At 62.3% G+C, this 45,009-nt stretch carries 40 protein-coding genes and 1 tRNA gene; 18 read left to right on the top strand and 23 right to left on the bottom strand.

Annotation, left to right across the window (positions count from 1 at the left end):
- Window positions 1-1,090 precede the first annotated feature (1,090 nt).
- The 7 genes from QZV93_RS09160 (at window position 1,091) to QZV93_RS09130 (ending at window position 10,139) form a co-directional block, all read left to right on the top strand.
- Entirely contained in the window at window positions 1,091-2,770 is a 1,680-nt protein-coding gene (locus tag QZV93_RS09160; protein ID WP_295557813.1) for a PQQ-binding-like beta-propeller repeat protein, read from the top strand.
- A gap of 81 nt (window positions 2,771-2,851) precedes the next feature.
- Window positions 2,852-3,220 carry a cytochrome c gene (locus tag QZV93_RS09155; protein WP_295557812.1) on the top strand — a complete coding sequence of 123 codons (369 nt, stop codon included), beginning with the start codon at window positions 2,852-2,854 and terminating at the stop codon, window positions 3,218-3,220.
- Between the two features lie 251 nt (window positions 3,221-3,471).
- On the top strand, window positions 3,472-4,017 hold the full coding sequence (locus tag QZV93_RS09150) for a hypothetical protein (protein WP_295557810.1): 546 nt from the start codon (window positions 3,472-3,474) through the stop codon (window positions 4,015-4,017).
- A gap of 28 nt (window positions 4,018-4,045) precedes the next feature.
- Window positions 4,046-5,626: a GMC family oxidoreductase gene (locus tag QZV93_RS09145; RefSeq protein ID WP_295557808.1), complete on the top strand. Its 1,581-nt coding sequence runs from the start codon at window positions 4,046-4,048 to the stop codon at window positions 5,624-5,626.
- Window positions 5,627-5,742: 116 nt separating this feature from the next.
- A complete protein-coding gene (gene lpdA, locus QZV93_RS09140) occupies window positions 5,743-7,200 on the top strand; it encodes a dihydrolipoyl dehydrogenase (protein ID WP_295557807.1) in 1,458 nt (485 codons plus the stop codon).
- 19 nt (window positions 7,201-7,219) lie between these two features.
- Window positions 7,220-7,798 carry a YbhB/YbcL family Raf kinase inhibitor-like protein gene (locus QZV93_RS09135; protein ID WP_295557806.1) on the top strand — a complete coding sequence of 193 codons (579 nt, stop codon included), beginning with the start codon at window positions 7,220-7,222 and terminating at the stop codon, window positions 7,796-7,798.
- Between the two features lie 397 nt (window positions 7,799-8,195).
- Entirely contained in the window at window positions 8,196-10,139 is a 1,944-nt protein-coding gene (locus QZV93_RS09130; RefSeq protein WP_295557804.1) for a sigma-54-dependent Fis family transcriptional regulator, read from the top strand.
- On the opposite strand, the gene QZV93_RS09125 is transcribed toward QZV93_RS09130, so the two are convergent.
- The 5 genes from QZV93_RS09125 to QZV93_RS09105 are packed head-to-tail and all read right to left on the bottom strand — an operon-like array spanning window position 10,114 to window position 13,892.
- A complete protein-coding gene (locus QZV93_RS09125) occupies window positions 10,114-10,872 on the bottom strand; it encodes a hypothetical protein (RefSeq protein WP_295557802.1) in 759 nt (252 codons plus the stop codon). The two genes, QZV93_RS09130 and QZV93_RS09125, sit on opposite strands and share 26 nt — an antisense overlap.
- Window positions 10,873-10,876: 4 nt before the next feature.
- Window positions 10,877-11,587 carry a 2-oxo acid dehydrogenase subunit E2 gene (locus tag QZV93_RS09120; protein ID WP_295557800.1) on the bottom strand — a complete coding sequence of 237 codons (711 nt, stop codon included), beginning with the start codon at window positions 11,585-11,587 and terminating at the stop codon, window positions 10,877-10,879.
- An 18-nt stretch (window positions 11,588-11,605) separates the two neighbouring features.
- On the bottom strand, window positions 11,606-11,839 hold the full coding sequence (locus tag QZV93_RS09115) for a lipoyl domain-containing protein (protein ID WP_295557798.1): 234 nt from the start codon (window positions 11,837-11,839) through the stop codon (window positions 11,606-11,608).
- A complete protein-coding gene (locus QZV93_RS09110; RefSeq protein WP_295557796.1) occupies window positions 11,824-12,876 on the bottom strand; it encodes an alpha-ketoacid dehydrogenase subunit beta in 1,053 nt (350 codons plus the stop codon). The genes QZV93_RS09115 and QZV93_RS09110 overlap by 16 nt, the downstream gene beginning before the upstream one ends.
- A gap of 59 nt (window positions 12,877-12,935) precedes the next feature.
- Complete coding sequence (locus tag QZV93_RS09105) at window positions 12,936-13,892, bottom strand: thiamine pyrophosphate-dependent dehydrogenase E1 component subunit alpha (RefSeq protein WP_295557794.1); 957 nt, start codon at window positions 13,890-13,892, stop codon at window positions 12,936-12,938.
- A 975-nt stretch (window positions 13,893-14,867) separates the two neighbouring features.
- Here QZV93_RS09105 and QZV93_RS09100 point away from each other — a divergent pair.
- The 3 genes from QZV93_RS09100 to QZV93_RS09090 all read left to right on the top strand — a co-directional run bounded on the left by QZV93_RS09100 (window position 14,868) and on the right by QZV93_RS09090 (window position 19,258).
- The gene (locus QZV93_RS09100; protein ID WP_363156836.1) at window positions 14,868-16,991 is read left to right on the top strand and encodes a PQQ-dependent dehydrogenase, methanol/ethanol family; all 2,124 of its coding nucleotides are present in this window, start codon (window positions 14,868-14,870) and stop codon (window positions 16,989-16,991) included.
- Between the two features lie 146 nt (window positions 16,992-17,137).
- Window positions 17,138-18,106 carry a PQQ-dependent catabolism-associated beta-propeller protein gene (locus QZV93_RS09095; RefSeq protein WP_295557792.1) on the top strand — a complete coding sequence of 323 codons (969 nt, stop codon included), beginning with the start codon at window positions 17,138-17,140 and terminating at the stop codon, window positions 18,104-18,106.
- Between the two features lie 570 nt (window positions 18,107-18,676).
- Window positions 18,677-19,258, top strand: a complete 582-nt coding sequence (locus QZV93_RS09090; RefSeq protein WP_295557790.1) for a LuxR C-terminal-related transcriptional regulator — start codon at window positions 18,677-18,679, stop codon at window positions 19,256-19,258.
- Between the two features lie 61 nt (window positions 19,259-19,319).
- Here QZV93_RS09090 and QZV93_RS09085 read toward each other — a convergent pair whose 3' ends face one another.
- The 3 genes from QZV93_RS09085 to QZV93_RS09075 all read right to left on the bottom strand — a co-directional run bounded on the left by QZV93_RS09085 (window position 19,320) and on the right by QZV93_RS09075 (window position 23,246).
- Window positions 19,320-20,783 (bottom strand): methyl-accepting chemotaxis protein, encoded by a 1,464-nt coding sequence (locus tag QZV93_RS09085; protein WP_295557788.1) that lies wholly within the window; start codon window positions 20,781-20,783, stop codon window positions 19,320-19,322.
- Window positions 20,784-21,049: 266 nt separating this feature from the next.
- On the bottom strand, window positions 21,050-21,448 hold the full coding sequence (locus tag QZV93_RS09080; protein ID WP_295557786.1) for a c-type cytochrome: 399 nt from the start codon (window positions 21,446-21,448) through the stop codon (window positions 21,050-21,052).
- Window positions 21,449-21,521: 73 nt separating this feature from the next.
- On the bottom strand, window positions 21,522-23,246 hold the full coding sequence (locus tag QZV93_RS09075) for a PQQ-dependent dehydrogenase, methanol/ethanol family (protein ID WP_295557785.1): 1,725 nt from the start codon (window positions 23,244-23,246) through the stop codon (window positions 21,522-21,524).
- 348 nt (window positions 23,247-23,594) lie between these two features.
- On the opposite strand from QZV93_RS09075, the gene QZV93_RS09070 reads away from it, so the two are divergent.
- Both QZV93_RS09070 and QZV93_RS09065 read left to right on the top strand, forming a co-directional pair.
- Window positions 23,595-23,671, top strand: a tRNA-Pro gene (locus QZV93_RS09070).
- A gap of 343 nt (window positions 23,672-24,014) precedes the next feature.
- Window positions 24,015-24,614: an Isoquinoline 1-oxidoreductase subunit gene (locus tag QZV93_RS09065; protein ID WP_295557819.1), complete on the top strand. Its 600-nt coding sequence runs from the start codon at window positions 24,015-24,017 to the stop codon at window positions 24,612-24,614.
- A gap of 48 nt (window positions 24,615-24,662) precedes the next feature.
- On the opposite strand, the gene QZV93_RS09060 is transcribed toward QZV93_RS09065, so the two are convergent.
- The 13 genes from QZV93_RS09060 to QZV93_RS09000 form a co-directional block, all read right to left on the bottom strand.
- Entirely contained in the window at window positions 24,663-24,992 is a 330-nt protein-coding gene (locus tag QZV93_RS09060; protein WP_295557783.1) for a hypothetical protein, read from the bottom strand.
- 28 nt (window positions 24,993-25,020) lie between these two features.
- Window positions 25,021-25,968 carry a YncE family protein gene (locus QZV93_RS09055; protein ID WP_295557781.1) on the bottom strand — a complete coding sequence of 316 codons (948 nt, stop codon included), beginning with the start codon at window positions 25,966-25,968 and terminating at the stop codon, window positions 25,021-25,023.
- A 9-nt stretch (window positions 25,969-25,977) separates the two neighbouring features.
- Window positions 25,978-26,511 carry an SRPBCC family protein gene (locus tag QZV93_RS09050; protein WP_295557779.1) on the bottom strand — a complete coding sequence of 178 codons (534 nt, stop codon included), beginning with the start codon at window positions 26,509-26,511 and terminating at the stop codon, window positions 25,978-25,980.
- Between the two features lie 17 nt (window positions 26,512-26,528).
- Window positions 26,529-27,491: a vWA domain-containing protein gene (locus QZV93_RS09045; protein ID WP_295557817.1), complete on the bottom strand. Its 963-nt coding sequence runs from the start codon at window positions 27,489-27,491 to the stop codon at window positions 26,529-26,531.
- The gene (locus QZV93_RS09040; protein ID WP_295557777.1) at window positions 27,491-28,105 is read right to left on the bottom strand and encodes a hypothetical protein; all 615 of its coding nucleotides are present in this window, start codon (window positions 28,103-28,105) and stop codon (window positions 27,491-27,493) included. The genes QZV93_RS09045 and QZV93_RS09040 overlap by 1 nt, the downstream gene beginning before the upstream one ends.
- A complete protein-coding gene (locus QZV93_RS09035) occupies window positions 28,105-29,106 on the bottom strand; it encodes a vWA domain-containing protein (protein WP_295557775.1) in 1,002 nt (333 codons plus the stop codon). Before QZV93_RS09035 ends, QZV93_RS09040 begins: the two co-directional genes overlap by 1 nt.
- Entirely contained in the window at window positions 29,103-30,017 is a 915-nt protein-coding gene (locus QZV93_RS09030; RefSeq protein WP_295557773.1) for a nonribosomal peptide synthetase MxaA, read from the bottom strand. Before QZV93_RS09030 ends, QZV93_RS09035 begins: the two co-directional genes overlap by 4 nt.
- A 3-nt stretch (window positions 30,018-30,020) precedes the next feature.
- Window positions 30,021-30,884: a VWA domain-containing protein gene (locus QZV93_RS09025; RefSeq protein WP_295557771.1), complete on the bottom strand. Its 864-nt coding sequence runs from the start codon at window positions 30,882-30,884 to the stop codon at window positions 30,021-30,023.
- A gap of 4 nt (window positions 30,885-30,888) precedes the next feature.
- A complete protein-coding gene (locus QZV93_RS09020) occupies window positions 30,889-31,938 on the bottom strand; it encodes a MoxR family ATPase (RefSeq protein WP_295557769.1) in 1,050 nt (349 codons plus the stop codon).
- Between the two features lie 144 nt (window positions 31,939-32,082).
- The gene (locus QZV93_RS09015) at window positions 32,083-32,373 is read right to left on the bottom strand and encodes a methanol dehydrogenase (protein ID WP_295557767.1); all 291 of its coding nucleotides are present in this window, start codon (window positions 32,371-32,373) and stop codon (window positions 32,083-32,085) included.
- Window positions 32,374-32,472: 99 nt separating this feature from the next.
- Entirely contained in the window at window positions 32,473-33,087 is a 615-nt protein-coding gene (gene moxG / locus QZV93_RS09010) for a cytochrome c(L), periplasmic (RefSeq protein WP_295557765.1), read from the bottom strand.
- A gap of 29 nt (window positions 33,088-33,116) precedes the next feature.
- Window positions 33,117-33,929 carry a methanol oxidation system protein MoxJ gene (gene moxJ, locus QZV93_RS09005; protein ID WP_363156830.1) on the bottom strand — a complete coding sequence of 271 codons (813 nt, stop codon included), beginning with the start codon at window positions 33,927-33,929 and terminating at the stop codon, window positions 33,117-33,119.
- A 233-nt stretch (window positions 33,930-34,162) separates the two neighbouring features.
- The gene (locus QZV93_RS09000; RefSeq protein WP_295557816.1) at window positions 34,163-36,043 is read right to left on the bottom strand and encodes a methanol/ethanol family PQQ-dependent dehydrogenase; all 1,881 of its coding nucleotides are present in this window, start codon (window positions 36,041-36,043) and stop codon (window positions 34,163-34,165) included.
- 486 nt (window positions 36,044-36,529) lie between these two features.
- On the opposite strand from QZV93_RS09000, the gene QZV93_RS08995 reads away from it, so the two are divergent.
- Together QZV93_RS08995 and QZV93_RS08990 are read left to right on the top strand one after the other, a co-directional pair.
- Window positions 36,530-37,018, top strand: a complete 489-nt coding sequence (locus QZV93_RS08995; protein WP_295557762.1) for a hypothetical protein — start codon at window positions 36,530-36,532, stop codon at window positions 37,016-37,018.
- A 23-nt stretch (window positions 37,019-37,041) separates the two neighbouring features.
- Window positions 37,042-37,722: a response regulator transcription factor gene (locus QZV93_RS08990; RefSeq protein ID WP_295557761.1), complete on the top strand. Its 681-nt coding sequence runs from the start codon at window positions 37,042-37,044 to the stop codon at window positions 37,720-37,722.
- A gap of 6 nt (window positions 37,723-37,728) precedes the next feature.
- On the opposite strand, the gene QZV93_RS08985 is transcribed toward QZV93_RS08990, so the two are convergent.
- Both QZV93_RS08985 and QZV93_RS08980 read right to left on the bottom strand, forming a co-directional pair.
- Window positions 37,729-38,358, bottom strand: coding sequence for a hypothetical protein (locus QZV93_RS08985; RefSeq protein ID WP_295557759.1), 630 nt, complete (start codon window positions 38,356-38,358; stop codon window positions 37,729-37,731).
- Window positions 38,359-38,465: 107 nt separating this feature from the next.
- Window positions 38,466-38,969, bottom strand: a complete 504-nt coding sequence (locus QZV93_RS08980) for a hypothetical protein (protein ID WP_295557757.1) — start codon at window positions 38,967-38,969, stop codon at window positions 38,466-38,468.
- A 716-nt stretch (window positions 38,970-39,685) separates the two neighbouring features.
- Between QZV93_RS08980 and QZV93_RS08975 the strand changes: the two genes are divergently transcribed.
- From QZV93_RS08975 to QZV93_RS08960, 4 genes are all read left to right on the top strand, one after another.
- Window positions 39,686-41,602, top strand: a complete 1,917-nt coding sequence (locus tag QZV93_RS08975) for a PQQ-dependent dehydrogenase, methanol/ethanol family (RefSeq protein ID WP_295557755.1) — start codon at window positions 39,686-39,688, stop codon at window positions 41,600-41,602.
- A gap of 187 nt (window positions 41,603-41,789) precedes the next feature.
- Window positions 41,790-43,655 (top strand): quinoprotein dehydrogenase-associated putative ABC transporter substrate-binding protein, encoded by a 1,866-nt coding sequence (locus QZV93_RS08970; protein ID WP_295557753.1) that lies wholly within the window; start codon window positions 41,790-41,792, stop codon window positions 43,653-43,655.
- A gap of 31 nt (window positions 43,656-43,686) precedes the next feature.
- On the top strand, window positions 43,687-44,652 hold the full coding sequence (locus tag QZV93_RS08965) for a PQQ-dependent catabolism-associated beta-propeller protein (protein WP_295557751.1): 966 nt from the start codon (window positions 43,687-43,689) through the stop codon (window positions 44,650-44,652).
- Between the two features lie 84 nt (window positions 44,653-44,736).
- On the top strand, window positions 44,737-45,009 hold a 273-nt coding region (locus tag QZV93_RS08960), incomplete at its 3' end, for a response regulator transcription factor (protein ID WP_295557749.1).

Genomic DNA, 45,009 nt, shown 5'->3' with positions numbered 1-45,009 from the left:
GCTCCGCGATCCGCTCCTCGAGATCCGCGCAGCAATTGCCGCCTAGGTCAGCTGCATTGGCATTGGCGTGTGCGAAACACAGCCCGGCCGCTGCCACCAAGGCGCCTGCCACCCTATTTTTTACTCCCCCATTCATCGCGTTAGGCCCTTTCCCGTCAGTTGTTATTTGGTCTAGTTTCCTTGTTGTCGGTTTTCTCAAAGTGCCAAAGGCAAAACCCCCATTTCTCTCTTTGGCGCTCTGGTCGAAAACCATCTTTTTTACGCTTGTTGTCCCCGGAAGTTCGGATTTGCTCTCCAAGATCGAGGACTGCCGGCGCGCACTGTGGTCCGGTCACGGATAGTGTGAGCAAGCGCTGTGCCAATCCGGCACTACCCACTGTCGGACGGCGCGCGGAGGGAAAGCGCACGAGTTGCACCGATTACAGACATTGAGAAAATGTACTTGGAAATCAAAGCACTATAAATCAAGCTCAGCTTGAGTCAGGCTATGAAAGGCGACAAGAATCGTTGCCAATGCGCAACAGGGAAAGCCACCGGTGAACGTAAGAACGCATGCGCACCGAACGCACTCACCCATGCAACGCCGACAAGCGAAAACCCCATGCGACATTTGTCGCGTGACGTTCGACAGTCGCATCGACGTCCGCACAGGGACTTTACGCGCGGAGGTGGTTAGAGAATTGAATGCCGAAAGGCGCTGGCGATGAGGCTTGAGCGAGCGCCAATTCTATCGATCTCCACGCGTGCATTCCATCCCGCGGAACTTTTAGCGCGAGTCGGCTCTCCTCTCGTTCCGCCCTGGTGCGGTGTTTTGCAAATCCGACTTTTATTTTTCTGATGAACCGGTGCCGCGGCGGTTTCGCGCGAGCGGCAAAATGAACTCCGCGGTCAGATCGCATGTCTATGCGTGCGACAATTGTAGCGCGTCAGGTGACGCATATTCCTGCCCAGGAGGTATCGGAAAAAGCGGATAGGAAAAGCGGAAAGACGGGTTAGGAAATACTCCCAAAGCTTGGCACAGAGCCTGCATCGATCATTGCCGTTAAGTCATAACAGTGTCAGCCCGGCATCGGGCGACGGGGAGAGGAACATGCTGAAAGGAATGGAGCGGAAGCGCTCCTGGTCGAGCATTGTCGGTGGAGCAGCGCTTGTTCTGCTGAGCGCGGGCGCCGCAAACGCGGAAGGCAAAGGGCCGGGTTTTGATGATCCGAACAACTGGCCGCAGTATCATCGCAGTCCCAACGCATGGCGCTTCAGCCCGTTGGACCAGATCAACAAGGGCAACGTCAAGGATCTGCACATTGCCTGGATCCATCAGCCGGGCGTGATCACGCACGGCCTCCAGGCGACGCCTATCGTCATTGACGGCGTGATGTACACGATCGCCGCCGACAACAACGTCTTCGCTCTCGATGCGGCGACCGGAAAGATCATCTGGCGCTACACCGCAAAGCTCGATCCGATCGTCAAGGAAGTCTTCTATCAGTCCGCGAGCCGCGGCGTGACCGTCGGCCGAGGCAAAGTCTTCATCGGCTCGTTGGACGGCCGCTTCATTGCGCTCGACCAGAAGACCGGCAAGGAGCTGTGGTCCACGCAGCTGACGAACATGAAGGCGGAGTATGGCGCTCTGTTCTCGTCGCCGCCGCAGCTCGCGGGCGACATCGTGTTCGGAGGCACCACCGGCGGCGACCAGCCTATCGTCGGCAAGATCTTCGCCGTGAAGGCCGACACCGGCGAGCGCGCATGGACCTTCGAAATTCCGAAAGACGACCCCAAGAGCTGGCCTGGCGAAAGCCGTCACATCGGCGGTGGCTCCGCGTGGTTGCCCGGAACCTACGATCCCTCGACCGACACCATCTACATCGGCACCAGCAACGCTGCGCCGGATTTCAATCGTGAAGGCCGCGAGGGCGACAACCTCTACACCGCGACGGTCCTGGCGCTCGATCCCAAGACCGGCAAGATCAAATGGTATCGCCAGGAGGTTCCGAACGACACGTGGGACTTCGACTCCGCCTACGAGGCATTGCTCGTTCCGGACGGAGACAAGACGTCACTCGTGCATCTGAACAAGAACGGCTTTGTGTATGTGATGGACAAGGACAACGGCGATATCAGGAACGTGTGGCAGTACACGGAGAACATGAACTGGGCGAAGGGCGTCGATCCGAAGACGGGTATTCCGATCGAGCCGAACTTCCCCGAGACCGACAAGACGAAGCTGCACTGCCCGAACCTTCTCGGCGCGCGCAGCTGGAATCACGGCTCGTATAACCCTGGGACGAAGCTCTGGTACTCGCACGGCATGGAAGTCTGCAACCACGTGACGAGCGCCAAGCAGGAGAAGCCGGCCGGCGTCGGTTCGCTCTCCCTCGGATTGGCCGACATCAAGCTGACGGATCCTCCGGGCAAGAAGGCCGATGGTTGGCTCGCGGCGTTCAATCCGCTGACCGGCAAGGAAGCCTGGAAGATCCGCTACGACATGCCGCCGCTGAGCTCGGTTCTCTCGACCGCAGGTGGTCTCGTGTTCACGGGTGACATGCACGGCAACCTCTACGCCTACGATGCCGACGACGGCAAGGAGCTGTGGAAGTTCAACGCCGGATCCGGCTCTCGCGGTGGTCCGGTGAGCTATGCGGTCAATGGCAAGCAGTACATCGCCATCCCGACCGGTCTCGGCTCTCACGCACCTGGGTTCCTCAGCGGTGCGTTCCCGCAGATCAAGGACCTTCCGGGCGGCGCCGCGCTGCTCGTCTTTACAGTGAACTAAAGTTCACTAGCATCCAACGGCCACCGAGCCCTACGTCTCGGTGGCCGTTTTCGCGTTTCTCGACGGAGGGATCCCTTAGCGATGAACTGTCAAAGCCTGCGCCTCGCTCTTGCCTGCATGATGATCTGCGCATGCATAGATCGTCCCGCGCTCGCAGAGGACGCCACGCCTCCGTTCGATCTGTCCGATCCGGCGAAAATCGAGATTGGAAAAAAGCGCTTTGGCGCCAATTGCGCCGCCTACTGTCACGGTTCCGAAGGCGAGGGCGGCAAGACGCCGAGCTTCAAAGGCAACACGAATTTCTCGGCCGCCGCCGCCCACAAGACCATCACCGAGGGGCGCACCGGCGCCGACGTGATGCCCCCGTGGGGCAATACCTTCACGCCCGAGCAGATATGGGAGCTCGTCGCCTATCTGAATTACCTGTCGAAGCAGCCGCCTTCCAAGTGATGGCCCGCGCGGCCCTCGAGATCGTGCGCTTCAAGCGCCTCCTTGCCTTTCGACACGCGATGCTCTGTTACAGGTGCCGCACAAGCAGTGCGACTGTAGCGCCTCGATGGGGATCATCGCACGTTGCTGACTTCGCATTTCTCGCGGTTTCATGAACGAACCCGTTGGCACGCAACTTGCGAAAGTTTTCTGTGTGAGCCGCCACAAGAGCCTCGGACAAGGGGCCAGAAACAGCGGCAACGGGAGGAAAGATGTACAATTCACCGCTGCAGGTCGGGGAACCGGCTGTCGCGGGTGCTGACTTTACGCGTCGGCGCCTGCTTAAATCCATGATGCTCGTGACGGCCGCATTGGCCCTTCCGGCGCTGCCGCCGGATGCTTTCGCCGCCCCGTTGAGCGCGGATCAGAAGACCACTCTGCTTCGCGTTGCGCGCGACATTTATCCCCACGACAGCCTTCTCGATGATGCCCCTTACCAGGCAGTGATCGACGCCATTCTCGTCGAAGCCGAAAGCTCGCCCACCGTTGCGGACCTTTTGAGCAAAGGTGTCGAGGATCTCGAGCAACGCGCGCAGCACATTTACAAAGTGAATTACACGGCGATTTCCAAGCCCGAGGAACGGGAGGGAGTCCTGCGCTCGATCGAGCTCACCGACTTCTTCCAGAAGATCAAGGGCGGCCTCCTGATGGGGCTCTACAACAACAAGGCTCTCTGGCCGAAGTTCGGATACGACGGTTCGTCCTGGGAGACGGGCGGATTCATCGACAAGGGCTTCGACAAAATCGACTGGTTCTGAAACCGGCACTGATTTCCCAGGGGGGACAATGAGCACGAAATTCGATCTCAACGACGACAGCGTTGTCGTTATCGTCGGCTCCGGCGCAGGCGGCGGAACGATGGCCAACGAGCTCGCCCAGAAGGGCGTGAAATGCGTCGTTCTGGAAGCCGGCAACAAGCTGACCTTGGACGACATCGAGAACGACGAATGGGCCATGTTCTCCAAGATCTCGTGGCTCGATAAGCGCTTCTCCGCAGGCGGCTGGCATGGTGCGGTGAACCATCCCAATCTTCCGGCGTGGATCGTGAAGGGCCTGGGCGGCTCGACGGTGCACTGGGCGGGCGTATCGATCCGGTTCCAGGAGCACGAGTTCAAGATGAGGACGACCAACGGCGACGTCACCGGCGCCAACGTCATCGATTGGCCGATCACGCTGGCGGAGCTTTCGCCTTACTACGACAAGGCGGAGCTGAAGATGGGCACCACCGGAGAGGTGACCGGCATGCCGCATCTTCCCTGGAGCGCGGACTTCAAGGTTCTGGCCGAAGGCGCCCGTCGCATCGGATACTCGAAAATCACCGCAGGACCGATGTCGATCAATTCCGTCGAAAGGGACGATCGGCCGGCGTGCCAGCAGATCGGCTTCTGCATGCAGGGATGCAAGCTCGGTGCGAAGTGGTCCACGCTCTACACCGAGTTGCCGAAGGCGGAGGCCACGGGCAATTGCGAAATCCGCACCAACTGCATGGTTCTGACCATCGAGCACGACAAGTCCGGAAAAGTGACCGGCGTCGTGTATGCGGACTCCGCCGGGACCAAGCAGCGCCAGAAGGCGCGGGTGGTCTGCGTCGCCGGTAACTCCATTGAATCGCCCCGGCTGCTGCTCAACTCGGCTTCGAACATGTTCCCGAACGGACTTGCCAATTCGTCGGGACAGGTGGGCCGCAACTACATGACGCACATGACGGCAGGTGTGTATGCCGTCATGCCGGGCGAGGTTCACATGAACCGCGGGACGGCCGTCGCCGGCATCGTGCGTGACGAAGCGCACAATGATCCGAAGCGAGGCTTTGTTGCCGGCTATACGCTCGAGAAGCTCGCGCTGGGATTGGGGTTCCTGTCCGCGTTCCTCGTTCCAGGACCCACGGGATGGGGCCGCAAGGTGTCCGGTGCGCTCGAAAAGTACAAATACATGTCGGGGGTGTGGATCTGCGGCGAGGATCTGCCTCAGGAGCAGAACCGCATCGAGTTGCACGCGACCGAGAAGGACCAGTACGGCTTGCCTGCGCCCGTCGTCTACAAGACCGACCACCCGAACGACACCAATATGCGCAACCACGCCTATCAGCAGATGGAAAAGATCTACAACTCGCTCGGGTCGACGGAAATCTACAATCTGCCGGCCTACCCGGCGAGCCACAACATGGGCACCAACCGCATGAGCGAAAAGGCGCGCGACGGCGTGCTCAACAAGTGGGGTCAATCGCACGACATCAAGAACCTCTTCGTCTCCGACGGCAGTCAGTTTTCGAGCAGCGGCTCCCCGAACCCGACGCTGACGATCGTCGCTCTGGCAATCCGCCAGGCGGAGTACCTCGCTAAGGAAATGCAGCAGGGAAATATCTGAGGACGCTTCCGCCTTAGATCAACCGCCGTTGCGCCTCTGCGAGCGGCCGCACATCGAGCAAGGAGCCTCGCGGCAAATCCCGCGAGGACCTCTCGCTCTCAAGCATGAAGGACACGATGGACAATTTAGACTACGACGTCGTCATCATCGGCGCCGGACCCGGCGGCTACGTGACGGCGATACGCGGCGCTCAGCTTGGGCTCCGGTGTGCTATTGTTGAACGAGAGCATCTCGGCGGCATTTGCCTGAACTGGGGTTGCATTCCGACCAAGGCATTGCTGCGCACCGCGGAGGTGATCCATCTCGCGTCCCGCGCCAAGGAATTTGGACTCAAGGCAGAAGGCGTGGGCTACGATCCCGCAGCTGTCATTCAGCGGTCCCGATCCGTCTCCGCGCAGTTGAACACGGGCGTCGGCTTCCTGCTCAAGAAGAACAAGGTCGATGTCATCTGGGGAGAGGCGACAATCGCGCGCGCACCCGGTGCCGGCGTGCCAGGAGAAATTTCTGTCCGTGCCACCGAGAAGCCCGTCGTGCAGCCGCAGCACCCCGCGCCCAAGGCCGCGCTTGGGCCAGGCACCTATCGCGCGCGTCACATCATCGTTGCGACCGGAGCCAGGCCGCGCGTCCTGCCCGGCATCGAGCCGGATGGCGATCGCATCTGGACCTATTTCGAGGCCATGAACCCGCCGTCGGTTCCACGGTCGCTGATCGTTGTCGGATCCGGCGCCATCGGCATCGAGTTCGCGAGCTTCTATCGTGCGCTCGGCGTAGAGGTCACCGTGGTCGAGGTGCTTCCGCAAATTCTTCCCGCAGAGGATGTCGAAATCGCTGCGTTTGCCCGCAAGCAGTTCGAGAAGGCGGGGATCAAGATCCTGACCAACGCGCGCGTCGCGGCGATCGCCAAAGAGCCCGACGGCGTGCGCGCGACGGTGATCCACGATAACGCCACGCTGGAGATATCGGCCGAACGCCTGCTCTCGGCGGTCGGCGTCGTCGGCAACACGGAGAACCTCGGTCTCGAAGCTCACGGTGTTGAGCTCAGGAACGGGACCATCGCCACCGGCGCTCTCGGTCGCACGAACGTTCCGGGCATCTATGCGATCGGCGATGTCGCCGGTCCGCCGATGTTGGCACACAAGGCGGAGCACGAAGGGGTCGCTTGCATCGAGGGTATCGCTGAGCGCCCGGCCCATGTCGTGTTGAAGGAGAGGATTCCGGGCTGCACCTATTGCCATCCCCAGATTGCGAGCGTGGGGTTGACGGAGGCACGCGCGAGAGAGGCCGGCATCGATATTCTCATCGGCCGCTTTCCGTTCAGGGGCAACGGCAAAGCCATTGCGTTGGGTGAGACCGAAGGCATGGTCAAGACGATCTTCGAAACCGGAAGCGGACGCCTGATCGGCGCCCACATGTGCGGCGCGGAGGTCACGGAGTTGATCAACGGTTTCGTCATCGCCATGCAGTGCGGGGCCACGCAACGCGACCTGAGCTTGACGATCTTCCCGCACCCGACGTTGTCGGAGATGATGCATGAGAGTGCATTGGCCGCAGCGGGTCAGGCCATCCACATTTAGCTGTCAACGGAGGATCAGAGTGATCAAAGTCAGAATTGCAACGCTGGCCGCTGCGCTCGCTGCAACGGGGTGCGTCTTCGGCGCTGCCGTCGGCGTGTCCGTCGCAGCCGAGCCGGGCGCCGCCACGACGCTGTCTCTCAAGAGCCCGACCTTTAAGGAAGGGGCCCCGATCGGCAACGAGCACTTCTGGAACAACTTCGGCTGTAGCGGCGGAAACAAGCTGCCGGACCTCGAGTGGGACGCTGGGCCGGAGGGCACGCAAAGCTACGCGATCACCTTCTACGATCATGACGCCCCGACGGGCAGCGGCTTCTGGCACTGGGTGATCTACGACATCCCGGCCGACGTCCGAGCCATCAAGGGCGGCGTGCTGCCGACCGGCGCCGTCGAAGGCAACACCGATCTCGGCAAGCCGGGCTTCTTTGGCCCGTGCCCGCCCGTCGGTCGCAAGCACCGTTACACATTTACCGTACACGCCCTGAAAACGCCGAAGCTGGAGGTCGAGAAAAACGCGACGGCTGCTCTGACGGGGTTCTTCATTTACCAGAACACGCTGGCGACCGGTGAGATCAACGGCTACGGCGGACCGCGCCAGTAATGCCGCAAGAGATCACCTTCGCTGATTCGGCATGAACCGTGATGATGACGGACGCGAGGCTCGCGGCTCTTGCTGCGGGCCTCGCGCTTTTTCTTCATCGATCTTTCATCAAGGTCGAGCGCGAGAAAGCAACCATTCCGAGTAGTGCCGGGCATCGGATCGGAGTGCCTTCGCGAGTGATGGGCTGCATCGGCGGCCAAGAATCGCGTTTCTCATCTAGTTAAAGTTGAGGGATGCTCCTACCTCAGTATGCGGAGTGCGAAGCAGCCTCTAAGTTGCTTAATCTTGTACTCTTTACGTCACCATCCTGCGACAAACTCGCCTTGCTTGTGCTGATGACAAGTGGCAAGGTCGAAATAGGAAACGCTTAAAGAACAACCACTAGAGATCTCTGGTAATGTCCCAGAATCCGATCCGCACAACCGGACAACAGTCTGGTGGCGACGTTATTCAGGCTTCCTGGAACCGCTGCGTCCAGGAGTACGGCCTCGATCCGACTATGCGCAGAGACGTCGAGCGCGTTGGTGACCAGAATATTCGGGAACTGCGGTCGCGCATGGAGGAGATTCTCTTCGAATCCGATGCGACAGTCGCACACCTGCGACACGTGGCGCGCGATGCCGACTATTGCCTGCTGCTCAGTGATGCGACGGGCATCGTCGTGCAGGGATATGCCGACACCACGGCGAGCCAGGAGCTCGTGCACGAGGGCCTCGCGACTGGATCGCGATGGAACGAGAATATGGTTGGCACGAACGGCATCGGCACGTGCATCGTGTCGCGCCGCTCGGTGACGGTGGCTGGCGCCGCCCACTACAATCAGACCTTGCGGGCATTCACCTGCACAGCAGCGCCGATCTTCGCGCCGGACGGCCGCGTGGCGGCAGTGCTGGACTTCTCCGGCCGATCAGTCGCGAACAGCTCGGAATGTTCGTTCGCCCATCACATCGTCCGCGAGGCCGCCGCCAACATCAGCACGACGCTTTTCCGCAAATGCCACCAGAACAGCTGCATCGTCGCGCTTTCGCGGGAGCCGGAGGCGATGCCGCTCGCGTTGAATGCGCTGATCGCCACCGACGAATCGGGTCGCTTGCTGGGCGCCACTCAGGAGGCGTTGTCCTTCCTCGGCGTGGCTGAGCTCTCCGATTTGGGCGGCTTGCTGATTCAAGATCTTTGGCGCGTGTCCTTGGACGACCTGAAGCCCTTGGCGTCCCACAACGTCAAGCTTAGCGGAACCGACGGCGCCGATATGTACGTCACGACCTTCCTGCCCAAGAAGAAGGCGCCGCGCAGCCCGACGAGCCCGTCGCCATCGAAGTCGCGGGCCGCGGGCAAATCGGCACCGCTCGCGCTGGACCGCGTGGCGGGCAGCGATCCGAAGATGCGCCACAACGTCGATCTTTGCAGAAGGCTGTTGGATCGCGACATCTCCCTGCTGCTCCTCGGCGAGACAGGTGTCGGTAAGGACACGTTCGCCAAAGCCATCCACCTCGAGAGCAACAGGGCGGCCAAGCCTTACGTCGCCGTCAACTGCGCTGCGATTCCCGAGACGCTGCTGGCGAGCGAGCTCTTCGGCTACGCGCCGGGCACCTTCACCGGCGGATTGAAGACGGGCCGCGTCGGACGCATCGTCGCGAGCAACGGAGGAACGCTGTTTCTGGACGAGATCGGCGACATGCCGACCGATCTCCAGGCCCATCTTCTCCGCGTGCTCGAGGAGCGCGAGGTCTCGCCGCTGGGTGCTGCCGAGCCCATCGCCGTCGACGTAAGGATCATTTGCGCGACCCACCGCGACCTGCCGCAACTCGTCGAGGCCGGGCGCTTCCGGCGCGACCTCTACTATCGCATCAAAGGCGCGCAGATCGTCGTCTCTCCCTTGCGGGAGCGGTCGGACATTCTCGAGCTCGTGGCGCGCATCTTCGAGGACGAGCTCGGCGCCGCCGATGCGGAGAAGATCGTCCTGTCGGCCGAGGTGCAGGATCTTTTCCGCAAGTACCGCTGGCCCGGAAATCTCCGCGAGCTGAAAAACGTGATCCGCTGGATCCTGTCGGTCCACAGCGATCACGTGATCACGCTCGATCACCTTCCGGACGAGCTGCTGGCCTGGTCGAGCTCGGCGAAGACGGATGTCACGCGTCACCTGGCTCAGGTTGCGGGCAGTCAGCCGAGCGCGACCTTGGAGCTCGCTTACGAGCGCGTCGAGCAGGAAAAGATCATCGACGCTCTCAAAGCGACTAAATGGTGCATCACGACGGCCGCGCAAACCCTCGGCGTGAGTCGGGCGACCTTGCACAGGAAGATCCGCAAGTACGGGATCATCTCTCCGAACCAGCAGGATTGAAATCTCTCCTCTGGTGGAGGAAGTGGCTGAGCCGTTCCACGATCAGCTCGGTGCTTGCGCGTGGCGTGAAAAGCGTGGCCAGCGACGTATGCCGAGCGGGATCCACCTCGCGCTCCTCTCCGCAGAGCCGATAGAAGCGGTTCGTTGCGGAGATGCTGAACTCGATGTCGGGATCGGCCAGGATGGCGGCGTGGGCGAGTACGGCCACGCCCGGTCGCCCGTCGCGCAATTGTACCAGCCGCCATCGTTGCGCGGTTCCTGCGAGTTTCAGTCCATCGACGACGATGTTGAAGGCGCCATCACAGAAGGCGCCGGGCACGCTCGAGAGGTAGGCGTCGATACCGTGCGCGCCGAGAAACTCCAGCAACGGCGCACAGAACCTTTGATAGGTGGCTCGGATGCTGAGGTCCGTCGTGCGAGGCACGACGAAGGCAGCGGACGCATTGATGACCCCCGGTGACTGGGGCGTTACGTCCCCTCCGGTGTCGCGGACGTAGACCGGCCATCCCCTGAGCGACATATCCAGGGACGCGACATAGAAATTGGCGGCGTTTGCAGTTTGTGAGGGAACGACCAGCGATTGATGCGTTCTCCAGACCGCCCAATCGCAGCCGGCGCCGCGTGCAGCCGCCGCATCGAGCAACTGTCTTTCGAGCGTCTGAGCCGTATTGAAGTCGAGGAGCGGATCGTGAGACGCCGTCTCCAGTGCTGCCGCCTGTAAGCTGCTCGGCACGGCGCTACTCGGGCTGGAACTGTTCGATGGCCAGGCAAAGATCGGTGAGGAAGTTCGCGGCGGGTGCGCCGTTGACGGCGCGATGATCGAACGTCAGCGAGAGTCCCATGACCGGGCGGGCCACGATCCGTCCGTCCACGGCCCACGGGCGCACGCCGGACTCGCCGATGCCTAGAATTGCAACTTGGGGCATATTGAGGATGGGCGTGAAATAGCGGACACGCGACAAGCCGATGTTGGACAGCGTGAACGTCCCGGCCGTCATCTCCTTCACAGAAAGCTTGTTGATGCGCGCCCGCTCCACGAGATCGCGCCGCGCCTCGATGCGCTGCTCGAGCGACATGCGATCTGCGTTCAGGATCGTCGGCGCGACCAGGAGATCGCCGGGAAGCGCGATGGCGCAGGAGATGTTCATCGCGGATTTCACCCGGATGGCGTTCTCCTCGAGCGTGGCGTTGAGGCCCGGATGCTTGCGCAACGTCGCGACGACGGCATGAACCAAAAGGTCCTCTACGGAAGCCTTCACGCCCCGCGCCGCCAGAAGCGCCTTAGCTGCGTTGAGGGCCGTCACGTCGCACTCGGCGAAATGAGTCAACTGAGCCGAGGTCGAAATACTCTCCTTCATCTTCGACGCGATCATCCCTCTCATTCCGGTGAGCGGAATGATGCGGTCTGGAATCTCTGCGTCGACGGGAGGCGGGATTTCAGCTTGCACGGCTCAGTTCCTCGTCCGTTATGCGATTGTGGCGATCGAGCCGCCCTTGGCGACAACCGCTTCGACCGGTAGCCCGATCTTGATGGTGCCGGCGCCGGGAGACCGGATCTCGTATTGCACTTTCTCGACCATGATCTCGGCGATCAGCTGTCCTGCCGAGACTTGCGCTCCGTCGGAGACGAGCCAGCTGGTAATGGCAGCCTCCGCGTCCTCCTCCCAAAGATCGGTTGGGATCTTTACATCCACCGCCATCCGCGTCGTCCTTTCATTTTCTCGTAGGCTTCGATGATCTTCTCGGGGTTCGGGAGCGCGAATTGCTCCATCGGCCGAGTGAACGGAATGGGGATATCCGGATAGGCGACACGCTGAGGCGCGGCTTTGAGAACGGAAATGTCGCGCTCGGCGATGCTGGCGATGATCTCGCCGGACACGCCATAGCTGCGATAGTCCTCGTCGACGACGATGAGCTTCCCCGTCTTCGAGACCGAAGCAAACACCGTCTCGCGATCGAGGGGCACGAGTGTCCTGAGGTCGATCACCTCGGCGCTGACGCCCTGCGTCGACAGCGTCTCAGCGGCCTTGAGCGCGTTGTGAACGCCCATCGCCACGCCGACGATGGTGACGTCCTTGCCTTCGCGCACGATGGCCGCCTTCCCGAACGGGATCGTGTAGTTCTCTTCCGGAACGTTCACAGTCGCGGCGGGCTCCGTGCCGAGCCAGCCCATGCCCTGCAGGCCCTTGTGGTACATGTAGATCACGGGGCTGTCGTCGCGGATCGCGCTCGTCATCAGGCCCTTGGCATCGTAGGCGTTGCTCGGGGCGACGACTTTCATTCCGGGCAGATGCGCGAACGTGGCGTAGAGACATTGGGAGTGCTGTCCGGCGTCGGAATAGCCGCCTCCCGTCGATGTCATGAGCACCACGGGCACTTTCACCGTGCCGCCCGAGAAATAGATGTTCTTGGCCATCGAGTTGTAAATTGCGTCGAAGCAGACGCCGAAGAAATCGACGAACATCAGCTCGACGATCGGGCGCATGCCGTCGGACGCGGCTCCCACGGCGGCGCCCATGAAGGCGGTTTCCGAGATCGGGGTGTCGCGGATACGCTCGGCGCCGAACTCGTCGAACAATCCGCGTGTGTTGCCGAACACGCCTCCGAGCTGTCCGACGTCTTCGCCCATGACGAAAACGCGCGGATCAAGGCGCATTTCCTGGGCAATCGATTCAGCCATAGCGCGTGCGATCGTCAGCCGGCGCTCGTTGACCGCAGCGGCAGCTACGGAAGACATGGGCGTTCTCCTGTTTTAATTTTTTAGCTTCGTCGTTTCTGAATCAGCGGGTGCGCTTGTCAGGCAAACACCTTTTCCAACGCTTCTTCCGGCGCCGGGTAATCGCTCTCTCGTGCAAATTTGATGGCGTCATCCACCGCGCTGCGGGCTCTCGCGACGATCGCGGCGTTGTCTGCATCGGTGAAGCCGTCTTCGCTTTCCAGCCGCCGTGCAAGCGCGGGGATCGGGTCCCTGGCCCGCAAGGTGTCGAGCTCACCCTTGGGCCGATAGCCCTCGGCGTCGCCCATGAAGTGGCCGGCCAACCGATCGGTCTCGATGTCGATGAGGCTCGGACCCCCGCCGTTGCGCGCGCGCGCGATGGCCTCTCCCGCCGCCGAGAAGATGGCGATCGGATCGTTGCCGGGAACGAGGTAGCCCGGCATTCCGTAGGCCTGCGCCCGCATGGCGTTATTGGGAACCGCCGTGGATGTCGCCTTCGAGACGGAGATGCCCCACGCATTGTCCTCGACGACGAAGATAACGGGTAGCTTCCATAGGGCCGCCAGGTTGAGCGCCTCGTGGAACGCACCCTGGTTGGCCGCACCCTCTCCGATATAGGAGACGGCGACGCCCTCTTTGCCTTGCATTTTGCGCGAGAGCGCAGCGCCGACCGCGGGCCCCATGCCCTGAGCAATGATGCCCGAGCAGCTGAAGTTCACGTCGGGATCGAAGATGTGCATGTGGCCCCCGCGGCCGCCGCTCAATCCGGTCTTCTTGCCGAAGATCTCGGCGGCCATCTTTTTGAGGTTCACACCCTTTGCGATGGCGACGTGATGGGGACGGTGCGTCGAGGTGACGACGTCCTCTGGCGTAAGATGCGCGCAAACACCGACGGCACACGGTTCCTGCCCGTTGGAGAGATGCATCTCACCCGGGATAGGCCCCTTGGCCATATTGAAAACAGGCTTCTTTCCCTCGAGGTAAATTGTTTCAATTGTCTCTTCGAAGTAACGGCTGACGAGCATAGTCTCGTACATCCATATTTTTTGATCGCGTGTTGGAAGCAAGAGCACCCTCCCCGATAACTATTTTTATTCGCGCGACGATCACGGCACGCGCTAGCGTTCAGCCTATCCCTCGCGTGCGCAAGTCCTGACGCATTCTTCGTGCCAGAGCTGCGCAGGGAGTTAAAGTGTTGACGAACTGCGAGAAACGCTCGCGAGCAGGGACGCGTTGCGACAGGTCCTGTCTCGCCGTTGCAACAATCGTCGCATGTCGATCGACAGAGCGCGCCACGTTGCTCTGCTGTGCGGCGCAGCAGTCTGTTTCGCGACCGGAATTCCGGTTGGGCTTCGAAGAGGGCGGCCGTTGGCACGGGCCCGGTCCAGGGTCGGAGCGTGCGCCACTGCGCGCAACGCCTATAACGGCTGGATCAACGCTGAGACAGATGTCTCCCGTGAACCGTCGCTCAAGCGCCAAATTGGAAGCACTGCCGGGCTGATGCGACTTGGCACGGCGCTTGCCCACTGTTGATTGAAAAAACGTTGGCTGAAAAAAACGTCGCTTGAAGAAAAACGAACGGGCCGTCCTTGAGAACGCGCCCGCAGGCTGGAGGAAATAGAATGAGACGGTCACGTCCGCTGCCAAGCCCATACCCGCTCCGAGCAGATCCCGGCAGCGCTGCGCTTCTTCCAGTCTGATCCGGTCTGGTCGGACCAGTCGCGAGGGGGGATCCGGTGGTGGCCGGGCATATCCGCACACCCACTATTCCGAGTCCAGCTGCGCCCTTGGTCCGCCGTCCGACCGACACGAGGCGTCGACTCGAAATTCGAATGGCGGACGAGGGTGGTCGGGAGACGGATCTCGGGATGTTCTCCGAAGAAATGCGGCCGTAAACGCCGACAGCACAAAAAGCGCTGCGAAATCGAGCTCCGCCGCGGGGCAGTTTCCATCGCCATGAAAACAAAACGAAAATATCGCATAATAGGAAACACGGTGAGGAGGCGACAAGGATGAAGGCGAACCGATTAGGACGTATGACCGGCGCTGCAATGATACTGGCTATCGCCGGTACGCTTCCGGGTTCTTGGAGCCGTGCGTCCGCGGAGACGGTGGTCGATGATGCCGCAATGACGGACGCGGCACAGAAAGACAACTGGCTGGCTTACGGCCGCGATCACAGCGAGCAGCGGTATAGCCCCCTCGACGAAATCAATGTCGACAACGTCTCGAAGCTTGGCCTCGCCTGGGCGCTGCCGTTGCCGGCCGACCGTGCTCTCGTCGGCACCCCGGTCACCGTCGATGGCGTTCTCTACTTCACCGGCAGCTACAGCGTAGCTCGTGCGGTTGATGCGAAAACCGGAAAACTGATTTGGGAATATGATCCCGAGACCTTGAAGCATGCCGGCGATCGCGCCCGCATGTTGTGGGGCTGGAGCCGCGGTCTGACCTTCTACAAAGGCAAGGTCATCATCGCCACGGCCGACGGCCGCCTCATTGCTCTGGATTCGAAGACCGGCAAGCCGATCTGGACCACGCAGACGTTCGACCCCAAGCTCCCGCTGCATATCAGCGGCGCCCCCAAGGCATTCCGTGACCTCGTCATCATCGGCAACGGCGGCTCCGAGCAGGGTGGCGGGCGCGGGTTCATCACCGCCTATCATGTCGACACCGGAAAAGAGGCATGGAAATTCTATGTCGTGCCCGGCAACCCCGCCGACGGCTTCGAGGATGCAGCCCAGGAGATGGCGGCCAAGACCTGGACCGGCGAGTGGTGGAAGATCGGCGGTGGCGGCCAGACGTGGAATGCCTTCACCTACGATGCCGAGTTCGACCAGATCCTGATCGGAACCGGAAACGGCGGTCCCTGGAACCAGAAGATCCGCAGCCCGCAAGGCGGCGATAACCTCTTCCTCTGCTCCGTCGTCGCGCTCGATGCGACGAGCGGCAAGTACAAGTGGCACTATCAGACGACGCCCGGCGAGACGTGGGACTACACCTCGACCATGGACATCGTCCTTGCCGATCTCGAGCTCAAGGAGGGCGAGGGCAAGAAGAAAGTTCTGATGCACGCGCCGAAGAACGGCTTCTTCTACGTCATCGACCGCAAGGACGGAAAGCTTCTCTCGGCAGAGCCGTTCGCAAAGGTCACCTGGGCAACCGGCATTGACATGAAGACCGGTCGTCCGATCGAAGCCCCTGGAGCGCGTTACGAGAAAGAGCCGGTAACGATCTGGCCGAGCGTGTTTGGTGGGCATTCCTGGCACGCCATGTCCTACAACCCCAACACCGGGTTGGTTTACATCCCCAAGATGGAGTTGCCGACCCACTGGGACGACTCCAAGATCGACTTCAATTCCTGGAAGAAGCCCTCGTTCCAGATCGACGTTGGCGTCGACGTTGGCCTGGGCGGCGACATCCCCAAGGATGCGGGAACGAGCTTCCTGACGGCATGGGATCCGGTGAAGCAGAAGAAGGTGTGGGAGGTCCCGCAGCCCAACTACTGGAATGCGGGAACGATGACCACGGCTGGTAATCTCGTCTTCCAGGGCCAGATCGACGGCAAGTTCGCAGCCTACGACGCACGTGACGGCAAGGAGCTCTGGTCGGTCAACGTGGGAAGCGGTATCAGCGCTCCTCCCATTACCTACGCCGTTGACGGCAAACAGTACGTGTCTCTCCTGGTTGGTTTTGGTGGCGCCGCGGTTGCCTATGGCGGCGGCAGTTCCATGGCCCAGTATGGTTGGGGCTACCGCGCGCAGCTTCGTCAGCTCCTCACCTTTGCGGTTGGAGCGGACAAGCCGATGCCAGAAGTCGGCGAGCGGACCTTCGCAAAGGTGCTGACGCCGGCCGGCTTCACGCCGGATGCCGCTTTGGCGGACCGCGGCGAGCATCTCTACAAGTCGTCGTGCGCCTGGTGCCATGGTGCCGGAGCCGTCTCCGGCGGCTACACGCCTGACCTGCGAGCGTCCGAGGCAGTCCTTCACGACGAGCAGCTCAAGAAGATCGTTCAGGAGGGAGCTCTCTTCCCCAGCGGGATGCCGCAGTTCAAGAATCTTACCGATGACGATCTGAAGGCGCTGCAGAACTTCATCAGAAAGAAGGCGTTGGACGCCGCGCAGCCGCCGAGCAACTGATCGCGCTCGGCTGCCAACCGCTCGACGGACGTGCAAGCGCTGGTTTGCGCTTGCACGTCAAACCCTCGAGAGCTGCCCCGCGCGACGTGAGCGGCGCGCCGGAAGAGATCGCGTTCCCATCCCTAGTCGGCTGAACGGAATGGACCATGCGGATCCGAGCGAGACATGTTGCCATCGTACTCTGGGCGTTCTCGCCGTCGATCGGTGAAGCCCATGAGGTCTTCGTCAGCAACGAGAAGGACAACACCGTCTCGGTGATCGACACCGCGACGATGCAGGTCGTCCACACCATGTCCGTGGGCAGCCGCCCCCGCGGTCTGAAGCTGTCGCCTGACGGTACAAAAATCTTCCTCTGCGCGAGCGACAGCAACGCCATCCAGGAGTTCGACGCGCACACCTATAAGCACATTGCCGATTTCAAGGACATCGACGACCCGGAGCAACTGGCGCTCGCGAGCGATGGCAAGCGTCTCTACACCGCCAACGAGGACAGCGCCGCCGTCACGGCCATTGACATCGAAACTCGGGAGGTTGTCGGACGCGTGGACGTGGGCGTCGAGCCGGAAGGCATCGCCGTGTCTCCCGATGGAAAAACCGTTGTCGTCACATCGGAGACGAGCAACATGGTGCACTTCATCGATGCGATGAAGCTCGAGGTGTTCGACAATGTTCTCGTCGGCGCCCGCCCGCGTCACGCCGAATTCTCCGCCGATGGCAAGAAGCTCTGGGTGTCATCCGAGATCGCCGGATCCGTTTCCGTCATCGATGTCGCGACACGCTCGATCGACAGGACGATCGCGTTCGAGGTGCCGGGCCTCACCAAGGACATGGTCACTCCGGTGGGCATCCGTCTCACGAAGGACGGCAAGAAGGCGTTTGTAGCCCTGGGCATGGCCAATCGTGTGGCTGTCGTGGATGCCGAGTCCGGGAGCGTCGAAAAATACATGCTGGTTGGGATGCGCGTCTGGCACCTCGAGTTGACGCGCGAGGACAAGCTGCTCGTCACCACCAACGGTGCGTCCAACGACGTGACGCTCATCGACGTAGCGACGCTGGCTCCCGTGAAGTCGATCCGGGTAGGTCGATATCCGTGGGGCGCTGCCGCCCGGCCCTGATCGCCGGGGATCTGGGCTCTCTCCCAATGATCGAAGTTCAGGCCGTGCGCAGCGCCGATGAGCGATGCCGCCGAACGCCATCCGTGTAACGAGGACAAAAAGCGAATTTTCCGAGGAGTTTCCGACGCGAGGCGTCGGTATGCGTCACCTGTCTCAGGGATATGTCGCATCCGCGTGTCACACGGACATCGGCCTCGGGAAAGAATTCCCGGCGCCGTTTCCCGAACCGCGTCGATCAGAAGAAAACGAGGCAGGGCAGAACGTTATTTCCCAAGGATACGCACGTCGCGCCGCCGTGCGCGGCCATCGACCGTCGTCTAGCGCACCATTTGCTCTCCTTGGCACACCATTTGCTCACTGCGATGTGACGTTCTCCGAGACGGGCGGGATGCAGTCAGTTTTCACGCGGCTGATGGTGTGTCCGACGCTCGTCTCGTGACCCTTGGGAAGGCTGCGAGGTTTTCCGGGGGGAGGCGGCTCGTCTATTCCCTTCTCCCAATCGACGAGGCGAGCCGCCTCACGTTTTTTTCGTCGCGTAAATGCACCCGGCCCCGTCGACAGGATGCCCCGATGCGTTCGATCGTGAACGACTCCGATTTGGTCGCCAACGTCGCCGCGATATCGGAGCATCACATTGTCATTGCCGAGAGGCTCCTGCTGACGCACCAGCAAAGGCGAGTGCTTGTTCTGCTCTGCCAAGGCCGCACCAACAAGCAAATCGCCGAGAGCCTGGGTCTCAAGGAGCCCACGGTGAAAACGCACGTGAGCGGCGTCTTGAGGCGGCTTGGCGTGAAATCCCGCACTCAGGCCGTGCTGCTTTGCCAGCATGGCGCGCGGCGCAAAGGATCGCAGGAAATGCCCTTGCGCGCCGTCGGACGACCTTGCGGGGAAAGCGGCAGCGGCCTGTCGCGGAGACTGCTCTTGCTGACGGAGCGGGAGCTGCAGGTCCTGCAGATGGTTCGGCAAGGACTGTTCAATAAGCAGATCGCGTTTGCCCTCGGCGTCTGCCAGGCGACGGTCAAAGCGCACGTCGGCGAGATATTGCGAAAGCTAGGCGTCACGACGCGGACGCAGATCGTGATCGAGGTCTCGAAGCTCAATTCCGGCGCGCTCGGCGCGCCGCCCCTGGAGTTGCGTTCGGCTGCCGGTTAGCGGCGATTGCCGAGCCCCCGTCGCGGACGCGAGCGCGGCTTTCTATGAAAAGCGGAAAGACCTACGAGCGGCCCTCGCTGGTGTACGCAAGCCTGAGCCCGCCCCAATGACGGCCCGCGACCAGGATAGGCGCTGAAACGTCCATCATCGGCACCTTGCGGCCTTGGCCCATGTCGCGCTGATAGGTCTGCACCAGGAACGGATCGCGATTGCTTCCGGCCGCCGTTCCGACCCGATCGTTGAAAATTCGCCGGTTGCGGCAGTTGGCGGCGTTCCAGACGGGATCGGAGCCTTGCGGCTTCGAGAATTTGCTGTTGTGGGTCGGGATGTACCCGTTCCGGTCGATAGGAGCGCAGAACACCACCCGCTCGCTGAAGCGCAGAGCCTCCTCGATAAGGTCGCGCAGGATGCGATCGAAAGTATCCACGTAGCGCGTCCGGAACTGCTCGGGATTGGTGTCCGCGACACGCGTGTAATGCGTGTCGAGCACATCCTCCAGGGTCAGCGCGCCGCCGCTGACCGCGTCATCGATCTTTTGAGAGACGAGTGCGGCGCGCCGCATGACCTCGAGCACGAATGGCGTATCGTCGGACTGCACGCCGGAATCGACCGTGATGGAGAGCAGTTTTTCTCCCGATCTCTCCAGCGTCGTGAGACGCTTGTCGATGTGGGCGATATTGACGGCCGACTCGCCAAATCCACTCGAGAGTTCGTCGATCCCCTGCACCAGCATGCGTCCGCGCTCTTCGATCACCGCAACGCGCGTCGTGATCCCCGATGTTTGCTCGGCAACTCCAACCACCGTCGCTTCGATGCCGTCGAAGGTGACGGCAAGCTGCGCGTTGCTCGCGCTCACGTCGGCGGCAATGTCGGCGCTGCGCTGGCTCTGCTCGATCAGCTGCTGGACCTCGAGAGTGAGCTCTTTCATCGTCAGAGAAATTTCGCGTGTGGCCGCCGCCGTCTGTCCGGCGAGCGCCTTGACCTCGGAGGCGACGACCGCGAAGCCTTTTCCCGCCACGCCGGCCCGGGCCGCTTCGATGGTGGCGTTGAGCGCCAGCAGGTTGGTTTGGCTCGCGATCGTATTGATACCGTTCGCGACCTTGATCACTTTCCCCAACGCCTCCTGCACGCCTCCGAGAAGATCGCGCTGTTGCGAGACGGTACCGACGAGGGCATCTACGCCGTCCATGGAGTCCCGGAGCTTGCCGAGCGACTGCGCGACTTCCGTTCTTGCATTCTCGACGATCCTGAGGCTTGAGGCGGCGCCGTCTGCGATCCGCGCGTTGTCGGCGCCAAGCTCATGCATCTCGGTGCGAATATCCGAGAGCTGGCTCGCCTGCCGTTGCATCCTGGCCGCGAGTTCGCCTACGCTGCACGCGACATCCACGATGCCGTGCCCAACGCCGTTGGCTTCGGTGGCGAAACGCCGGATGATTTCGTCGGCTGCCGGAGCAGCCTCCAAGACGGCGCGTTCTGCTGCGCCGGCTTGCGGCACGTCGATAGCGGGGCTGAGCGGCTTGTTCAAGGTTCACCCATCCAAATAATGAGGTGGCCCGAACGGCGACACCACACCATCGAGCCATCGAGCGGTTCTGGAGTTTTTGGAAACGCAATCGGCGACGCAAGTGAATGCAGCGCGCACGCAGCGCGACAGGGCTTTCTCTCATCGAGGAAATGTTACGGTGCGGCGTTCGCTTGTCTTGGTCAACTCCTCCAAAGGTTGAAGGTTGGCGCAAAACTGTGCGTACACGCCGTCGACGTGGTTAGCGTGCCGTAAGTGCAACTGATCCGCTACTTGGGCGTGGGTTTGGGTTTCGCGCGCGCGATCCCTTCCTGCCGAAGGTAGGAGATGACCTGCCAGATTTCCGTCTCGGTGTACGTACCCTCGAAGCCGCCCATGAGCGTACCGGGACGCCCCTTGAGGATAATGTCGAACACGATCGTGTCATCGGCGCCGCCATTAGGCCGAAAAAGACCTTCGACGAGGTTCGGCGCGCGGGCGCCGAGGCCATTCGGGCCGTGGCAGAAAAGGCAGGTGTTGCTGTAGAGGGATTTGCCCGCCTCGATCGCCTCCGCCTGGCCTTCGAGTGGGTTTTTCAGTTCCGCGGCGTCGTCGGCGAACGTGGGCTCTGCACGAGTGGCGAGCAACGCTGCCGTGGCCATCGACAGCGCTGCCGTCAAGAGTTTCATCTTTCGGAGGCTCCTGCGTGTGAGGTCGATGGAGCGGCACGCCGGCATGGGCTGTCGGCGTGCCGCCCGAGGTTTATTTACGCTTATGGACAGCGAACACGAACAGGCTGCCGCCGAGCTGGCGTGTCTTCAGCCATTCGCCATAGACCAGCGGCCAGATGCTGCCGCCGCCCGGTCCAGCCAGGATGGCAACATACTGCGTATCGCCGACCATGAAGGTCGTGGGGTTCGAATGGATGCCGGTGCCGACATTGAACTCCCACAACGTCTCGCCGGTGTCGTCCTTGATGGCACGGAAGGTTCCTTCCGCGTCGCCGTTGAAGACCAGGCCGCCGGCGGTTGCCAGCATGCCGCCCGTGGCGGGTGTATTCTGACGGCGTGACCAGACGAGTTCGCCGGTCGTGCCGTCGAACGCCTTCACGTAGCCTCCGCCCGGATTGAGACGCAGCACGTCCGTTCCCAGGAACCATTGACCTGGTTTGAACTCCTGCTTCTTCGCGGCGAGATCCATGGACATGTCGCGGCCCGGAACATAGACGTAGCCGGTTCTCTTGCTGTAGGCGGCTGGCACCCATTCCTTGCCGCCGTCGAGGACCGGAGCAATGTCTTTCGTCTCCTTGCCGTAGGTCGGAATTTTATCGGGATCTGCCTCAGGCCGGCAGTTTTCGCCCCAGCTCTTCACCCAGTTGACCCGTCCCATCGGCACGACCCAGTTGCATTTGTAGGTCTTGCGATCGATGGAGTAGAGGTGCCCGTTGCGATCCGCATGCAGCCAAGACTTGCGGTTCTCCTTGTCGGTGATGAGGATGACTTCGTTGGTGCCGTCGTAGTCCCACACGTCGTGAGGCGTGTACTGGAAGTGGCCTTTGATCGCGCCGGTCTTCACGTCGACTGCGATCGTCGATCCCGTATACAAGTTGTCGCCGGGGCGCACGCTGCCGTCGAAGTCCGGCACCGGATTGCCGACGCCCCAAAGAAGAAGTCCGGTTTCCTTGTCGTAGGAGCCCGGGAGCCACGGGGTTCCGCCGGCTGTCTTCCAGGACTCTCCGCCCCAGGTCTTCGCGATCTCTTCCTTGCCCGTCATGGGAACGGTGTGCGTCTTCCACGCTTCTTTGCCGTCGTCGGCATTGAGGGCATAGATCGTGCCCGGATTGGCACCGACGTCGCCACCGGAGTTTCCGATCAACACCTTTCCGTCGACGATCACCGGCATGGATGTGAAGATCTCGCCGGTCTTGTAGTCGCCGAGCTTCGTTTCCCAGACCACCTCGCCGGTGTGGTTGTCGAGGGCAACGACATGCGTGTCGAGCGTGGCAAGGATGACCTTGTCCTCATAGGCAATCACGCCGCGGTTCACGTCACCGCAGCAGAGCTTCGGACCGAGATCGGCAGGAAGCTTGCGGTCGTAGCGCCACAGCACCTTGCCGGTGACGCCATCGATGGCGAACACGCGGTTCTGGCTTGACGACACGTAAAGACGGCCGTTGACGGCCGTAATCTGCGAATCCTGCGCGCCGAGAACGCCGAAGGAGAGGCTCCACTTGGCGACCAGGTCGCCGACATTCTCCGTCGTGATCTGCGAGAGCGGCGAATAGCGCGTGCTCTCGTAGTCGCGGCCGTACATGAGCCAGTTGTTCGGATCCTTGTCCGCATTGAGAAGCATGTCCTCGGTGACGTAGTACTCGATATGCTTTCCATCGAGTGTCGAGACGCCGAGTGAGAATGCCGGCGATGCGCAAACGCCAATTGCGGCGCTCGCGAGCAATACGCTCTTGAGGCCAACCCTTGAGCCCTTCATCGATCTTCGCTCCCTAGTTTCGACGCGCTTTTTTAGGCAACCCGATGGGATTGCCTTGCGGTCTGCGGGAGGTCGGCTGCATCGACCGTGCCATAGCCGAGAAAACTTCCCGGGAAGGGAATATCAATGACTTGGGTAATATTGCCTGGGTAACATGGGAAAAATGGACGCCACAGGTGTAGCGGTGGCAATACGGTGAGGATCCTGTGATCCGCGAAGGGTTTGGGGGTGGGAGCAGGGGGGCTTATCGGCCATCACCGATCATGGTAGAAGGCCGCCGCGGCCCTGCGAGATGAGACCATTCTCCACCGCCTGCGTCGCGATCTAAGTTATTGATTTACAAGTAATCGGGGCATAGCTCAGCCTGGTAGAGCGCCTGCTTTGGGAGCAGGAAGTCGGGAGTTCGAATCTCTCTGCCCCGACCAACACTTAGCTTGTCATTCCGAGTTTCCAGAAACCCTCTCATTCCGAGTTTCAGGCCTGTTCTGTTCCTGCCGCCAGGCTCGCGCACGCTCGCGAGCGATCGCCGGCGGACCTCGATCTGATGGCAGCAAGCGGCCGCATCGCCGAGGTGCCAGCCGGCGGATGCGTGGCCGTTGCCCGCGTTGTTTGGGTTTCTCCTTCACCAGCAGCGAACGGAGCGGGCTGAACCTTTTCCAGCCCGGCACGTTGCCGATATGAGTGGGTAAGGCGCGCGGGGCATGAATGGCCAGCGACACGAGTTCAATCGGTCCTAGGTTCGGCTGCCGGAACACGGTCACGGTGACGATGGCCTGCGCGGTTGCCGCATTGGCAGGGTGGTCGGTATCCGCGGACGAGACGCCTCCACGACAATCGCTAAGACCCATCTCCGCCTTCGATCACCTGCGCGATCCCACTGCACGCTCCGTTGCGCTGTTCGAGGAAGCCGGTCGCGTGATCCAGCACCCGCGGTGCGTGAATTGCCATCCGCCTGGCAACAGACCGGTCCAAGGTGAGGACCATCACCCCCACCAACCCATGGTGACACGCGGCGAGGATGGAATGGGCGCCATCGGAATGCGATGCAACACATGCCACGGGCAAGCGAACTTCGATCCGGCCGGAGTGCGCTACGGGGTGCCGGGCCATCCCCAATGGCATATCGCTCCGATAGAGATGGCGTGGCTCGGCAGGACGCTCGGCGAGATTTGCGAGCAGATCAAGGATCCGCGGCGCAACGGCGGCAAGACCATGCAGGAGCTGATCCATCACATGGCCGAGGATACGCTCGTGGGCTGGGGCTGGGCACCCGGAAAAGGGCGCGAGCCCGCACCAGGGACGCAGAAGGAGTTCGGCGCCCTGATCCAGGCGTGGGCCGATGCGGGAGCGGCCTGTCCGAAATCTTGAATCGAGCCGACGCCTCCGGTCTGAAAGCGCGGCGCCAAAGGCGTCCGACTACATATCGATTTTGGGAAGATTGTCGGGCAGCGTGCCTTCGGGAAGGCACGGGCGCGCGGTGGCCTGGCAGTGAAATTGCCCCTTGGCATCCGTACCGCATTCCAATGCCTGATCGTCGGCGTTGTCCCAGTTCTCGTAGCCGCGGCCGAGTGCGCCTGCGCGCGATGACCACCAGTTTTGTGCGCCTGCCAACGCCTCGTCCTGGGTCGCCCCATACGACCGGCCGCTTTCGATGCGATCACCGCAGTATTTCCCGGCAAACGCAAGGGTCGGAGCCATCAGCGCCAACACTGCGAAAAGAGCGGCCCATCCCGTCCTTATGATCATGACGATGCGTTCCTTGTTGCGATGGCCGTCATGGCCCGCCGTTCCAAACCGCGACGCCACGCGGTCCGGCGGGGCACTTGATGCGCCGAATTTCGGAAAGGTTTCCGAGATCGAGCACCGAGACGTCGTCGGAGAACCAGTTGGCGACGTAGGCGCGCGTCCCCAGGCTATTGATCGCGATGCCCTCGGGGTATCCGCCGACTTTGATGCGGGTCGCGGCGGGATCGGTCTTGCCGAGCACCGCAACCGTGCTCGCTTGTTGGTTGGTAATGAGAAGGCGAGTGCCGTCGGGAGTGACGGCAGCGCCATAGGGCATGGCCCCGCTCGCCAGCGTCTCCGCCACTGCGAGCGCCCCCGTATCCACCACCGAGACTGTGCCGTCCTGGACGTTGCCGATATAGAGCCGCGCCGCATCGGGCGAGAGCGCCATGGCGAATGGCGCACGGCCAACGTGGATCGTCGCTGCAACCGTAAGATCAGCAGTGCGGATCACGCTCACGCTGTCGCTTTCGCGGTTGGCGACGAACAGCAGGCGCTCGTCCGGAGAAAGCAGCACATGGGCAGGCGCACGCCCCACCTCGATGCGGTGCTCGGGCACGCCGCCGGCGGCATCGAGTACGGAGACGTGCGCGCCGTTCCAGTCGCCGACGTAGAGGCGGCCGTCCTTTGCAGCCGCTATGCCGAACGGTGATCCTTGAACCGGGATCGAGCGCACGACACGGCGCGCCGCAACGTCGACTGCGGACACTTTTCCGAGATCGGGATGCGTGACATAGGCGAGCCCGTCCTTCGCACCGAACGCGAGCGCGGCCGGGGCCTTGTCGAGAGCGATGGAGAACGACGGCTTGTCAGCACCGTCGTCGAGTGCGCTCAACGCCGCCCCGGCTTGGCTCAGGACATAGGTGCGCTCGGCAGCGTGCGCCTCGCCCAAGAGCGCGACGGCAAGAAGATAAGCGGCTAAGAGGGTGCGACGCATCGGTGCCCCCTAGCTCTTTCCTTCCACCTTGGCTTTGAGCCCCTTGAGGCCCTCCTGCATGAAGCCCGTCATGGCCTTCACGGCGGCCTCGTCGTTGAGGTTATCGGGCGGGAAGTTGCTGGTGTCGCCGCGGTAGAAACGGCCGATCCACGTCACCTCGCTGCCGTCGCCCGCAGGCGTGACCGCAATCGTCGCCGAGTAGAAGCTCACCGGCAGCGCTTCCAGGTTCTCGGTCGAAAGGCGGTAGCCGTAGCTCATGTCCTTGTCGTTGTACTCGTCGAGTCCTTCGACGAGGTTGCCGGTCTTGAGGGTGATGGTTCGGCTGGCGCCGGTGTCGTTGCCGCCGCTTGCCTCCACCTTCGTGATGGCGGGATTCCAGCTCACGTCGCCGAACGCTTTGAGCGCCTCCCACACCTTCGCGGGCGGTGCCGCAATGGCGATCTTCTCTTCCGCCTTCTGCGGCGTCGGCCCATGTGCAAAGGCGGGTGCGCCTGTCCCGATCCACAGAGCCAGAAGCGCCATCGTGCGTGCAAATAATGACATCGTTGTCCTCGTTCTTTTCAAATACCGATCGGGATGCGACGCGCGATGAGAGGCGCGGCATAGAGGGCGACCAGCAATGCGAGCGCCAGCGCGGCGGCTAAGGGTCGGATGTCGACGGCCACCTCGACGGGGCGTGGGTGGGCATTGCTGGTAATGGCGCTGAGAAGATCCGGCGAGGTGATGAGATCGGCGTGCGCGAGGCCGACCCTGGCGGCAATCGCCGCGAGATGCTCGCTTTTCACGCTCGACAGATGCTCCTCGCCTTGCGGTACGTCGCTGCCGAACGGCGCCCATTTCGGGTGGTAGCCAGGGCGTAGGTGCGCGTCCGGCGGCGGCGGGCCGGAATGGTTCTCCTGCGGCACGTCCATCGGGCCGTAGGTGCCGATCTCGTTGCCGTCGTCGTCGTACTTTGGCATCGGCACCTTGTCCGTGCCGCCGGCGCCGATCACGAGCCCCAGCACCTTTCCAGGTGTGCCCTCGAACTCGGGCAGCGCTCCGCCTGAGGGCAGCGGAGGCGCCTCGTGGCCATCCGTGACGAACACGAGATCGGCCTTGAGATCCGCCGCGATCTCCACCGCATGATAGAGACCCTTGGCGACCATGCTGTCGCCCTCCCACGCCATGCGCCAGTCGAGGTTCTGGATGGCGGTTTCGAGCGGCGCGAAATCAGCACAGACGTCGATCGGGTTGAAGAGCAGGAACGAGCGCCGCTCGGTGAAGACGCCGAGACCGAGCCGCGACTGGCAGGGAAGATCGGCCACCAATCGTTCGAGCGCCGCTTTCGCCGCATCGAGCCGGCTCGCGGGCTTTCCGGCAACGCTCATGTCGCGCGTCGTCATGCTGCCGGTGATGTCGACGATGACGAGGAGATCGTAGACATCGCGCGTCAGCGTCACGCGCGGCAGCAGGATGGCAAGGCATGTGAGCGCGGTCGCCGCGAGCAACGTCCAGAACCGCGCGTCATCGAGCCGCTCGCGCATCACGGCAGCCCTTTCGGTACGCCGGGGAGGTCCGTCCAGAGACGCTTCGGCGCGTCGGGCGGCACGTCCTCGCTGTCCTTTTCGTAGCCCGGGAAATCGCGCACGATGCGCATGGCGACGTCGAAATTGTACTTGATGTCCCAGGCGTCGGGGTCGAGGCGCAACGCCAGGCGGTATTCGTCCTTGGCGAGGCGGGTCAACGGAATGGCCTTGTCGTTATCGGCGCGCTCGACGGCCGCAATCGCGTCGCGGATACGCGCGTTGCCGTGATTGCCGATCAGGCGGGCACGCAGTTTTGGATCGGCGATGGACGAGGAAGCATCGAGCAGCGCCTGCGCCTCTTCGCGTCGGTCGCGCTGGAGCAGGAACTCCGAACGCGCCATCAGCACTTCGCCCGAGGCCGTGCGCGGATCGACCGCGACGTCGTCGCCGGCCTTGAGGGCATCGATGATGCCGTTGTCGTGCCTGATCTCGCTGAGGCGCCACGTGAGCGCCGCGAGCGCCGACACCGAGGCGACGAGCGCCGTCGCCAGCGCCAAGGTGCGCACCTTGCGAAGCCCGGCGCCAACGAGCGACAGCGCGCGGGAAAGACGGCCGGATGGAGCAGAGACCATCACGCGCCCTCCGTCGCTGGAACGAGGCGCACTTCCGCAAGTTTCGCCGCGAGCAGGATCAGCAACCCGACCAGGGCGACTGCAAAGGCGCGCCCCTTGAGATCCTCATGCGGAATGCGCTCGGTATAGGTGATCGGGCTCCGTTCGAGCTTGCTGATCTCCGCGATTGCGTGGCCGACCGCCTCCGGGTTCTCAGCCTCGAAGGCGCGATAAGAGATACCGAGCGACTTGAAGAAGCGGTCGAGGTGGCGCTCGGGCATGGCCTGCGGCGTGTCCTCCTCACCGGGCGCCGGAACGGAGGAGATGCCGGGCGTACCCTCTGTGCGCAGGAACAGCCAGTACAGATTGATGGGCCGGCGCGCGAACGCCGTGCGCAGCGCGTCCTGCACTTTGCGGTCGATCACCGCCGCGCCGTCCGAGACGAGCACGACCACGCGCGCCGCAGGAGACGTATCCGCCTCCTGCATGTCGAGGGCCAGCGCGAGCCCACGCCCGACGTTGGTGAAGGCGAGGCCCGGCCTGTCCATGGCGTCCACCGCCGCCAGCACCGCCTCCTTGTGCTCGGTCATCGGCAGCACGTGCATCGGCGAGGTGGAGAAGGCGGCAACGCCGACGAGGTCATGCTGCCGGCGCAGAATGAAGTCTTTGAGCAGCCGCCGTGCAGCAGCCGACTTGCTCTCCTCGCCGCCCTCCGGCGCCCGCCCGGCGAACGTATTGTCCATGCTCGACGAGCGATCGATGAGGAGCACGATGTGCGCCCCTTCGCCGGTCTTTTCGATGGTGCGCCCGAGTCCGTGCAGCCCGCCGATACCGAGGATCAGCGCCGTGATCGCGAGCGCACCCGCGAGCCGCAGCACCCAATCGACAGCAACTGAAACCGGATCGGTCTCGATATCCTCGATGGAAGGAAAGTTCTGCGGCACCTGCGCCGAGCGCAGCAGAGGCAGCAGCGCCAGAGGCAGCAGAAGCAGCACCATGGGCGTCGAGAGACCGAAGTTCATCGCGCGGCCCTCTCTTGCCGCGCGAGTGCGGCTGCAAGCGCGCGAAGATCGGTCGGTGGCAGGTCCGTCTCGCCCTCCCGTTGCGCCTCGCCGAAGAACACGGACCGCGAGGCGGAGAAAAAACGCTCCACTTGCAGTCGCGTCTCGTCGTGCTCGGGATGCGCGGCAAGGAAGACGTCGATGTCGCCCGCAAGCAGCCGTTGCCCGGAGGCCGTGTCGAAGGCGCGATGCAGCGCGATCAGCGCGGCCCGGTATCCGTCGGCGCCGCCAAGAGCCAGCGCGCGCCCAACATCGCGCACGGCACGCGAGAACGGCCGAGCCGGCCGTCGATGGAATGGCCACCAGGCGAGATCGCGTGCGAGCAGCGCGAGAAAGAGCGCGGATAACGCGGCCGCAAGCAACGCTGCGGTGCCCAGATGTCCCGACCGCCGATGCTCGACCGGGAAATCGGGCCGCAGGAACGTCTCGGACGTCTCGCCGCTCTTCTCGGGAAAAATCTCGCGCAATGGCGACATCAGGAATGTGAACGGCGGAATGGCGACGGTCTCGCTTCCGTTCGGTCCGCGCACCGCGATCTCGGTGGCCGGGATCGTCTGCTTTCGTGGATCGATCGGCGCGTAGAACGCCTGATAGGTGAGATTCAGCGTATGCAACCGCCCGTCGCCATGCCGTTTAGACGTCTGGTCGATGCTGCGCAGCTCGAGCCAATAGTTCGACGCTCCCGTGCGCGGCAGCGACGCGGGCACGATCTCGTCATCGGCGCCGGTCTCGATCTCGATCGTGCGCACCAGTGTATCGCCGAGGAAGTAGCCGAACGCCCGCGGCTCGACCGTGTGCACGGCGCGCACCTCGGCGGCCGTATCCCGCACGAGTGCAACGAGCATCAGCAACGCGAGGACGGCGCGCAGCATGGCTCACGCTCCTGCGGCAAGATGGGCGCCGAGGCGATCCCAGGCGATGCGATCGGTGATCTCGAACGGCTCGCGCCCGTGGCGTGCGGCAAGCGACCGGAAGAACGCCCGGCGGGCCTCGATCCTCCGTTGCCATTCCGCTTTGAGTGCCGGCCTCATGACCACGAGACGCCGCCGGCCCGTTTCGAGATCGGCAAGCTCGAACAAACCCCAGGAGGGGAGCGTCGCGCTCTCTCGCGTATCGGCGACGCGGATGGGAACGACGTCGTGACCGGACAGTGCCGCGAACAGCGCTTCGAGCTGCACCTCGGACAGCAGGAAGTCGGAGACGATGACGACGAGACTACGCTTGCGGCCGATCTTGCCGGCCGCTTCGACGAGGCCCGACGCTCCTTTTCGCTTGGGAACATAAGCCCGCAACGCGGCAAGCATGGTCTCTTCCCCGGTGCGTGAGCGGGTCGGTGGCACCGAAAGCGCGTCGTGCACCTGATCGTCGGCCGCATAGAGCGCGAAGGTATCGCCGGCCCGCCGCGCGGCTGCGGCGAACACTTGGGCGAGGTCCGCCGCGAGTGCCATCTTGCGCGCCGCACCGTGGAAGCCCATGGAGCCCGACACATCGAGCAGCAGGGTGACGCCGATCTGGCTCCGCTCCTCGAAGCGCCGCACATGCAACATGCCGAACGGATCGCGCAGCGTCTGGCGCAGGTCGATGCGGCGCGGATCGCGATGTTCAAGCAACGTCGCGAGATCCCGGAACAATCCGCCCGCTCCGGATTGCGTGCTGCGATGCGCGCCCTGCCGCAGCGCGCGGCTGCGCCAGATGATCTGGTACGGGAGATCGACCGGAGGCGCGACGGTCATCGACATGACCTCATGGCACGGGCACCGTCTCGAACAGCGCATCGACCAGCTCCCGCGCGATGGTCTCGCGGCGCATCTCGTAGACGGGCTCAAAGAAGATGCGGTGCGCCATGGTCTCGAAGAAAACCTCACGCACGTCCTCGGGGACGGCCATCGTGCGCCCATCGAGCCAGGCGGCAACCCGCGCCGCCCGCACGAGGTAGGAGAGGCCGCGCGGACTTGCGCCGGCCGAGACGAGGCGCGTCGTGTCGACACCGGGGATCTCGATCCCCGCTTCGCCCGGATTGCGCACGGCCTGCCAAAGGTTGAGCACATAGCTCTCCAGCGCAGCGCTGGTCTTGATCTCGCGCTGGATGGCGCCAGCCACTTCGTTGAGCTCGGCGTAGCCCAGAATGCCTTCCGTGAGTTCGCCGATCAGCCGGTCGCCGTCGTGAAAGCGGGCATCGAACGCGAGCGCGCGTCGCACCTCAGGATCGCTCGGCGTCGCAATGGACACCTCCATTAGGAAACGGTCGCGTGCCGCCGCCGGCAATTCGAAAGTCTCCTCCCGCTCGACGCGATTGCGGTCGGCGAACACGACCAGATGCGGAAAGCGGAACTCGCGGTTGAACGCCGAGACGCTGCGCTCGGCCATGATGCGTAGGAGCAGGGAGTGAACTTGAGGCCGCGCGCGGTTGATCTCGTTGAAGAAGAAGATGGCGAGGTTATCGCCTGCCCTAAGGACCGGACCTTCCTCGACACGCGGTCGTCCATCTTCGGCGAGATACGTATGATAGACGAGATCGCCGGGCATCAGATCGATGGTGCCCTCGATGCGCTCGTAGGCCCCGCCCACGCAACGCGCGGCGGCCCGCAACAGCGTCGTCTTGCCGACGCCGACATCGCCCTCAAGGAGGACATGGCCGCGCGCAAAAAGCGCGATGGTCAACAGACGGATGACACGGCCCTGGCCGACCACCGCCTTTCCCACCTCGGTCTCGAATTTCAGCGCGCGTTCGCGCCAAGCGCGCAAGTCCATGCGCCCGGCAACATCGCCGGCGTTCATCCCATCGTGCGGCATCAGAACCTCACGGGCACACGGGGCCGAACCGCCGCCTCGGTAAAAAGGAGGTGCGGCCGAAGCCGCACCCCAAGAACCCTCGGAGAGGAAGCAGAGCACCCTTGCAAGCGTGGCACTGCAGCCGAGGAAGTCGAACGTCCCGAACTATTGAATTTTGGTGACGTCGTAGACCCACTTGCCGGTCTTCTGGAAGTGCGCGGAACGCTTCGCGTTGCGAGCCGCCTGGTCGTCAAGCGACTTCTGCTGCTTGGCGAGCTCGGCGGGGTTGTGCTTCGGGTCGTACTTCGAGCCGGCGACCTTCTCCGGGTAGCCGGGCTTCGGCTCCCAGCAGACGCCTGCGGCCTTGCACTTGGTGCCGTCGTAAGCACCGGCAACACCGGCACCGACGGCGAGGATCACCGCGCTTGCGGCGAGCGTCACGATAGACTTCTTCATGGGTCAGTTCCTCCAATCCACGTCTTCAACTTCGGGCGGTTCAATCCGCCTTTGACACCCGCGCGCCGCCGGATGCGCCCCTGTGAGGCGCATGACCGGCTAGTTAGCGGATACCTTGCACTCGCCCGCGTCGGCAGGAGCCGCAGCCGTCTGCGTGCTCTCTCCCCCCTCGGACGTGTGTTCCGGAGCCTTGTACGGAGCAAACGTCTTCTTCTGCTCCTCGGTCAGCCACGCTGCTTCCGCCACATCACCTGTGTAGAGGTGACGGATCCAGGCGATCACCTTCAGGATTTCGTCGAGCGGCAGATCGTTGTGCGGGCCCATCATGCCTTGCGCGCCGCCGTAGATCGTCTCGAAGAGGCCCTTGTCCGTCGTGTTCTTCGGATAGGTCCAGTAGGCGTCGTTGAGCCCAGGGCCGACCTTTCCTTCGCCGACATGTCCATGGCAGCCGGAGCAGGAGGTGAGATATATCTCCTCGCCTTTGGGCAGGCAGGCCTTCACCTCGGTGTAGAGGTTGATGCCGCTTTCGAGGAACTTCTTGACGGCCTCGGTATCGCGCCCCTCAGGAGCGGCCGTTTCCGGCACCTTCAAGTCCTCTCCCGTGATCGTGTTGCGGAATTCCTCGGCCGACACGGCCGTGATCCCCAACGCTCCCGCCAGCACCACGGCCGACGCCCAGATTGACTTCACCTTCTTCATTCGCTTGGTCGCCATCCGTGTTTGTCTTGCGTTTCGTCTTCCGTTCACGAGCGCGGCAGACCCGCCACGATCGGGATACCCTCGTCCTTCAAAATCTCCTCGATCTTCGGCTTTGCCTTCTCGAGTGCCAGATCGAGGGCCGAGAGCAGCGCCGTATCGTCCTTGCGCACCCCCAACGACTGATCGAAATGGTGCGGAACCTTCTCGCCGTCGCCGCGCACGTTATTGTCGGGGATGATCGTCAGGAACACCTTGTCGGAGGCCTTGGCGTAACGCGCCACCTCTGGTGCGAAATTGACGGCCACCTCAGCCGTGCCGTCGGCGACCTCGTTGACCATGCGCTGTGGCGGGATGCGCGTGAACTTGTTGCGCTTGTCCTGGAAGTTGGTCAGTGAGTGCATGTAGTTGAATTGCTCGCGGAAAAGCCCGAGCTTCTCGAGCATGATCTGCGCCGGTGAACCCGGCGTGAAGCCGATCTTCGCCGCCTTGGCCAGATCCGGGCTGTTCCAATCCTTGATGTCGAGCTTGGTGTCTTTGCGCTGAATGAAAACGTAGGGCGCACGGTAGTAGGGCTTCGTAGTCGCCACGCGCTCATCGCCCGTGTCGAGCCCCATGACCACGTCGCACATCTTCATCTCGAGCTGATCGCGAACGATGTAGATGCTGGGCCGCGAGAAGAACACGAACAGCGGCTTGCGGCCGAGCGCATCGGCGACCGCGACGGCGATCTTGTTCTCGAAGCCGGACTTGTCGACATGCGAGTAGGGGAGCTCGTCGGCCGCGGCGCAGATGCGCAGCACGTCCGAATTGGAAGTCGAGAGCGCGTCTTCGTCGGCTGCATTTGCTGGAGCTGTCACGGCGCCAATCGCGAGAAGCGGCGCCACCAGGAAAGACTGCAAGGAACGCAAGCGACTTGAGGCTGGACGCTTTACGGGGGTCATCTTGGAATTTCCTCTTTTGGCGAGCCGGCCGTCTTCTTTGCTGTTGCCGGTCGTGAGCAGCAGCGCGCGGCATACGGCGTGATTATTTGGCTTCGGCGATCGCCGCAGCGCCACGGAGGGCGCTGCGGCAGTCTTCGCGTCAGATCCGATCAGCCTTTGCTGTCGAATTCGCCGACGTTGATGTCCTCAGAGTAGGGATTCTTGCCGTCGAGCGAGAACACCTGGAGGCCACCGCCCATCTGCGTGTAGTTCTGCAGGTTCTTGAAGGCGCCGACGGCACCGAGGCCGGCAGTCGGATCCTGCAGATCGAACACGAGACCAACGCCCGGCCAGCCGCCGACGCCGTACATGATGGCGACGTACTGCGTGCCCTTGTGCTCATACGTCATCGGGTGACCGATCACGCCCGAGGGAAGCTTGTACTTCCAGAGCAGTTCGCCGGTATCCGAGTTGCGGGCCTTGATGAAGCCGTCCAGCGTTCCGTAGAACACCAGGTTGCCTGCGGTCGACATGGTGCCGCCCCAGACGGAGAAGCGCTCCATCTTGTCCCACTTGTACTCGCCGGTGATGGCGTTGTAGGCCTTGATCTGGCCGAGGCCGAGATAGTTCTGACGATCGCCCTTCGGGCCCGGATACATCCACAGCGTGGCGCCGACGAAGAACTGGCCGGCACGATAGGGAAGCATGAAGGGCTCCCAATCCATGCAGATGTGGTTGATGCCCATGAAGAACAGTTCCTTCGTGGGATCGTAGGAGTCGTGCCCCTGGTTGTGGTAGCCCATGGCCGACGGGCAGATCTCTTTGCCCTTATGATCCATGCGCGTGCCGAACTCGGGATCGCGAACCGGAAGGCCCGTCTTGAGATCGACCTGCTTCACCCAGTTGACCGTATCGTCGAGCTTGTTGGCCGAGATCAGGTCGCCGTTCTCGCGGTCGAGCGTGTAGACGATGCCGTTACGATCCGGGTGCGTCAGAAGCTTGCGCTTCTTGCCAGCCTTGTCCGTCTGCTCCGAAAGGATCATGACGTTGACGCCGGCGTAGTCCCACTCGTCGTGCGGGGTCTTCTGATAGCCGAACTTGGCCTTTCCGGTGTCCGCATCGCGGCCCCAGATGGTCATCGTCCACTTGTTGTCGCCCGGACGCATGGTCTCGTTCCACGGCGCCGGGTTGCCCGAGCCATAGTGGAAGAGGTTCGTCTCGGGGTCATAGGCGTACCAGCCCCAGTTCGTGCCGCCGCCGATCTTCCAGGCGTCGCCTTCCCAGGTGCCCGTGCCAAGGCCCTTCTGGCCGTAGTGCGGGTTTGCGCTGTTGAAGTCGTCCGCGAGGCCGACCTCGTTATCGGGACCGGTCGCGTAGACGCGCCAGACCTGAGCACCGGTCTTGACGTCGTAAGCCGTCGTGTGACCGCGGACGCCGAGCTCGGCGCCGGACGATCCGACGAGAGCCAGATCCTTGATCACGTACGGCGCCTGCGTCAGCGTCTGGCCGACCTTGATGTCGCCGTTCTCGACCTTCCAGAACTCCTCGCCCGTCGCGGCGTTCAAAGCCACGAGGTGTCCGTCGAGCTGGGTCTTGATGATGAGGGCGGGGACCTTTCCGTCGCCCGGCCAATAGGCGAGGCCGCGGTTCACGAGATCGCAGCAGGCGACCGAGCGAGCTGCCGGATCCTGCTTCGGCTTGTGCTGCCACAGGATATGTCCGGGATCGTTGAGGTCGAGCGCGAACGTGTTGTTCGGGAACGACGTGTGGACGTACATGACGCCATTGACGACCAGCGGCGTTCCCTCATGCCCATGCAGAAGACCGGTCGAGAACGACCAGGCAGCGCGCAGCTGCTTGACGTTCTCGGTGTTGATCTGCGTGTTGGGGCTGTAGTTTTGCGAGCTGTAGTTCTTGCCCGGCATGATCCAGTTTTCGTTGCTCTTCGACAGCTCGTTGAGCTTGTCGTTTGCCAACGAAGCGGATGCCATGGCGACCACCAGCGCGACGCCAGACGCGCCTGCCAGCAGCCCTTTACCAAGGTGCTTCATCATTCCCAAAACCTCGCGTTTTCCATCCCAAGGCCAAGGCCGCACTGCCGCCGCGCTGCGAAGGGAACGCCCAACGAGCACGTCTGCGGAGTCCGCCTCATTCCATCCCGCAATGCCGCCGATCGAAATCAACGGACATTGCGCACGCCTCGATACGCTGCACCGACAACAGCTTGTTCCGCCGAGTTCGGTCGTGCATTTCGAAACGCGAGCGCACGCTAGACTGCGACTTTGGTCGCGGTCTCTAGTCCGACTGGCAGACATCGGCAGGACAAATTTGCAAACGGGCCGGGCTCGCCCGTAGGTCAGCCAAAAACGTAACTATGTAACAAAATTGTGATCGCATCCTCGTGTCGTCTTGTGGTGTTTCAATTGGGATGCGCGACGCAAGCATGCGCGCGGGAAGCGAACCGCATGGAGGCACGACGACACGTGCTCGGCAGTTTTTATAATCTCATGACACCTTCGCGCGGAGGCCGGGCCGCTGTGCGATCGCTCGTTTGCCTTATGTGCCTCGCCGTCGCCGGTTGCGGAGAGGAGGCGCCTCAGTCCGGCGAGCGGCGCCATGTCAGCGGCGACGCGGGTGGTGCGCATCATGTTGGATGGCTCGAGGTTTCAAGCCCGATCAGTCCGGCGCAATGGCTCGCGAGCCGGGGTGAGGCAAAGCCCCGGCCCTTCAGCGACCCCGAGGTGCAGCGAATTGCCGGATTGCTTGCGGTAGCCCACATCCGCTATCGCGAAAGCGAACGCATGGTTGCCAATCGATCGGTACAGGTCTCCGACATGCTGCATGGGATCGGTATTCGCGAACCCGCAAGCAGTATCCTCGAAGATCTCGCCGGCATCGGCGGCGAGGTCGGACAGACGGAGGGATTCGGCTCCATCAGCCAATACTATTTCAATCTGCGAGCCGCCAGCACGAGCCGCGCGGACGCGCTGGAAACGCTCAAAGCCCGCTACGGGTCGAAGTCGTGAAGTGAAGGGACGGACAAACACCAATGCAACTTGCCATGCAAAGCGCCGAGCCGCTCCGTGTGCTCATCATCGACGACCATCCCTTCGTTCTGCAAGGGTGCGCCCGCATCCTCGAGGAGGCCGACATCGCCCGCGTCTTGCAGGCCGGCGGGCTCGCCGACGGCTACCGCCAGTATCGCGCCCATCATCCGCACGTGATCATCGTCGACCTTTCGATAAAAAGCGCGGCGCTGGGCGGTCTTTCGTTCGTGCGTCGTCTCAGACTGCACGACAGGAAGACGCCGATTCTCGTGCTCAGCATGCACAGCGATCCCATGATCATCAGGCGCGCGCTCGAGGCCGGAGCGACGGGCTACCTCCTCAAGGATGCGCCTTCGGAGGAGTTTCTCAGGGCGTTCCAGACGGTGCGCCAGGGGAGGCCGTATCTCAGTCACGAGGTCGCGTCCGAGATCGCGTTCAGCGAGACACGTCTCAATGCGAGCCCCCTGCAGGCGTTGACGGTTCGCGAGCTGCAGACGCTCTCCCTGATCGCCGAGGGCAAGGCCTATGGCGTGATCGCGGAGGAGCTTAACATCAGCTACAAGACGGTCGCCAACACGACATCGCAGATCAAGATGAAGCTCGGTGCCCGCAGCCTGCCGGAGCTGATGCGGATCGCGATCCAGCACCTGCCCGGCCCATCGGGACGGCGCGGCAAAGACTAGACTGTCTTACCCCGGCGCGTTGATGGTGATGTCGGACGGAGTGCTGAACGTGCCGTCGAAGAGGCGCGTGTCGGAGCCGTCGCCTTTTGTCACCACATTGCGCGCCGGCAATCCCGAGGCCTTGTCAATGTAGAGCGTCTGGATGTTCGCCGGCCCGGCAGGTGCCGCCTTGTCGCCCTTGACGGCCTCTTCGGCAGACGCCGGCAGAGCGGCCTTGTAGGCGAGATAGCTTTTTCCCTCGAACGTCGAGTCGCCGAGGCACTCATAGGCGAGTGTGCTCTTGGACGGCTCTGCGACGGTTTCCTTGAGCTGCTTGGAAATGACCTCGGCAAAGTTGGCCGGAACTTCCGACCAACCCTGCCCTTGGTTCGACCAGACCTTCCCGCCGATGGCGATGGTCTCCATCTTCTGCTCCTGGCTGCCGAGCGCCACGCGTTGATGCATGCGGTCGGGAAGCTGATAGTCGACCGTCATGCGCAGCGTGCCCTGCTGCTCATTGACGATGGTCGTTTCCAGGCGGAAACCCTTGCTGGATCGGAGCTTCGAGAAGGCCTGATCAACCTCGGCCTTGCAGTCGGCGTGCGCGGAACCGCAGGACGCGATGGCGATGAGGGCGGCGGCAGCAAGAACTCTCACGGTCTATCTCCGATGTCGTGGCAAATGCGAATGCTCATGACGCAGCGACAGTGCGCAGTCATGGCAGAATAGCGTGCGACTTTTTCCCAGCCGATGTCGTGGCATCGTCAGGGCGCGGACGCGTTCTTGAGTTCTTTGGCGAGCGTGGCGCCCGGTGCCGGATACGTGTTGCGCTTATGCAGCCAGTCGGCGATCTGAGCCAAACGATCGCTCGTGATCGGCTCGTCGGGTTCGGCGACACGCGCGACGAAGAAACCGCTGCCGGCGCGCACGCCCGCCCACTTGGAGCCGTCCCACGCGACGTATCCGATCAGCCCGCTCGACGTCGTTTCGCTGCCATCCCCCACGGCGAACGTGCCCGCGTCCGTGTTCCACGCGCCGGTGAGACAGCGTCCATCCCATGCCACGTACTGGATCGACGTGTGAGCATCCCCCAGCGATTTTCCGGGCAGGCTCAACGAGAAGTGGCTCTCCCGCCACCGCGCCGTGATGTGCTGGCCGTCGCAGCTTCTGAAATTGAGCTTGTTGTCTTCGAAAGCGAGTGTCGAGGCAGCGGCAGGCGCCGGTGCGAACAGAAGCGCGACCAGAAACTGCCGAGGCAAAAGACGCATATCGACCATCCTTCGTTGGGTGCGATCGCGCGGGTTACGCGAATGTCGGCGTGGCGAAAACAAAAATCGGGACGCAATCAAATGAGATCAAGATGAGAAATGCGTCCCGGTGTCGGCATAACGCGAACCGGAAAGGGGCGAGAGGGCGAAAATCCTCACGCGTGGCAGCGCTCATGCAAATGGATGCAGGCAGATTTGGCAGCCGATACGTAACAGGCGGTCGATTGCGTGATGGCGCTTCAAGCAATCTGTTCTTCCGTCTCGTCTGTGCCGAGAGATCATCGGAGCAGATGCAAGTGGCGGTGGGCAAATGCGGGGGCGTTTCAAGCCACTACTCACAATTTCGTTATCGGGAAACTTGGCAATCCACATCGGGAGGTCATCCCATAGTGCAAGTCATTGGTCTTTCCTAAGGTCCGGCTGCTTGCAGGATGGCTGGGGCGCCGAGAAAGCCGCTCTCCTCCTTGGGTTCTCCCGGCGCCCGGCTTTTCCGCAAAGCAAGCAGCGAGTTCCGCCGCGAGGAGGTCAGCACTTAGCGAACGGCAAATTTGAATGCGCAGGACCATCACGGCGAGAGCGCCGTCGGTGTCGTTTTGCGCAGCGTGAGATCTCGTTTCTGGAATTGGGCCGGATAACGAGATGAAGCGGGTTTCGGAGACCGGCCGATTTTGAGTTTTGCCGCCCGAAACGCGCCTAGAGGTAGGAGAGGAAATCGAATGAAACATAAACTAGCATTCCTGGCGGGCGGCCTTTTGGCCCTCTCGCTAGGCTTGTCGGGAGCAGCATTGGCCCAATCGGCCTCTGCTGAGATCGACGAGCGCGTGAAGAACGAGAACCTGTGGCCCGCGCCGGGTCGAGACAACAGGCTGACGCGTCACTCGAGCTTGAAAGACATCAACACGTCGAACGTCGCCAAGCTGCAATTCGCTTGGTCGCAGTCGACCGGCGCGCTGCGTGGCCACGAGGGTCAGCCCGTGGTCGTCGAGCACAACGGCAAGCCGATGATGTACTTCTCGTCGGGCTGCCCCAACATGGCCCAGTGCAACATTCTACAGGCTCTCGATTTGACGGATCCGGACAACCCGGTCCAGGTTTGGAACTACGTCAAGACGACGGATCGCGATGAATCGGCCGTGCCGCGCGCCTGCTGCGACACCGTCCATCGCGGTGTAAACTACGCCAAGGGCAAGGTGATCTATCACACACTCGACGGCTTCGTGATCGCCCTCGACGCGACGACCGGTAAAGAAGTGTGGGTCGTGAAGCACGCCTATCCCGAGCACGGCGAAACCATCACCGGTCCGACGTTGATCGCGGAGGATCTCGTGGTCGCTGGATTCGGCGGCGATGAGTTCGCTGCCCGTGGCCGCCTGACGGCATACGACATCGAGACCGGCAAGGAAGTATGGAAGTGCCATGCGACCGGCCCGGATAAGGATGTCTGTCTGACGGGCGAAAGCAACAAGGCCAACCCGCACTTCGGCACGGCCGGCACGGACATAGGCGTGACCTCTTATCCTTCGCGCGAAGGTCAGAAAGACCATCCGGAAGGCGAGTGGAAGATCGGCGGCGGTTCGTACTGGGCATGGGGCAGCTACGATCCCGAGCTCAAGATGATCTTCTGGTCGACTGGCAACCCTGGTCACTGGAGCCCAACCTATCGCTGCTCTGCCAAGACGCACGACGAGTGCAACGATGGCAAGCACGATAACAAGTGGTCGATGACCACCTTTGCCCGCAAGGTCGATACCGGAGAGGTCGTCTGGGCCTATCAGATGACACCGTTCGATCAGTGGGACTACGACGGCGTGAACGAGAACATTCTCGTTGACGATCTGGATGTCGATGGCAAGAAGTACAAGGCGCTCGTTCACTTCGACCGCAATGGCTTCTCCTATGTCCACGACCGCACCAACGGCACGCTTCTTCGTGCAAGCAAGTTCGTGACTGTTGACTGGGCCGAGAAGGTCGATCTCAAGACCGGCCGTCCCATCAAGGTCCGCGAGCACTCTCCGTTCGAAATCGGCCGCAACACGCCGGCTTGCCCTTCCGCCATGGGCGGCAAGGACCAGCAGCCGTGCTCGGTTGACCCGAAGGAGCCGAACAAGTTCTACTGCCCCACGAACAACTGGTGCATGGAGGACGAGCCTCAGGAGCGCACGCACACGCAGCAGGGCACGGTTTACGTGTTCGCAAACGTGTACATGTATCCGGAGAAACCTGGCATCGCCGGCAAGATCAAGAAGTTCGACGTCGTGACGGGCAAGGCCGACTGGGAGATTCCGGATCCGTATCCTAACTGGTCGGGCACCATGAACACCGATGGCGGCCTGATGTTCTACGGTTCGAAGAGCGGCCACTTCCGTGCTGTCGATCGCAAGACCGGTAAGGTGCTGTGGCAGAAGAAGCTCGGCTCGGGCATCATCGGCAACCCCATCACCTACAAGGTCAAGGGTAAGCAGTACGTCTCGATCTTCGCTGGTCTCGGCGGCTGGATCGGCATTCCCGTCACCGCAGGTCTCGACATGAACGACAAGTTCGGCGCGATCGGTGCGACGGCGATGGCGAAGGCCACCGGCCTCGACAAGATCCCGCAGGGCGGCGAACTCTACACCTTCGCTCTCAGCGAGTGATTGCTCGGTCATGAACGACAGGACGCCCGGCGATGAATGTCGCCGGGCGTCTTGCTGTCGCGTGTCCCGCAGTCGCTAGAAGTCGATGTTCCAACGCGCGCAATTGTGATCGCGCAACGGACTGATCCGGACTTGCGAAACAGGTCTCGCACAACTAATAGCAACAATATAACATTATAGGTGACGCGTGAGAAAGCTGTCGCACGCCCTGCTGTCTGTCTCTCTGCTGGCGCCGCTCTGCTTCTTGGCGCCGATCGGCGCGGCCCCTGCCGTTTCCCAGGAGCGCGAGACCGAGAGGGCGGCTCTGCGGTCGTACACGAAGAACAAGACGTTCGACGAGCTCACCGCTGCCGAGCACACCAAGGCTCGTCAGGATGCGCGCACTCGCAAGCTATCGACGCCACTGCGCGTTTGTGCCGATCCGGGAAACATGCCGCTCTCGTCCAACCAGGCAGACGGATATCAGAACAAGATCGCGAAGATCATCGCCGAGGATCTCGGAACGCACGCGAGCTTCTTTTGGCGCCCCTATCACGAGCGAGGATTGACGCGCGAGACGTTCCAGAACAACGAGTGCGATATCCTGATGGACATGCCGGTGGCGCTGCAGGATCTCCTCACGTCAGATCCGGTTTACAGCACGACCTACGTCTTTGCCTATCGCGCCGACCGCAACATCAAGATCGAGAGCCTCGACGACCCGATCTTGAAGACGCTCAATATCGGCGTCTTTCAGCACTCCGGCCTGCGTGAGGCGCTAGAACGGCGCGGGATCAAGGATCTCGATCTTCATATCATCGCCTATGACACGGACTTGCAGCCGAAGAATCAACCCTGGCAGCAGGTGCAGAAGGTGATCGACGGCAAGCTCGACGTGGCTGGTGTCTGGGGCCCGTTCGCCGGCTGGCTCAAGGTGCAGAAAAACGCGCCGATCGTCATTCAGCCTGTGAACCTCTGGGAGAATGAGGTGCCAATGGAGTTCGAGCTCGGCATCGGCATGCAGCGCAATCAGGTCATGTTGAAGTACATGATCGATTGGTCGCTGACGCGCACCAGAGACAAGATCGCGGCCGTCCTGAAGGAGTATGGCGTGCCGCTCGTGAAGTGCTCGCGCTGCGCCGTCGATGGCGATCTCCCGGCCCACGGCTCGTACTACGATCGCATCCGCAAAGTTTCCCAGGATCGTTTCCTGAAAGAAGCCGATCACATCAAACAGACCGAACTGGCGACGCCGGATCAGATCGTCGACGAAGCCCGACTCGAGAAATGGCTCGCAGAGGGTGCCGATATCAACCAAGAGCTGGTCAACGCGATTACGGGCAATGACGCAAATCGCGTGCGGTTCCTCATCAAGAAAGGCGCTGACGTGAACGCGCGCGATTCGGGTGGGTTCACGCCGCTCGATACGGCCGCGCGCAACCGCGCGACGACCCTCGTCGAAATCCTGATGGACGCGGGCGCGGATGCCAACAGCCCCGATGCCGACGGGTTTTTCCCGCTGCTACACGCCATAAATCGCAACCATGTTCCCACGGTGGAGATGTTGGCGAAGAAGGGCGCAAACCTCGAGCTCAAGACCAAGCAGGGCATCACGCCCCTTTCATGGGCGATCGGTGATGGAAAGTATTTCGCCGCAAAGGCGCTGATCGACGTTGGTGCCGATGTCAATTCGCGATCAGGCTATGAAGACGTAACGCCACTCATGGTGGTCGCGACACAACTCGCCGCCAAGACGCGGTCCGGCAATCTCGCCCAGGGTCCGCAACCGCTCGATCTCGCGCGCGCTCTGATCGACAAGGGCGCCGACGTCAAACGGTTGTCGAAGGACGGCGTCACCGCGCTCATGATCGCGGCCGGTCACAACAACGCGCCCATCATCGGCCTGCTGGTCGGCGCCGGTGCCGATCCTAACGCCAAGAACGCGCACGGTCAGACGGCACTCGACATCGCGACTAGCGCCGGCTTCGACGCGGCCGTCGGTGCGTTGAAGTTCCTGTCCAAGACGAGTGGCGCTGCCGTAAAGGCCGCGCCCATGCCGGCAGGACCCAATTGACGAGCGACGACGACGCAACAGAAGGCGCCAAATGCAGATCAAGATCATCGCTACCGCCGCAGCGCTTCTCATCGCAGCGCCAATCCCCGCCGCCGCCCTGACGATCTTCGTGACCAACGAGAAGGACAATACCGTCACCGTTCTCGACGAGAGCCTCAAGGTGGTGAAGACCATCCCCACCGGCTTGCGTCCCCGCGGTATCCGCATAACCCCCGATCACAAGGAAGTGCTGATCTGCATAGGCGACGACAATCGCCTGGATGTCATCGATACCGAAAAGCTCGAGATCACGCGCACCCTCAACTCAGGGCCGGACCCCGAGCTGCTCGACGTCGACCCCGATGGCAAGCGTGTCTACATCGCCAACGAGGACGAAGGCTACGTGACCATCATGGAGCTTGCAGACGGCAAGATGCTCGCCGAGGTCATGATCGGCGTCGAGCCGGAGGGCATGGCCGTGGCGCCCGACAACAAGATCACCGTCGCCACGTCCGAGCAGACGAGCATGGCGCACATCATCGATAACGGCACGTTCGATGTCCTGCAGAACATCCTGGTCGATACCCGCCCGCGCGAGGCCCAGTTCACCAACGACGGCCGCCACGTCTGGGTCTCCTCCGAGATCGGCGGCACGGTATCGGTCATCGATCCCAAGACCTACAAGGTCGTGAAGAAGTTCGGCTTCGAGATCCCGGGCGTGAACCCGGAGCTGATCCAGCCGGTCGGCATCGAGATGTCAAAGGATGGCAAGCTGGCGTTCGTCGCGCTGAGTCACGCCAACCGCGTTGCCGTGGTCGATACCGAAACATTCGAGGTGAAGAGCTACATCCTGGTCGGTCAGCGGCCGTGGCACATGGCCGTTCATCCTAACGGGTCGCTGCTCTATGTCGCCAACGGGCTGACCAACGACATGACCGTGGTCGATATCGCCACCTTGAAGCCGCTGCGCTCGGTACCGGTCGGCCGCCTGCCGTGGGGTATTGCCGTAAAGCCTTGAAGGCATTGAGAACGGGAAATTATCCCACCTGTTTGAGGTCCGCCGGGAGTGATACCCTCCCGACATGCGAGGAGATCTTGCCGCATGAAAATTCTGATTGTCGATGATCACGCTGTCGTGCGCGAGGGCATTCGCCGTCTGCTCTCCACCATTGCGGGTTCAGAAATTCACGAGGCCGCAACCTCGCAGGACGCGATGGCACTCTCGCGCTCGCTCAATCCCGACGTTGTCGTGCTCGACATCAATCTCGACGGAGCGAGTGGGCTCGAGCTGCTCCGCCGGCTCAAGGCTGAGAATATCGCCTCCCGTGTCGTCATGTTTACCATGCACTCCGAGCCGAGCTACGCCATGAGAGCG

Origin of the sequence: uncultured Hyphomicrobium sp. (assembly GCF_902826555.1) — a bacterium.
Lineage (GTDB): Bacteria > Pseudomonadota > Alphaproteobacteria > Rhizobiales > Hyphomicrobiaceae > Hyphomicrobium_C.
Note: the sequence above shows the minus strand (reverse complement) of the source record. Positions and strands in the feature narration are given on the sequence as shown.

Bases quoted from the DNA above. Each gene is read 5' to 3' on its own strand.
- QZV93_RS09080 (WP_295557786.1), bottom strand. From the start codon at position 21,448: ATGAAACTCTTGACGGCAGCGCTGTCGATGGCCACGGCAGCGTTGCTC.
- QZV93_RS09030 (WP_295557773.1), bottom strand. From the start codon at position 30,017: ATGCTGCGCGCCGTCCTCGCGTTGCTGATGCTCGTTGCACTCGTGCGG.
- QZV93_RS09060 (WP_295557783.1), bottom strand. From the start codon at position 24,992: ATGATCATAAGGACGGGATGGGCCGCTCTTTTCGCAGTGTTGGCGCTG.
- QZV93_RS09020 (WP_295557769.1), bottom strand. From the start codon at position 31,938: ATGCCGCACGATGGGATGAACGCCGGCGATGTTGCCGGGCGCATGGAC.
- QZV93_RS08965 (WP_295557751.1), top strand. From the start codon at position 43,687: ATGCAGATCAAGATCATCGCTACCGCCGCAGCGCTTCTCATCGCAGCG.
- QZV93_RS09000 (WP_295557816.1), bottom strand. From the start codon at position 36,043: ATGAAGCACCTTGGTAAAGGGCTGCTGGCAGGCGCGTCTGGCGTCGCG.
- QZV93_RS09025 (WP_295557771.1), bottom strand. From the start codon at position 30,884: ATGTCGATGACCGTCGCGCCTCCGGTCGATCTCCCGTACCAGATCATC.
- QZV93_RS09095 (WP_295557792.1), top strand. From the start codon at position 17,138: ATGCGGATCCGAGCGAGACATGTTGCCATCGTACTCTGGGCGTTCTCG.
- QZV93_RS09090 (WP_295557790.1), top strand. From the start codon at position 18,677: ATGCGTTCGATCGTGAACGACTCCGATTTGGTCGCCAACGTCGCCGCG.
- QZV93_RS09105 (WP_295557794.1), bottom strand. From the start codon at position 13,892: ATGTACGAGACTATGCTCGTCAGCCGTTACTTCGAAGAGACAATTGAA.
- QZV93_RS09145 (WP_295557808.1), top strand. From the start codon at position 4,046: ATGAGCACGAAATTCGATCTCAACGACGACAGCGTTGTCGTTATCGTC.
- QZV93_RS08975 (WP_295557755.1), top strand. From the start codon at position 39,686: ATGAAACATAAACTAGCATTCCTGGCGGGCGGCCTTTTGGCCCTCTCG.
- QZV93_RS09075 (WP_295557785.1), bottom strand. From the start codon at position 23,246: ATGAAGGGCTCAAGGGTTGGCCTCAAGAGCGTATTGCTCGCGAGCGCC.
- QZV93_RS09155 (WP_295557812.1), top strand. From the start codon at position 2,852: ATGAACTGTCAAAGCCTGCGCCTCGCTCTTGCCTGCATGATGATCTGC.
- QZV93_RS09110 (WP_295557796.1), bottom strand. From the start codon at position 12,876: ATGTCTTCCGTAGCTGCCGCTGCGGTCAACGAGCGCCGGCTGACGATC.
- moxG (WP_295557765.1), bottom strand. From the start codon at position 33,087: ATGGCGACCAAGCGAATGAAGAAGGTGAAGTCAATCTGGGCGTCGGCC.
- QZV93_RS09050 (WP_295557779.1), bottom strand. From the start codon at position 26,511: ATGTCATTATTTGCACGCACGATGGCGCTTCTGGCTCTGTGGATCGGG.
- QZV93_RS09035 (WP_295557775.1), bottom strand. From the start codon at position 29,106: ATGAACTTCGGTCTCTCGACGCCCATGGTGCTGCTTCTGCTGCCTCTG.
- QZV93_RS08980 (WP_295557757.1), bottom strand. From the start codon at position 38,969: ATGCGTCTTTTGCCTCGGCAGTTTCTGGTCGCGCTTCTGTTCGCACCG.
- lpdA (WP_295557807.1), top strand. From the start codon at position 5,743: ATGGACAATTTAGACTACGACGTCGTCATCATCGGCGCCGGACCCGGC.
- QZV93_RS09040 (WP_295557777.1), bottom strand. From the start codon at position 28,105: ATGGTCTCTGCTCCATCCGGCCGTCTTTCCCGCGCGCTGTCGCTCGTT.
- QZV93_RS08990 (WP_295557761.1), top strand. From the start codon at position 37,042: ATGCAACTTGCCATGCAAAGCGCCGAGCCGCTCCGTGTGCTCATCATC.
- QZV93_RS09130 (WP_295557804.1), top strand. From the start codon at position 8,196: ATGTCCCAGAATCCGATCCGCACAACCGGACAACAGTCTGGTGGCGAC.
- QZV93_RS09055 (WP_295557781.1), bottom strand. From the start codon at position 25,968: ATGCGTCGCACCCTCTTAGCCGCTTATCTTCTTGCCGTCGCGCTCTTG.
- QZV93_RS09160 (WP_295557813.1), top strand. From the start codon at position 1,091: ATGCTGAAAGGAATGGAGCGGAAGCGCTCCTGGTCGAGCATTGTCGGT.
- QZV93_RS09015 (WP_295557767.1), bottom strand. From the start codon at position 32,373: ATGAAGAAGTCTATCGTGACGCTCGCCGCAAGCGCGGTGATCCTCGCC.
- QZV93_RS09065 (WP_295557819.1), top strand. From the start codon at position 24,015: ATGGCCTGCGCGGTTGCCGCATTGGCAGGGTGGTCGGTATCCGCGGAC.
- QZV93_RS09100 (WP_363156836.1), top strand. From the start codon at position 14,868: ATGAAGGCGAACCGATTAGGACGTATGACCGGCGCTGCAATGATACTG.
- QZV93_RS09115 (WP_295557798.1), bottom strand. From the start codon at position 11,839: ATGGCGGTGGATGTAAAGATCCCAACCGATCTTTGGGAGGAGGACGCG.
- QZV93_RS09045 (WP_295557817.1), bottom strand. From the start codon at position 27,491: ATGCGCGAGCGGCTCGATGACGCGCGGTTCTGGACGTTGCTCGCGGCG.
- QZV93_RS09150 (WP_295557810.1), top strand. From the start codon at position 3,472: ATGTACAATTCACCGCTGCAGGTCGGGGAACCGGCTGTCGCGGGTGCT.